Origin of the sequence: Mesorhizobium sp. M0676, from assembly GCF_040320535.1 — a bacterium.
In the GTDB taxonomy this organism is placed as follows: Bacteria; Pseudomonadota; Alphaproteobacteria; order Rhizobiales; family Rhizobiaceae; genus Mesorhizobium.
Map to the genome: position 1 here is coordinate 109,428 of NZ_JAMYPU010000012.1, position 54,531 is coordinate 163,958.

At 63.1% G+C, this 54,531-nt stretch carries 60 protein-coding genes and 2 pseudogenes (1 of these 62 cut by a window edge); 36 read left to right on the forward strand and 26 right to left on the reverse strand.

The genetic code is table 11. From position 1 onward, the window contains the following. Nucleotides 1–235 carry the start of a pyridoxal phosphate-dependent aminotransferase gene (locus NKI35_RS15585; protein WP_023683765.1) on the reverse strand. It extends 968 nt beyond the left edge of the window, so the window shows 235 of its 1,203 coding nt (coding positions 1–235); it begins with the start codon at nt 233–235; the stop codon falls past the left edge of the window. A gap of 276 nt (nt 236–511) precedes the next feature. Between NKI35_RS15585 and NKI35_RS15590 the strand changes: the two genes are divergently transcribed. Together NKI35_RS15590 and NKI35_RS15595 are read left to right on the forward strand one after the other, a co-directional pair. After that, entirely contained in the window at nt 512–1,423 is a 912-nt protein-coding gene (locus tag NKI35_RS15590; RefSeq protein WP_023749767.1) for an EAL domain-containing protein, read from the forward strand. Further along, nucleotides 1,420–2,280: an EAL domain-containing protein gene (locus NKI35_RS15595; protein WP_352740731.1), complete on the forward strand. Its 861-nt coding sequence runs from the start codon at nt 1,420–1,422 to the stop codon at nt 2,278–2,280. The genes NKI35_RS15590 and NKI35_RS15595 overlap by 4 nt, the downstream gene beginning before the upstream one ends. Before the next feature lie 101 nt (nt 2,281–2,381). On the opposite strand, the gene NKI35_RS15600 is transcribed toward NKI35_RS15595, so the two are convergent. After that, nucleotides 2,382–2,582 (reverse strand): hypothetical protein, encoded by a 201-nt coding sequence (locus tag NKI35_RS15600; protein WP_352655141.1) that lies wholly within the window; start codon nt 2,580–2,582, stop codon nt 2,382–2,384. 233 nt (nt 2,583–2,815) lie between these two features. Further along, complete coding sequence (locus NKI35_RS15605; protein WP_015316174.1) at nt 2,816–3,028, reverse strand: cold-shock protein; 213 nt, start codon at nt 3,026–3,028, stop codon at nt 2,816–2,818. A gap of 298 nt (nt 3,029–3,326) precedes the next feature. Here NKI35_RS15605 and NKI35_RS15610 point away from each other — a divergent pair, with 298 nt between their 5' ends. Beyond that, nucleotides 3,327–3,653: a hypothetical protein gene (locus NKI35_RS15610; protein ID WP_023689728.1), complete on the forward strand. Its 327-nt coding sequence runs from the start codon at nt 3,327–3,329 to the stop codon at nt 3,651–3,653. Nucleotides 3,654–3,802: 149 nt separating this feature from the next. On the opposite strand, the gene NKI35_RS15615 is transcribed toward NKI35_RS15610, so the two are convergent. Next, nucleotides 3,803–4,384 (reverse strand): methylated-DNA--[protein]-cysteine S-methyltransferase, encoded by a 582-nt coding sequence (locus NKI35_RS15615; protein ID WP_023671959.1) that lies wholly within the window; start codon nt 4,382–4,384, stop codon nt 3,803–3,805. 177 nt (nt 4,385–4,561) lie between these two features. Between NKI35_RS15615 and NKI35_RS15620 the strand changes: the two genes are divergently transcribed. Both NKI35_RS15620 and NKI35_RS15625 read left to right on the forward strand, forming a co-directional pair. Further along, nucleotides 4,562–5,491: a transglycosylase SLT domain-containing protein gene (locus NKI35_RS15620; RefSeq protein WP_352740733.1), complete on the forward strand. Its 930-nt coding sequence runs from the start codon at nt 4,562–4,564 to the stop codon at nt 5,489–5,491. Between the two features lie 5 nt (nt 5,492–5,496). Further along, nucleotides 5,497–5,985 (forward strand): GNAT family N-acetyltransferase, encoded by a 489-nt coding sequence (locus NKI35_RS15625; RefSeq protein WP_023713916.1) that lies wholly within the window; start codon nt 5,497–5,499, stop codon nt 5,983–5,985. A 286-nt stretch (nt 5,986–6,271) separates the two neighbouring features. On the opposite strand, the gene NKI35_RS15630 is transcribed toward NKI35_RS15625, so the two are convergent. Beyond that, nucleotides 6,272–6,610 carry a hypothetical protein gene (locus tag NKI35_RS15630; protein ID WP_023683772.1) on the reverse strand — a complete coding sequence of 113 codons (339 nt, stop codon included), beginning with the start codon at nt 6,608–6,610 and terminating at the stop codon, nt 6,272–6,274. 325 nt (nt 6,611–6,935) lie between these two features. Between NKI35_RS15630 and NKI35_RS15635 the strand changes: the two genes are divergently transcribed. The 6 genes and pseudogenes from NKI35_RS15635 (at nt 6,936) to NKI35_RS15660 (ending at nt 11,327) form a co-directional block, all read left to right on the forward strand. Continuing rightward, nucleotides 6,936–7,487 carry a DUF4142 domain-containing protein gene (locus NKI35_RS15635; RefSeq protein WP_352740736.1) on the forward strand — a complete coding sequence of 184 codons (552 nt, stop codon included), beginning with the start codon at nt 6,936–6,938 and terminating at the stop codon, nt 7,485–7,487. A 299-nt stretch (nt 7,488–7,786) separates the two neighbouring features. After that, nucleotides 7,787–8,251, forward strand: a complete 465-nt coding sequence (locus NKI35_RS15640; protein ID WP_023724916.1) for a cupin domain-containing protein — start codon at nt 7,787–7,789, stop codon at nt 8,249–8,251. A gap of 238 nt (nt 8,252–8,489) precedes the next feature. Further along, a pseudogene (locus NKI35_RS15645) lies at nt 8,490–8,804 on the forward strand (RidA family protein); the annotation flags it as partial. A 99-nt stretch (nt 8,805–8,903) separates the two neighbouring features. Continuing rightward, nucleotides 8,904–9,734, forward strand: a complete 831-nt coding sequence (locus NKI35_RS15650) for a phosphoribosyltransferase-like protein (protein ID WP_352740738.1) — start codon at nt 8,904–8,906, stop codon at nt 9,732–9,734. 568 nt (nt 9,735–10,302) lie between these two features. After that, nucleotides 10,303–10,824: a hypothetical protein gene (locus NKI35_RS15655; protein ID WP_352740740.1), complete on the forward strand. Its 522-nt coding sequence runs from the start codon at nt 10,303–10,305 to the stop codon at nt 10,822–10,824. Next, nucleotides 10,821–11,327 carry a reverse transcriptase domain-containing protein gene (locus NKI35_RS15660; protein ID WP_502897144.1) on the forward strand — a complete coding sequence of 169 codons (507 nt, stop codon included), beginning with the start codon at nt 10,821–10,823 and terminating at the stop codon, nt 11,325–11,327. The genes NKI35_RS15655 and NKI35_RS15660 overlap by 4 nt, the downstream gene beginning before the upstream one ends. On the opposite strand, the gene carB is transcribed toward NKI35_RS15660, so the two are convergent. From carB to NKI35_RS15675, 3 genes are all read right to left on the reverse strand, one after another. After that, nucleotides 11,328–14,831 (reverse strand): carbamoyl-phosphate synthase large subunit, encoded by a 3,504-nt coding sequence (carB, locus tag NKI35_RS15665; protein WP_352740743.1) that lies wholly within the window; start codon nt 14,829–14,831, stop codon nt 11,328–11,330. It lies immediately after the preceding gene. Between the two features lie 234 nt (nt 14,832–15,065). Beyond that, nucleotides 15,066–16,124: an SH3 domain-containing protein gene (locus tag NKI35_RS15670; RefSeq protein WP_352740744.1), complete on the reverse strand. Its 1,059-nt coding sequence runs from the start codon at nt 16,122–16,124 to the stop codon at nt 15,066–15,068. A gap of 241 nt (nt 16,125–16,365) precedes the next feature. Then, complete coding sequence (locus tag NKI35_RS15675; protein ID WP_023672422.1) at nt 16,366–17,142, reverse strand: metallophosphoesterase family protein; 777 nt, start codon at nt 17,140–17,142, stop codon at nt 16,366–16,368. 178 nt (nt 17,143–17,320) lie between these two features. Here NKI35_RS15675 and NKI35_RS15680 point away from each other — a divergent pair, with 178 nt between their 5' ends. Beyond that, nucleotides 17,321–17,791: a nucleoside deaminase gene (locus NKI35_RS15680; protein ID WP_023672423.1), complete on the forward strand. Its 471-nt coding sequence runs from the start codon at nt 17,321–17,323 to the stop codon at nt 17,789–17,791. A gap of 23 nt (nt 17,792–17,814) precedes the next feature. Here the strand turns inward: NKI35_RS15680 and NKI35_RS15685 are convergent, their stop codons facing one another. Further along, nucleotides 17,815–18,171, reverse strand: a complete 357-nt coding sequence (locus tag NKI35_RS15685; RefSeq protein ID WP_023683780.1) for an ArsR/SmtB family transcription factor — start codon at nt 18,169–18,171, stop codon at nt 17,815–17,817. 199 nt (nt 18,172–18,370) lie between these two features. On the opposite strand from NKI35_RS15685, the gene NKI35_RS15690 reads away from it, so the two are divergent. Beyond that, nucleotides 18,371–19,549 carry an MFS transporter gene (locus NKI35_RS15690; protein WP_023744337.1) on the forward strand — a complete coding sequence of 393 codons (1,179 nt, stop codon included), beginning with the start codon at nt 18,371–18,373 and terminating at the stop codon, nt 19,547–19,549. A gap of 29 nt (nt 19,550–19,578) precedes the next feature. Here NKI35_RS15690 and NKI35_RS15695 read toward each other — a convergent pair whose 3' ends face one another. After that, nucleotides 19,579–20,043, reverse strand: a complete 465-nt coding sequence (locus NKI35_RS15695; protein ID WP_023689742.1) for a MarR family winged helix-turn-helix transcriptional regulator — start codon at nt 20,041–20,043, stop codon at nt 19,579–19,581. A 181-nt stretch (nt 20,044–20,224) separates the two neighbouring features. Between NKI35_RS15695 and NKI35_RS15700 the strand changes: the two genes are divergently transcribed. Beyond that, a complete protein-coding gene (locus NKI35_RS15700) occupies nt 20,225–21,019 on the forward strand; it encodes an SDR family NAD(P)-dependent oxidoreductase (protein WP_023689743.1) in 795 nt (264 codons plus the stop codon). 162 nt (nt 21,020–21,181) lie between these two features. Here the strand turns inward: NKI35_RS15700 and NKI35_RS15705 are convergent, their stop codons facing one another. Next, nucleotides 21,182–21,781, reverse strand: a complete 600-nt coding sequence (locus NKI35_RS15705) for a LysE family translocator (protein ID WP_023689744.1) — start codon at nt 21,779–21,781, stop codon at nt 21,182–21,184. Between the two features lie 87 nt (nt 21,782–21,868). Here NKI35_RS15705 and NKI35_RS15710 point away from each other — a divergent pair, with 87 nt between their 5' ends. Next, nucleotides 21,869–22,747, forward strand: coding sequence for a LysR family transcriptional regulator (locus NKI35_RS15710; RefSeq protein WP_373420136.1), 879 nt, complete (start codon nt 21,869–21,871; stop codon nt 22,745–22,747). Nucleotides 22,748–22,810: 63 nt separating this feature from the next. Here the strand turns inward: NKI35_RS15710 and NKI35_RS15715 are convergent, their stop codons facing one another. From NKI35_RS15715 to NKI35_RS15725, 3 genes are all read right to left on the reverse strand, one after another. After that, nucleotides 22,811–23,461, reverse strand: a complete 651-nt coding sequence (locus NKI35_RS15715) for a dihydrofolate reductase family protein (RefSeq protein ID WP_023731609.1) — start codon at nt 23,459–23,461, stop codon at nt 22,811–22,813. A gap of 116 nt (nt 23,462–23,577) precedes the next feature. Beyond that, nucleotides 23,578–24,435, reverse strand: coding sequence for a protein-L-isoaspartate O-methyltransferase family protein (locus NKI35_RS15720; RefSeq protein ID WP_023821924.1), 858 nt, complete (start codon nt 24,433–24,435; stop codon nt 23,578–23,580). Nucleotides 24,436–24,488: 53 nt separating this feature from the next. Continuing rightward, nucleotides 24,489–25,847 (reverse strand): Nramp family divalent metal transporter, encoded by a 1,359-nt coding sequence (locus NKI35_RS15725; protein WP_023672432.1) that lies wholly within the window; start codon nt 25,845–25,847, stop codon nt 24,489–24,491. 257 nt (nt 25,848–26,104) lie between these two features. Here NKI35_RS15725 and mntR point away from each other — a divergent pair, with 257 nt between their 5' ends. Beyond that, on the forward strand, nt 26,105–26,560 hold the full coding sequence (mntR, locus tag NKI35_RS15730) for a manganese-binding transcriptional regulator MntR (RefSeq protein WP_023672433.1): 456 nt from the start codon (nt 26,105–26,107) through the stop codon (nt 26,558–26,560). A gap of 91 nt (nt 26,561–26,651) precedes the next feature. Further along, nucleotides 26,652–26,840: a hypothetical protein gene (locus tag NKI35_RS15735; RefSeq protein WP_023672434.1), complete on the forward strand. Its 189-nt coding sequence runs from the start codon at nt 26,652–26,654 to the stop codon at nt 26,838–26,840. Nucleotides 26,841–26,868: 28 nt separating this feature from the next. On the opposite strand, the gene NKI35_RS15740 is transcribed toward NKI35_RS15735, so the two are convergent. Beyond that, complete coding sequence (locus NKI35_RS15740) at nt 26,869–28,935, reverse strand: hypothetical protein (protein ID WP_031203825.1); 2,067 nt, start codon at nt 28,933–28,935, stop codon at nt 26,869–26,871. A gap of 186 nt (nt 28,936–29,121) precedes the next feature. Here NKI35_RS15740 and ypfJ point away from each other — a divergent pair, with 186 nt between their 5' ends. The 3 genes from ypfJ to NKI35_RS15755 all read left to right on the forward strand — a co-directional run bounded on the left by ypfJ (nt 29,122) and on the right by NKI35_RS15755 (nt 32,416). After that, on the forward strand, nt 29,122–30,057 hold the full coding sequence (gene ypfJ, locus NKI35_RS15745; protein WP_023828078.1) for a KPN_02809 family neutral zinc metallopeptidase: 936 nt from the start codon (nt 29,122–29,124) through the stop codon (nt 30,055–30,057). Between the two features lie 176 nt (nt 30,058–30,233). Beyond that, a complete protein-coding gene (locus NKI35_RS15750) occupies nt 30,234–31,499 on the forward strand; it encodes a TCR/Tet family MFS transporter (RefSeq protein WP_023701149.1) in 1,266 nt (421 codons plus the stop codon). After that, nucleotides 31,496–32,416 carry an aldo/keto reductase gene (locus NKI35_RS15755; RefSeq protein ID WP_352740747.1) on the forward strand — a complete coding sequence of 307 codons (921 nt, stop codon included), beginning with the start codon at nt 31,496–31,498 and terminating at the stop codon, nt 32,414–32,416. Before NKI35_RS15750 ends, NKI35_RS15755 begins: the two co-directional genes overlap by 4 nt. Before the next feature lie 14 nt (nt 32,417–32,430). Here the strand turns inward: NKI35_RS15755 and NKI35_RS15760 are convergent, their stop codons facing one another. From NKI35_RS15760 to carA, 3 genes are all read right to left on the reverse strand, one after another. Then, on the reverse strand, nt 32,431–32,814 hold the full coding sequence (locus NKI35_RS15760) for a helix-turn-helix domain-containing protein (protein WP_352740749.1): 384 nt from the start codon (nt 32,812–32,814) through the stop codon (nt 32,431–32,433). Nucleotides 32,815–32,825: 11 nt separating this feature from the next. Continuing rightward, the gene (locus NKI35_RS15765) at nt 32,826–33,077 is read right to left on the reverse strand and encodes a type II toxin-antitoxin system RelE family toxin (protein ID WP_023711204.1); all 252 of its coding nucleotides are present in this window, start codon (nt 33,075–33,077) and stop codon (nt 32,826–32,828) included. Between the two features lie 68 nt (nt 33,078–33,145). Continuing rightward, complete coding sequence (gene carA / locus NKI35_RS15770; protein WP_352740752.1) at nt 33,146–34,363, reverse strand: glutamine-hydrolyzing carbamoyl-phosphate synthase small subunit; 1,218 nt, start codon at nt 34,361–34,363, stop codon at nt 33,146–33,148. Between the two features lie 258 nt (nt 34,364–34,621). Between carA and NKI35_RS15775 the strand changes: the two genes are divergently transcribed. Next, nucleotides 34,622–35,071, forward strand: a complete 450-nt coding sequence (locus NKI35_RS15775) for a GatB/YqeY domain-containing protein (RefSeq protein ID WP_352740754.1) — start codon at nt 34,622–34,624, stop codon at nt 35,069–35,071. A gap of 112 nt (nt 35,072–35,183) precedes the next feature. Next, nucleotides 35,184–35,741: a GNAT family N-acetyltransferase gene (locus NKI35_RS15780; RefSeq protein ID WP_352740755.1), complete on the forward strand. Its 558-nt coding sequence runs from the start codon at nt 35,184–35,186 to the stop codon at nt 35,739–35,741. A 7-nt stretch (nt 35,742–35,748) separates the two neighbouring features. On the opposite strand, the gene NKI35_RS15785 is transcribed toward NKI35_RS15780, so the two are convergent. Next, complete coding sequence (locus tag NKI35_RS15785; RefSeq protein ID WP_352740757.1) at nt 35,749–36,930, reverse strand: MFS transporter; 1,182 nt, start codon at nt 36,928–36,930, stop codon at nt 35,749–35,751. A gap of 95 nt (nt 36,931–37,025) precedes the next feature. Then, the gene (locus NKI35_RS15790; protein WP_352740759.1) at nt 37,026–38,690 is read right to left on the reverse strand and encodes a Na/Pi cotransporter family protein; all 1,665 of its coding nucleotides are present in this window, start codon (nt 38,688–38,690) and stop codon (nt 37,026–37,028) included. 388 nt (nt 38,691–39,078) lie between these two features. On the opposite strand from NKI35_RS15790, the gene NKI35_RS15795 reads away from it, so the two are divergent. The 5 genes from NKI35_RS15795 to NKI35_RS15815 all read left to right on the forward strand — a co-directional run bounded on the left by NKI35_RS15795 (nt 39,079) and on the right by NKI35_RS15815 (nt 44,927). Beyond that, nucleotides 39,079–39,447, forward strand: a complete 369-nt coding sequence (locus NKI35_RS15795) for an RcnB family protein (protein WP_352740761.1) — start codon at nt 39,079–39,081, stop codon at nt 39,445–39,447. A 171-nt stretch (nt 39,448–39,618) separates the two neighbouring features. Then, nucleotides 39,619–41,559, forward strand: coding sequence for a DNA primase (dnaG, locus tag NKI35_RS15800; protein ID WP_352740763.1), 1,941 nt, complete (start codon nt 39,619–39,621; stop codon nt 41,557–41,559). 412 nt (nt 41,560–41,971) lie between these two features. After that, nucleotides 41,972–43,996, forward strand: coding sequence for an RNA polymerase sigma factor RpoD (gene rpoD / locus NKI35_RS15805; protein WP_023672446.1), 2,025 nt, complete (start codon nt 41,972–41,974; stop codon nt 43,994–43,996). 190 nt (nt 43,997–44,186) lie between these two features. Continuing rightward, nucleotides 44,187–44,480: a GYD domain-containing protein gene (locus NKI35_RS15810; RefSeq protein WP_023733294.1), complete on the forward strand. Its 294-nt coding sequence runs from the start codon at nt 44,187–44,189 to the stop codon at nt 44,478–44,480. 69 nt (nt 44,481–44,549) lie between these two features. Then, nucleotides 44,550–44,927, forward strand: a complete 378-nt coding sequence (locus tag NKI35_RS15815; RefSeq protein ID WP_352740765.1) for a thiol-disulfide oxidoreductase DCC family protein — start codon at nt 44,550–44,552, stop codon at nt 44,925–44,927. 47 nt (nt 44,928–44,974) lie between these two features. On the opposite strand, the gene NKI35_RS15820 is transcribed toward NKI35_RS15815, so the two are convergent. Next, complete coding sequence (locus NKI35_RS15820; protein WP_023672449.1) at nt 44,975–45,232, reverse strand: DUF2798 domain-containing protein; 258 nt, start codon at nt 45,230–45,232, stop codon at nt 44,975–44,977. Between the two features lie 272 nt (nt 45,233–45,504). On the opposite strand from NKI35_RS15820, the gene NKI35_RS15825 reads away from it, so the two are divergent. The 3 genes from NKI35_RS15825 (at nt 45,505) to greA (ending at nt 47,164) form a co-directional block, all read left to right on the forward strand. Further along, entirely contained in the window at nt 45,505–46,182 is a 678-nt protein-coding gene (locus tag NKI35_RS15825; RefSeq protein WP_023672450.1) for a PadR family transcriptional regulator, read from the forward strand. Nucleotides 46,183–46,283: 101 nt separating this feature from the next. After that, nucleotides 46,284–46,580, forward strand: coding sequence for an HlyU family transcriptional regulator (locus NKI35_RS15830; protein ID WP_023691516.1), 297 nt, complete (start codon nt 46,284–46,286; stop codon nt 46,578–46,580). Nucleotides 46,581–46,681: 101 nt separating this feature from the next. Further along, entirely contained in the window at nt 46,682–47,164 is a 483-nt protein-coding gene (gene greA / locus NKI35_RS15835; RefSeq protein ID WP_023749972.1) for a transcription elongation factor GreA, read from the forward strand. 47 nt (nt 47,165–47,211) lie between these two features. Here greA and NKI35_RS15840 read toward each other — a convergent pair whose 3' ends face one another. Both NKI35_RS15840 and NKI35_RS15845 read right to left on the reverse strand, forming a co-directional pair. After that, complete coding sequence (locus NKI35_RS15840) at nt 47,212–47,493, reverse strand: hypothetical protein (protein ID WP_352536693.1); 282 nt, start codon at nt 47,491–47,493, stop codon at nt 47,212–47,214. A 514-nt stretch (nt 47,494–48,007) separates the two neighbouring features. Next, entirely contained in the window at nt 48,008–48,643 is a 636-nt protein-coding gene (locus tag NKI35_RS15845) for an FMN-dependent NADH-azoreductase (RefSeq protein WP_023689756.1), read from the reverse strand. 110 nt (nt 48,644–48,753) lie between these two features. Here NKI35_RS15845 and NKI35_RS15850 point away from each other — a divergent pair, with 110 nt between their 5' ends. Further along, nucleotides 48,754–49,710: a LysR family transcriptional regulator gene (locus NKI35_RS15850; RefSeq protein ID WP_023705832.1), complete on the forward strand. Its 957-nt coding sequence runs from the start codon at nt 48,754–48,756 to the stop codon at nt 49,708–49,710. On the opposite strand, the gene NKI35_RS15855 is transcribed toward NKI35_RS15850, so the two are convergent. After that, nucleotides 49,643–50,269: a TetR/AcrR family transcriptional regulator gene (locus tag NKI35_RS15855; protein ID WP_023691512.1), complete on the reverse strand. Its 627-nt coding sequence runs from the start codon at nt 50,267–50,269 to the stop codon at nt 49,643–49,645. The two genes, NKI35_RS15850 and NKI35_RS15855, sit on opposite strands and share 68 nt — an antisense overlap. A gap of 66 nt (nt 50,270–50,335) precedes the next feature. On the opposite strand from NKI35_RS15855, the gene NKI35_RS15860 reads away from it, so the two are divergent. Beyond that, on the forward strand, nt 50,336–50,761 hold the full coding sequence (locus NKI35_RS15860; RefSeq protein ID WP_023711210.1) for a VOC family protein: 426 nt from the start codon (nt 50,336–50,338) through the stop codon (nt 50,759–50,761). Between the two features lie 255 nt (nt 50,762–51,016). Here the strand turns inward: NKI35_RS15860 and NKI35_RS15865 are convergent, their stop codons facing one another. Continuing rightward, the gene (locus tag NKI35_RS15865; protein ID WP_352740768.1) at nt 51,017–51,226 is read right to left on the reverse strand and encodes a hypothetical protein; all 210 of its coding nucleotides are present in this window, start codon (nt 51,224–51,226) and stop codon (nt 51,017–51,019) included. Between NKI35_RS15865 and NKI35_RS15870 the strand changes: the two are divergent. Both NKI35_RS15870 and NKI35_RS15875 read left to right on the forward strand, forming a co-directional pair. Continuing rightward, nucleotides 51,140–51,394, forward strand: a pseudogene (locus NKI35_RS15870) (arginase family protein); the annotation flags it as partial. The gene NKI35_RS15865 and the pseudogene NKI35_RS15870 sit on opposite strands and share 87 nt — an antisense overlap. Before the next feature lie 58 nt (nt 51,395–51,452). Further along, nucleotides 51,453–51,770, forward strand: a complete 318-nt coding sequence (locus NKI35_RS15875) for an arginase family protein (protein ID WP_352740810.1) — start codon at nt 51,453–51,455, stop codon at nt 51,768–51,770. A 4-nt stretch (nt 51,771–51,774) separates the two neighbouring features. On the opposite strand, the gene NKI35_RS15880 is transcribed toward NKI35_RS15875, so the two are convergent. Then, complete coding sequence (locus tag NKI35_RS15880; RefSeq protein ID WP_023689759.1) at nt 51,775–52,725, reverse strand: S1C family serine protease; 951 nt, start codon at nt 52,723–52,725, stop codon at nt 51,775–51,777. A 169-nt stretch (nt 52,726–52,894) separates the two neighbouring features. Between NKI35_RS15880 and NKI35_RS15885 the strand changes: the two genes are divergently transcribed. Further along, entirely contained in the window at nt 52,895–53,767 is an 873-nt protein-coding gene (locus NKI35_RS15885; protein WP_352740770.1) for a S1C family serine protease, read from the forward strand. Nucleotides 53,768–53,775: 8 nt separating this feature from the next. Further along, complete coding sequence (locus tag NKI35_RS15890; RefSeq protein ID WP_352536699.1) at nt 53,776–54,483, forward strand: helix-turn-helix transcriptional regulator; 708 nt, start codon at nt 53,776–53,778, stop codon at nt 54,481–54,483. The last annotated feature ends 48 nt before the right edge of the window (nt 54,484–54,531 follow it).

The following is a 54,531-nucleotide window of genomic DNA, read 5'->3' on the forward strand; positions in this document are numbered from 1 at the left end:
TCGCGATCGCCTCGCGCAGCGGCGCGATGCCCGAAACCGGCGGGTATTTGGTCTCGCCGCGGCGGATCGCCTCGATCGCCGCATTCTTGATGTTGTCGGGCGTGTCGAAATCCGGTTCGCCAGCGCCGAGGCCGATAATGTCGCGGCCGGCATTTTTCAGCTCGCGGGCTTTCTGCGTCACCGCGATGGTGGCGGAAGGCTTTACGCGGGCAAGGGCGTCGGCAAGAAAGGCCATGACCAGATATCTCCAGAGGGGTCGGCGCAACCGCAAACAGCTGCGGCGCTTCTCATGTCGCATCGACCCGGCAAGTGCAAGCATTGTCGGATGAGCCAGGGGTCAAGGACCTGTGAAGATCGGCTTTTGGAGCGCGTGCATGACCGTTTCGCTCTGCGCTGCGGGCTCGGCAATCGATAGGCTTATCCCCGGCAAGAATAAATTCATCAACGGCCGCTAAAACCTTTGACGGCAGGATCGCCAGCCATTTCGCCTGTCTCGCGGAGCGAGGGACCCTTGTCGCGCAGCACCGGGCTTGCCCACATCATCCGTCACGATGACGGCACCGCTTCAGGTGTCTGGGGTCCCTACACGCTGCAGAGCGCCTTTCAGCCGATCTTCGCCTTCAAGGACGGCAAGCTCTCGATCGCAGCGTTCGAGGGGCTGATCCGGCCGTTTCGTGACGGCGAGCCGCAATCGCCGATGAACTTCTTCCGCACCTGTCCGGCCGGCGACCGCCTGCACATCGAGGCGCTGACGCGCACGCTGCATTTGCTCAACGCTGGCGCCTGCCTGCCGCAAGAAGCCTCGATCTTCGTCAATTTCGACCCGTCGGTGTTCACCGAGCGCACCGTTGCCGACAACGCGCTGCGCGACATGCGGCTGGTGCTGCACGAGGCGGGGATCGATCCGCGGCGCATCGTCTGCGAGGTCACCGAGCAGAAGTCGGCGTCGCAGGAAACGCTCTACAGCTTTGTCGAGGCGCTGCGGGCCAATGGCTTTCGCATCGCCGTCGACGATTACGGCGCCGATGAATCCGACATCAACCGCATCAAGGAGCTCAAGCCCGACATCGTCAAATTCGATGCGCACTGGATCACGCAGCTCATGGAATCCGGCGCCGGCTTTGCCCTCTTGACTGCCATGGTGACGAACTTCGAACTACAGGGCATCCGCACGGTGTTCGAAGGCATCGAGGAAGGCTGGCAGCTTGAATTGGCCGAGAAATCCGGCGCATCGATGGTGCAGGGCTTCGTGCTGGCGAAGCCGGAACTGGCGCCGACCAGCTTTCGCGCTTTCGGCAAGGATGGGCAGCCATCTGTCGCGGCGGCCGAGCCTGGCAAGACGCCTGCCGGCCCGACTGCAGCGCCTCCGGCGCGGCCGGGCAGGGTGTTCGGGCGCAGGACCGGGCGCAGGACCGGGCCATGACCGGGCAGCGCGAGAGGCGTCGCGATATCGGCGAAGCGATCTTTGCCGACGAGGTCGGCATCGAATACGGCGTCTACGGCGCGTTCCGGCTGAAGAGCGCCTACCAGCCGATCTTTGCGCCACGCGGCGGCGCGTTGGCCGCGGTTGCCGTCGAGGCGCTGATCGAACCGCAGCGCGCTTCCATGCCGGTTGCACCGGCCATGTTCTTCGACAGTGTTGCGCCGGGCGACCGCCTGTTTGTCGAGACGATGTGCCGGATGCTGCATCTGAAAAACTTCCGCAACGTCGGCGCCGACGGGCTCGACCTGTTCTTCAATTACAACCCGATGATCAACGATCATCTCGGGCGGGCGCTGGCCGAGATCCGGCTGATGACGCGGCATCTCGGCGATCTCGACCTGCATGCCGCCATGCTGGTCTGCGAGATCACCGAACAGGCGGCCGACGATAATGTGCTGGCCCCGCTGGTGCGCGAGATGCGGCGCCACGGCATCCGCATCGCCATCGACGATTTCGGCACCGGCCACTCGACCGCGGAGCGGATGAGCCTGTTTCAACCGGATATTGTGAAGATCGACGGCGGCTGGTTCGCCGAATTCTGCCGCCACGCTGCCGCCGAGCGCTTCTTCCGGCCGCTCGTCTCGTCGCTGCACGATCGCGGCGCCAAGGTGCTGGTGGAAGGCATCGAGCAATCCGTGCATCTGCGCGTCGCGCTGGATGGCGGCGTCGACCTGCTACAGGGGTTCCATCTCGGCCGCCCGGCGCTGGCCGGCACGATCTTCAACCGGGAGCCGCTGTCGATCGAGGCGCTGCTTGGCGCCGACAACAAGGTGGTGCCGCTGCATCTGCGGCGCTGATTTTGTCCTCACGCTTGCCGCCGCTTCGCGGCTCGTTCCGGACGGGACGCCAACGGGCGCGATGCCCGGTTGGGCTTGCGGCCTTCGGCCGTAGCGCGCATTCAAAGAGGGCGAACTCGGCCCGCGTGAAGTTCAGCCAAAGCCTGCTCGGCAAACTTATCCAGCCGGCCAGCCTTGGCGTCCGCCTCGATCTGCATATCCCACACCTCTGCCTGATACGCTGCGAACCATTTGGCAAAGGCCTTTAGTTCTTTGGTGTTCAGGGCTGCGATGGATCTTTCAATCTGTTCGAGCTTGGTCATGGGGCGAAACTAATAGCATGGCCATCGTCCAATTCCAGACAAACAAAAAGGCGGGATAAATCCCGCCTTCCCATTTTCGGTAGCCTGATCGGAGCTTTAAGTCCGGGCCGGCAGCTATCTGCTGATCCAGCTTGTCGGGTCTTTCCGCTCCAGCGCGCTTCTCGCGCGACCGTCAGTACATCCGTGACTTGCCGCGCGCCCCGAACTCTCGTCCGGCGCGCGCTATCGCAAAATCAGGCTGCCTTGCTCAGAGAACCAGCGGACGACTTGCCTGTGCGGCGGTCCTGCTCGATCTCGAAGTTGATTTTCTGGCCTTCGACCAGGGTCGACAGTCCAGCGCGCTCGACAGCGGAGATGTGAACGAAAACGTCCGCACCGCCCGAATCAGGCTGAATGAAGCCGAAGCCCTTGGTGGCATTGAACCACTTGACCGTACCAGTTGCCATATGAATAGTCCTCGCATTTGCTTTGGTTTGACCGAACCGAGGTTCAGCCGGTTTGTATCGAGATTTTGGAGATAGACGTCAGCAAACGCGAAGATCGCGAGGCCCGGATCGATCGGCCGAAATATCAATGGAGCTGATATAGGCGGGTTTCGCACCAAAAACAAGATGGCTCGAAAAATGGCGTTGCGGTGGCGCCGCCCAAAGGCCGCCCCAATCGCATGAAAGCGTCGAGCAATCGGGAAGATCGGGACGCCCGACGGCGTTAGTCCGGTTTTGGGAGACTGTCATGAAAACCGTTGTGAAAACCATTCTGCTTGCCGCCTGCCTGACGCTGGCGGCCGCCGAGGCGCAGGCGATCTCGCGCTACGACCCCACTCGTATGAGCTGCGACAGGGTGCAAGGCACGATCGCCCGCCAGGGCGCGGTCATCCTGCGCTATCAGTCCAGGCGCGTGCCGGGGCTGCCGCTCTTCGACCGCTATGTGCAGAGCCAGCAATTCTGCAATGTCGGCGAGGTCAGAAAGCGCGCCTATGTACCGAGCGCCGACACCGAATCCTGCCCGGTCTATCTCTGCAAGCGGATCGAGAACGACCATTTTCATCGCCGCTTCCTGCGCCGTCATTAGGGCATATTGATATTCAAGTGAGGCCGGTCTTCTGCGCTTCCGGCGCCCACGTAAATTAAGTACGCTCCGCTCCGGTTCTCGAAGACCATAGTTCTCGGTGCGGCCTGACCTGAATCTCAACATACCCAGCCGGCATACCATTCAAGCTCTTAGAACCCGAACGAGACCTGCGCCGCCGGCGGCGGGCCGACGCGCACGCCTTCCATGGCCAGCATCTTTTCCTTGGTGGCCGAGCCGCCGGGCGCCGAGAAGCCGCCGATCTTGCCGCCCGCGGCTAGTATCCGATGGCAGGGGATGACCAGCGGCACCGGGTTGGCGCCCAGCGCTGCCCCGGTTTCGCGCGGCAGGCCGGCTTGGCCGGCGCGCTTGGCCAGTTCGCCATAGGTGGTGGTTTCGCCGTAATGCAGTTTCCGCGCCGCGTCGTAGATGGCGAGACGGAAGTCGTCGACGCCGTCGAGATCGACCGGCACGCCAGAGAAATCGACGTCCTCGCCTGACGCATACGCCTTGATCGAGGCGATCAGCTCGACCACCCATTGCGGCTGCCCAATGTTCGCAGTCGTATTGGCGGCAACACCGGCATGCCGCATCAGCCGGCGCTCCACTGCTTCGCGGCTCCTTTCGGGCAGGCAGAGCCGGATCAGGCCCTTTTCGCTCCAGGCGATGCCCATGAAGCCGATCACTGTTTCTAACACTGCGTGGCCGGCTGTGATCGAAGATGCCGTTTCCATGATGCGCTCCTTTCCGCAAAGCGGCGAAAACCGGGATACCGACCGGTACATATGCAGAACAATATGGCATCTGACCCCGGCTCTCGCCACCCGAAAACCACCAGATGGTCCCGATTGCCCACCAGGAATCGCTGGTGTAAGGACTTCTTAACAACCGACAAATCGGACCCGCGCGGCTTGCCAGCAAAATTCAACCTTTTCGCGATCTCTGTGATCGTCGGCGCAGCTGCCCTCAGCGGCTGCCAATCGACCTCGCAGATGAAGGCCACGCCTGCGCTGACCGAAACCGCGACCGCTGCCGGCAGCGATGCCGGCTTCACCTTGCCGCTGCCCGATACGGTTTCGGTGCTACCGCAATCCTCGGGCATAACACCCGTCCAGGCGGCCGAAGCGACGCCGGCCACGCCAGCGCTCGATGCCGCTGCGCAGCCGGTTGCCGCGACGGCGGCCTTTGCCGGCGCGACGCCCACGGCCCCGGCCGTGCCTGCGGTGATGGCCGCCAATGCTTGGCAGGCGCCTGCGCCCGCCAAGGCCGGACAGCCGGTCGCGGCGCAATATACGACCGCCAGCCTTGTCATGCCGGCGACCGCCAAGGGCGGCCAGAACGCCATGCCCGGCGTGCAGCAGGTAGCCTATGTCGTGCCGCAGAACCCGGCTTCCCTGGGCCAGTTCCCCGCCGCGCCGCTCGGTCTCCCGGAAGAAGAGCATGCGACCGGCATGCGCGGCGACGTCGACCGGCTGATCCAGAAATACGCTGCTCTCTACGAGGTGCCGGTCGATCTGGTGCGCCACGTCGTCAACCGCGAAAGCACCTACAATCCCAAGGCTTACAATAACGGCCATTGGGGGCTGATGCAGATCAAGCACGCGACGGCGCGCGGCATGGGCTATGACGGGCCGGCCAAGGGCTTGTTCGACGCCGAAACCAATCTGAAATACGCGGTCAAATATCTGCGTGGCGCCTGGCTGGTGGCGGGTGGCAACGCCAAGAAGGCCGATTGGCTCTACCAGACCGGCTATTATTTCGACGCCAAGCGCAAAGGCCTGCTCGAGGCGACCGGCCTCGGTGTCGACCGCAAGCGCCGCCGGCTGCAGCCCGACGCCTGAGCGCGATGCCTGAACCGCGCCCGCCGGCTCCAAACGACATCCGGCTGCGCAAGATCCTCGACGAGACGCTCGTTGCACCGCACTGGCCGGACGGCTTTAACATGCGCTGCTTCGAACATGGTGACGCGCAGCCCTTGCACGCGCTTTTGACCGAGGTGTTCGACGACGGCACCGACGGCCCGTTCGACGAATGGTGGGCGCGCATATCCAGCGATGCCGAATTCGACCCGGCGCTGTGTTTCCTGGTCATCGACGCCAAAGGACGGCTGGCGGCGGCAGCGCTGTGCTGGACGAGGGCCTTCGTCAAGGACCTCGCGGTCCATCCCGAAGCGCGCGGCCAAGGCATTGGCGAAGCGCTGATGTGGCAGGCTTTCAACGCCTTTCGCGATCGGGGCGCGGCCCATGTCGACCTCAAGACCAACACGGTCGAGAACGCCGCCGCGCTCAGGCTCTACGAGCGGTTGGGAATGATGCCTGTCGCCTGGGAAGGGTAAGGTTTTTTTCTTGCCGCAATTCCCTGGGGAAAACGCTACGCGCTTTTCACGGGAAAACCGGTTCCCACCTTTCCTGGAATTGCTCGAGCGCTGTTGAAATCCTTCGGATTGTGAACTGCTTCACATAGGCCGCCGCAACCGGATGCTACCTCACCTTCCATGCCTTTCGACCGATGGCGGATCGACGACTGGCAGATGTGGAGGGGCTGCACCGGCATGTGTTCAGCCACTCCTTGGCGGGTCCCAGGCGGGGGTTTGGGGCCCGCCAGTCGTTTTGCGGTCGCCCTCAGATATCGGGCGCATTGCCGATCTTCTTTTTGAGCTCAAGCGCCCAGGCGCGGCCCTCGTCGCCGCCCCACAGCAGCCAGGCGATATGGCCGGCCGAAGGATTGTCTTCATTGCCGTAATTCTTGCCGCGCTTGTCGACCTCGTGGCGGGCGAAGTAGCTGACCATGCGGCGGATAGTGGATGGCGCCAGCTTTTCGCGGTTCTTGAGTTCCGTCGCCCGCGCCACGCCGATCTCGGTGCCGCCCCGGCCGAACTGCTTGCGCAGCCTCAACCCCTTGGCGGCGTTGTCGGCCACCACTTGCGGGCAGCGCAGATCGATCTCTTCATCCTCTTGCATGTGTCTCCCCAGCTGCGGAAACCTAACCTGCAGACGCAATACAGGGAAGTGCAACCGGCTCCCAATGCAGCGCCGTCCATTAGGATCAGCGCGCCATCGGCATCTGCGAGATCCTGTGGAACCTTATGGATTTCACGCCTGAGGGTCGGCCGAACTGGAACGAACAGCTGCAATATGGCGAGGCGTGCTGTCCTGAGGTTTGTCCGCCAGGGGCTCGGGACGGCTCTTCGGCAGATGGTCGCTGACGAATAGTTCTCCGGACGCAACCCTGCCGCCAATGCCGCGTTTGATTAGCCGAGGGAAATTTTCAAATCGGAGACCTCAGATGAAAACGCTTCTCACCATTGCCGCCGTCGCCTTGTTCGCCGGTGCCCCTGCCGCCCTTGCGGCCAACTCGACTGCGGTCGCGCCTGCCATGGCCGCCAGCAAGGTCGATACTCCAACCTTCGTCAAGACGGTGCCTAGCTCCAACGAATTCGAAATCCAGTCGAGCAAGCTCGCCGAGGAGAAATCCAGGGCGGCTGACGTCAGGAAATTCGCCAAGCAGATGGTCAAGGACCACACCAAAGCCGGCAAGGAGTTCAAGGCGGCGCTGAGCCAGGGCCAGACCACCGGTTCGACCAAAGCCGCGGGGCCGGCCCTGCAGCCGAAGGAGCAGGCAATGCTCGACGTGTTGAAGAGCGCAAGCGGCAAGGATTTTGACGCCAAGTACATCCAGATGCAGACGGACGCGCACAAGGAGGCCGTTGCCCTTTTCAGCAGCTATGCCAACTCGGGCGACGACCCGGCGATGAAGGAATTCGCCAAGAAGACGCTGCCGACGCTGCAGATGCACGAGAAGCACGTGAAGGAACTCGCGGCGGCGCATCAGGGTTGAGGGCTGGTGACTAGCCAGCAATAGCATTCTACGGCGCCCCCTCTGTCCTGCCGGACATCTCCCCCACGAGTGGGGAGATCAGCAGCGTCGGCGCCGTGCTTTTCTTGCGACGGTGAAAATTGGCGAAGGCTGAGGCGACAGCCAATCTCCCTCCTTGTGGGGAGATGTCCGGCAGGACAGAGGGGGCGCCGTAGAGTGCGACGGCCGATGCCTGCCGTTGGCAAGGCATTGCGGCAAAGTGGCTCTGTGGCTGCGGCGGCAGTGACATACACTGCCGCCACCAATTCAATGGAGCTCCCATGCCCAAGCTCGACCTGTCCACCGTGCCTGTCCGCAAGGGCTCCGGCTACCCCGCACCCTTCGACGCCCCTTGCGCCGAGCGCACACGCCACCGCCTCGGCGATGCCGGCGGCCTCACCGATTTCGGCGTCAACCTGATGACATTGCCATCAGGCGGCTGGTCGAGCCAGCGCCACTGGCACAGCCATGAGGACGAGCTTGTTTATGTGCTGGAAGGGGAACTGGTGCTGGTCGAGGATGGCGGCGAGACGCTGCTCAAGGCCGGCGACTGCGCGACCTTTGCCAAGAACAGCGGCAACGGCCACCACATGATCAACCGCTCGTCCACAACGGCGCGCTATCTCGAGGTCGGCTCGCGCAATCCGGATGATCTCATCACCTGCTCCGACATCGACATGATGAGCCCGAGTTCGGATGGCAGGTTCCTGCACAAGGACGGCATGCCCTATCCGGGGCAGGGGTGAGGGCTGGACCATGGTTCGGCGCTGGCGTTCGCTGGGCGGGGGGATAAGCTCCTCACAATCAAAGGTGGCGCAGGCCCCCTCATCCGACCGCTTCGCGGCCACCTTCTCCCCACTGGGGAGAAGAGGGAAGCGCTGGCGCTGACCGGCTCCTCTCCCCTCGGGGAGAGGTCAGCCGAGCGAAGCGGAGGCTGGGTGAGGGGGCCTTGGCGCCGGCTTGGCAAACAAGGGGAAGATCACCATGAAAAAAGAAGTCATCGAAGTGCCCGTCATGTCGGCCAAGGTGCGGGCGCTCGGGCTGCCTTGCTCGACGGCGGTGAGGGCCAATGGCCTCGTGTTCATATCCGCGACGCCGCCGGTGGACATGGTGACCGGCGAGATGGTGCGTGGCGATATCGAAACGCAGACCGAGGCGTCGCTGAAGGCGCTGAAACACTGCCTGGAAGCCGCCGGCACCTCGCTGGAAAACGTGGTGATGGTGCGCATCTACGCCGTCAATTCCGGCTTCTACAACGCCATCAACCGGGTCTATGCCAGGTATTTCAGCGTCAACCCGGTTGTCTGAAGAGCGCTGAAATGAGTAGATTGCTGCCGCAAACTGAGGAATGCGTCCCTGCCTAGCGACATTGTACATACGTCTCGCTCAAGCCAAATTATGGACCCGGCGGACTTTAAGGTTCTCCTTGATATCTGCGACAGCTGCAGATGGATCAAAAGCGAATATGAAGCGCTTGTTAGACTTTGGAACGATTGTTCGGACGATGATGCTCGAGAGTTGATAGTAGACCTGATCAAAAGATTCAAGGTTTTAACCTCTTTTGAAATGACGGATATTACTAAGTCAATTTCTAGGCATGTCCAGGATACATGGTCGTTATCTGCCAAGAATACATTATTTTTTGCTGTAAGCGATGACTATGAATCGGATGGATCTCAGGCATTTTTGCAGCAGCTAAAGAATGATTTTAGCCCTGCTGCGGGCTGGCAGGAAAAAAACTTCCGAAATTCGTTAAAAGGATACGAAGCTGCCTTCGGGAATGGCAAAAATTATATACTCTTTGATGATTTCTTTGGGACGGGAAGAACTATAGAGCGCCAAGCGAACAAATTTATTGAATATGTTGCGGCCAGTGGCTTTCAGGACAATAAGATATATCTGTTGGCAATTGCCGGAATGAACTCAGCAAAAGCTCGCTTGGATGAGCTTGGGCTTGCATATCACTCCGAGGTTTGGCTAGATCGAGGAATATCAGACATATATGATGAAGACGTCGTTGATTCTAAAAGAAAGCTTATGAAATCTTTGGAAAAGATACTCGGCTCCAGGTATAATGGCCAGTTTCTTCCATCAATGGGCTATGGGTCTTCCGAAGCACTTTTTTCAATTCACAATTACAATTGCCCTAACAACGTATTCCCAATCTTCTGGTGGCCGATTTACAGCGATTCCAAGCCAAGAAAAACCATATTTCGAAGGCTGAGATAGTGGTCTATCCGACCTTTATGGTGGAGATATTAAAGGAAATCTATCGCAATCGCGGATGGATTGACGTCTATCAATTTCACGAGAGGTACCGGCTATCTCCCGTCCAAGTGCTGGACGGGGTAGACTTCCTCCAGGCCAATGGGATTTCCGCAGTTGAGCGGAGTGAGGCGAGCTTTCGAATCAAAATTCTTCCTCAAGGAATAGCCTGGATTGATGCCCATGCGCCGGAGTTATTTCTAAGTCCAAGGGCCGACAAGGGGTGGCGATATTCCCCAGAACGGCCTTCTCGAGCTCCCGAGGACTTTTATGTTCCGAGAATGTCCAATCTCGAACTCGACTTCTTGACAAAATTGGGAGAGGAAGCAGAGTGAACACTCTGTAAGATCAGTTTGCATCGGCATCGGGAAGCCAGCGCAACGAGGTGCAATCGCCTCGGCGACTTAGGCTAAGGTTAGGCCCATTCGGCAATCGAAGAGATTACCGAGAGGTTCTACGAACCTCAGACAAGTAACATGGTTATTTGTCGATGAATTAGTTGATTGGTACAATCATATTATGTGGTAACCCGGTGCCGGTGCAGCTGTATAGTGAATTCTTGCGCGAGAGAACTTTTCGTTGGCCGCTCAAATCTGCGGCGAAACGAGGACTGGTTGTTTACGCAGAGCGGCTTGAAAATAAAAATTTACCTGTAATTCTAGACATGCAGCATTTGTCTTGGCACACAGGTATTAAGTCCCAATTCATTGCAAATGTAGTTTTAGATGGTGCCCGCTACTATCGCAGCAAAGTTATTCCCAAACGGAGAGGTGGGGAGCGCATTCTTTTTGTTCCTCGACCATTCCTCGCGGGCCTGCAGCGTTGGATTCTGGACGAAGTTCTCTCAAAACTCAAACCTCATTGTTCCGCTTTTGGCTTCATAAAAGGTCGGGGTATAGTTGAAAATGCGAAGGTTCACGTCAATTCGAAATGTGTTTTAAAGGTCGATATCAAGGATTTCTTTGGATCAGTTAGTTATGTGACTGTGTACGATATCTTTCTTCAGGCCGGGTACTCGCCTAAGATATCTTATTGTCTAATATTTGTACGTTGAATGATGCTCTACCACAGGGAGCACCCACTAGCCCAGCTCTCAGCAACATGGCTATGTTTCAGGCTGACACGCAGATTGCAGAATTCTGTAGTCAGAATGCACTTCTTTTTACGAGATATGCTGACGACATTTGCCTATCTGGAGATCTAATTCCTGAAAGTGCATTTCCTTTTTTGAGCGATTGCTTAGCGAAGTTCGGCTACGAGGTCGCTGAGGACAAAACGGTCCTTGCATTCGCGGGCCAGAAAAAAATTGTTACCGGCATTTCAATTTCTAGCGGGAAGCTCAAGCTTCCTAAAGAGCAGCGTCGAAAATTAAGGCAGGCGATACATTATATTTCCAAGCATGGTATTAATTCACATTTAGCCAACTTAGCTATCTTAGACCCGATTTATAGGTATCGGCTGGCAGGTCAGATAGATTTTTGGCTTTCCATAGAGCCTGACAATGAAGTTGCGAAACTTGGCAGGAGGATAATTAGATCCACGATCTCGGCGGGGTAGTCAGGCAAAATACTCCTGCAGTGGCCTCACCTCCAGGCTCCCCGCCTTCAGCGCCGCAATCGCTTCCGCCACCGCGGCAGCCCCCGACAGCGTCGTGTAATACGGCACCTTCTGCATCAGCGTGGCGCGGCGCAGCGACTTCGAGTCCGACACGGCCTTCTGGCCGTCCGTGGTGTTGAACACGATCTGGACCTGGCGGTTGCGGATGGCGTCTTCGATGTGGGGGCGTCCCTCCAGCACCTTGTTGATCTTCTGGGCGTCGACGCCGTTTTCGGCGAGGAAGCGCTGCGTGCCTGACGTGGCCAGCACCTTGAAGCCGAGGCCGGCGAGGCGCTTGACTGCCGGCAATATGCCTTTCTTGTCCTCGTCGCGCACCGAGACGAACAGTGTGCCGGAGCGCGGCAGGTCGACGCCGGCGCCGAGCTGACTCTTGGCGAAGGCGAGTGCGAAGTCGCGGTCGAGGCCCATGACCTCGCCGGTCGAGCGCATTTCTGGGCCCAGCAATATGTCGACGCCGGGGAAGCGGGCGAAGGGGAAGACGGCTTCCTTGACGGCGATATGGCCGGGGTTGCGCGGATCGGGCATGGCGCCGTAATGGGCGAAGGCGTCTTCCAGTTTTTCGCCGGCCATGATGCGGGCGGCGATCTTGGCGATCGGACGGCCGATGGTCTTGGCAACGAAGGGCACGGTGCGTGACGCCCGCGGGTTGACCTCCAGCACATAGACCGTGCCGTCCTTGATCGCATACTGCACGTTCATCAGGCCGCCGACATTGAGCGCGCGGGCAAGCGCCGCCGTCTGGCGCTCCAACTCGTCGACCAGTTCGGAAGGCAGCGAGTGCACCGGCAGCGAGCAGGCACTATCGCCCGAATGGATGCCGGCCTCTTCGATGTGTTCCAGAATGCCCGACACAAAGGTCGACGTGCCGTCGCACAGGCAGTCGACATCGACCTCGATGGCGCCCGAGAGATAGGTGTCGAACAGCAGCGGGTTCTTGCCCAGCAGCGTGTTGATCTGGCCGGTCTTGTCGTTGGGGTATTTCTGCTTGATGTCCTCCGGCACCAGGCCGGGCACGGTGTCGAGCAGGTAGCTCTGCAGCATGCCCTCGTCATGGATGATCTGCATGGCGCGGCCGCCGAGCACATAGGAGGGGCGCACCACCAGCGGGAAGCCGAGTTCGCCGGCCACAAGGCGGGCCTGCTCGACAGAATAGGCGATGCCGTTCTTCGGCTGGCTGAGGTTGAGCTTGTGAAGCAGCTTCTGGAAGCGGTCGCGGTCTTCGGCGAGATCGATCATGTCGGGTGACGTGCCGAGGATCGGGATGCCGGCCTTCTCCAGCGCGTCGGCCAGCTTCAGCGGCGTCTGGCCGCCGAACTGGACGATGACGCCGACCAGTTCGCCCGAGGCCTGTTCGGCGCGCAGGATCTCCAGCACGTCCTCGGCCGTCAACGGCTCGAAGTAGAGCCGGTCCGACGTGTCGTAGTCGGTCGACACTGTCTCGGGATTGCAGTTGATCATGATCGCTTCATAGCCGGCGTCGCGCAGTGCGAAGGCGGCATGGCAGCAGCAATAGTCGAACTCGATGCCCTGGCCGATGCGATTGGGACCGCCGCCGAGGATGACGACTTTTTTTCGCGACGACACTTGCGCTTCATTGGCCAGCGCGCCGGCGAAGGGCACTTCATAGGTCGAGTACATGTAGGCGGTGGGCGAGGCGAACTCGGCGGCGCACGTGTCGATGCGCTTGTAAACCGGATGAACGTCGAGCTTTTCACGAATCTTCGCAATCACTTCGGCGTCGTTCTTCGTCAGCGAGGCGAGGCGGGCATCGGAGAAGCCCATCGCCTTCAGCATGCGCAGATTGACGGCGTCCTGTGGGATGCCGTGCTCGCGGATGCGGGCTTCCATGGATACGATGCCGGCGATCTGTTCGAGGAACCACGGGTCGATCTTGCACATTGCGTGCACGTCTTCCAGCGAGGTGCCCATGCGGATCGCCTGCGCCACCATGCGCAGCCGGTCGGGCGTCGGCGTGCCGAGTGCGGCGCGAATGGCGTTGCGGTCGTCGGCGTGGTTGGCAGCTACGGCGCCGTGGCCGAGGCCGGGGATTTCGATTTCGTCGAGACCAGTCAGGCCGGTTTCCAGCCCACGCAGCGCCTTTTGCAAGGACTCCTGGAACGTGCGGCCGATGGCCATGACTTCACCGACCGACTTCATGGCGGTGGTCAGCACCGGCTCCGCGCCGGGGAATTTCTCGAAGGCAAAGCGCGGGATTTTTGTGACGACGTAATCGATGCTTGGCTCGAAGGAGGCGGGCGTGGCGCCGCCGGTGATGTCGTTCTCCAGCTCGTCCAGCGTGTAGCCGACGGCGAGTTTTGCCGCGATCTTGGCGATCGGAAAACCGGTCGCCTTCGAAGCCAAGGCGGAACTGCGCGAGACGCGCGGGTTCATCTCGATGACGACCAGCCGGCCATCGGCCGGATTGACGGCGAACTGCACGTTGGAGCCGCCGGTCTCGACGCCGATCTCGCGCAGCACCGCGATCGAGGCGTTGCGCATCATCTGGTATTCCTTGTCGGTCAAGGTCAGCGCGGGGGCGACGGTGATCGAGTCACCGGTGTGTACGCCCATCGGGTCGATGTTCTCGATCGAGCAGACGATGATGCAATTGTCCGCCTTGTCGCGGACGACCTCCATCTCATACTCCTTCCAGCCGAGCACGCTTTCCTCGATCAGCACTTCGGTGGTCGGCGAGGCGTCGAGGCCGGACTGGACGATGTCGTAGAATTCGGCGCGGTTGTAGGCGATGCCGCCGCCGGTGCCGCCCATGGTGAAGGACGGGCGGATGATGGCGGGCAGGCCGACATGGTCGAGCGCCTGGGCGGCAATCGCCATGCCATGGCTGATGTAGCGCTGCTTGCGGTCGCCTTCGCCGAGGTTCCAGCGGGTTTCCAGCGCGTCGAGCGCGGCATCGAGGTCGGCAGGCGCCTCGGCCTTGACGGCGGCGCGCTCGGCCTCATGGGTCTTGCGGTCGGCGTTCTTGACGTCGGTGGCATTGGCCAGCATCGACTTCGGCGTTTCCAGGCCGATCTTCTTCATCGCCTCGCGAAACAGCGCCCGGTCCTCAGCCTTGTCGATCGCCGTGGCGTCGGCGCCGATCATCTCGACATTGTAGCGCTCGAGCACGCCCATGCGGCGCAGCGACAGAGCGGTATTGAGCGCGGTCTGGCCGCCCATGGTCGGCAGCAGCGCGTCGGGCCGCTCCTTGGCGATGATCTTGGCGACGACTTCAGGCGTGATCGGCTCGATATAGGTGGCGTCGGCCAGTTCCGGGTCGGTCATTATGGTGGCCGGGTTGGAATTGACCAGGATGACGCGAAAGCCCTCTTCCTTCAGCGCCTTGCAGGCCTGTGTGCCGGAATAGTCGAACTCGCAGGCCTGGCCGATGACGATGGGGCCGGCCCCGATGATCAGGATCGACTTGATGTCGGTGCGTCTTGGCATCGTTGTGAGTTCCGTTCGGCGAGCGGCTTGCACGAAAAACCGGGACGGGAAGACCCGGCCGGTTGTGCTTGCGATTCTGGTATCAGGCTAGGAGGGCCTTATAGGGAAGAGTTTTGGGAGATGTAACCCCGAAAATGAGGCCAGGCAGTAGGGATTAGGCAGTAGGGATCAGGCAGTGGGATTGGGCAGGAGCGAGGTTAAGGCGTCTACTGCCTATTCCCTACTGCCCAACACCTAATCCCCCAGCGCGAGCTGATCCGTAATCTCAAACCGCTCGGCAGCGCCGATGCGGATCATGTTGAGGCTGCCTTCCCTTGTGAAGCGGAACTCGCTGGGCGAATCCGAGTTGGCCGGCATGCCGGCAGAGAAGGAGATGACGCGCGTGCCGCCATCGGGCCAGGTCACGGTGATGTCTGCCTTGTCGGCGCCATTGTGGACGATGTTGACGGCGCAGCGGGTCATCGGCTGGCCGACATAACGAGCGCAGGGGATCTCGGCGGTGGCGCCGAGGGCGGGCGGGGGTTCCAGCCGTGCAACGGTTTGCGTAGCGGTCGCAGCTTTGGCCTGGTCTGGCCGTGGCGTCGGGGATGGTACCCCCGGCGCGGACGCTGTATCCGGCGCTGCTCCCGCAGACGCGGCGGCGGCGAGTTCCGGCGTCCCTGTGGCCTCCGTTGCCGGAGCCTCTGTGGCGGGGATTTCGTCCATCGGCGGGCTTTCATTCGCTGCGAAGGCAAGGCCGTAAGCATCCTGCATGGCGGTCCTGCCGATCTCGGCGGCGGACTTCGGCGCGCCTGGATCCGTGCCGCCAAGGCGCTCCGTCAGGTCGAGTGGGGCCGGCGCGGGTGCAGCCGGGGTGGGTGCACCCTGAGTGGGTGCAGCCGGAGCGGCAGAGGCGGCAGGTGCAGTTGCTGGGGGTGTTGCGGCCACGTCGGCCGGCTGCGTCGGCATGTCGGGCGCGAGCGCCGGGCCGCCGGCTTCAGCGCTGGCGGTCACCTGGGGCGGCACGGCGTCAACTTCGACCACGGTCGGATTGTCGGGGATAAGATAGCGCGCGGGCGCCCAGCCTTTGACCAGTGGATTGTCAATCTCCTCGACCTTGCACCAGCGGTGGCCGTCCACCTCGCTGCAGCCGAAATTCTTGACGCTCGACCCGATCGGCAGGCGCGCCTGGGTTCTGCCCACAGGCGACGGCGTCGCGCGGATGTTGAGGAGATCGCCTGGGCCGAGCTCGGTCACGATGGAAACGATGTCAGCAGGCGCGTCCTCGGCATTGGCCGGCAAGCTCACCAACAACGGGCCCACCACCAACGGACCCGCCAACAACCGGGCTGCCCGCAGGAGCGGAGCGCCAGTCAGTCGATGCAAAATGGTTCGGATTGTGCGCCTCATCATTTGGCCGTGCGCCGATTACCCTTGCGGCAGCAATCCGCCGTAAGCCAAGGCGGTTTTATAAGGGACGATACGCGGCCATGTAAGTCTGAAAATGCGTCCGATGTTTGGTGCCGCGAGGCGGAAGCAGGACGCAGCCGTGCGGTCAAGCGGAGCCTTGCCAAGAGGGTTTGGGCATGAAGCCGGTCCTCAGCGCATGGGCCCATTCCGGTCGGCCCGCCTGTGCGGCCTGTCTCGCCGCCGCTTCGTGGTCGTAGTCGACGGCGATGGTCTCGAAACGGTCTGGACCATCGCCATCCAAGGTGAGGATGCCGTAGCGCGCATGCGGGCTGCCTTGCTCCGAAACATGCGCCGGGGGCGTGTCATCTTCATAGGCGGGGGCGCCGACGCTGCCGGGATTGAAGAGCAAGGGGCCGCCGGGGATACGGACCAGTTCCGCGCGGTGGCTGTGGCCGCACAGCACGATGCGGCAGGCCGGGTCCAGCGCCTGCAACCGCCGCTGAATAGCGGCAAGCGGCGCGCGCACCAGTTGGCCATCGACGATCGCGTCGAGCAGGTATTTCTCGTCATGGTCGGGCCGCGCATGGAAAGCGACTACGCCGGGAACAATCTCCAGCGTGAAGGGCAGGGCGAGCAGGGCTTCGCGCTGCGCTGATGTCAGCCGTTCCTGCGCATAGCGGTCTGAAGCCCACATCATATCGTCGGCCGGATCGACGGCGACGCGGCGGTCATGGTTGCCGCGCACCGTCGGCAGGTCGAGCGCTTCGAGCCGCTCGAACGTCTCGCGCGGCCAGAGCGGGCCGGAGACACAGTCGCCAAGGTTGACGGTGAGATCGGCGCCGCCGCGCCGCGCTAGATCGGCGAGCACGGCATCCAGCGCCAGCACATTGCCATGGATGTCGGCGAGAACGGCAATGCGCATGCGGCGGGCTCCTTGGTGCAGCCCGTTGAGGCTTGCGGCCCGGCTTCCTATCAAGCCGCTGCCTTCATTATCAAGCCCTTGAGATCGTTTGAGACAGCCGGGAGCCCCGCCTATCGCGGAAGCACTCCATCTGCTAGCGTCCACGCCGCTCCAGAGTTCATCCGGGGGAGGACAGGCGATGACCCGCGACCAGATGGTTGCCCACCTTCGCGCCGCCAATGATGTCGCGCGCGAGACTGCCGCGCACGGGCACCATCCTTTCGGCTGCGTGCTCGTCGGCCCCGACGATCGCATCCTGATGCGGCAAGGCAACATCAACACCGTCCGCCACGCCGAAACCGAGCTCTCCCGGCGTGCCGCCGACACCTATCCGCCGGATTTCCTCTGGTCCTGCACGCTGGTCACAACCGGCGAGCCCTGTGCGATGTGCACGGGAACGCTGTACTGGGCCAATATCGGCCGGCTGGTCTACGGCTTCGAGGAGACCAAGCTTCTCGCGCTGACTGGCAACCACGCCGAGAATCCGACGATGAACCTCTCGTCGCGCACAGTCCTCGGCTCCGGGCAGAAGCCGGTCGAGGTCCACGGACCCTTCCCCGAGATGGACGAGGAGCTCCTCGCCCCGCATATCGGTTTTTGGCAGCGCTAGGAGCGGCCTGACTTCGGCACCAGCTACGCCGGCATTTCGATGTCGTGGCCGCCGACGATGGGCAGAGCCGGATCATCTCCGGCCGCCGCAATCACGCTGTCGAGCAGGCCGGGGAAGCGAGCGTCGAGGTCGGCGCGGCGCAGCGTGATCATCCGGTTGGTGCCGGCCACTTCGGCGCGGGTGACGCCGGCCTCGCGCAGTTTGGCCAGGTGATAGCTGAGATTGGTCTTGGAGCCGAGGTCGAGGAACCGGCTGCAGTTCAGCGGCACGCCTTCCTTGCTGGCGAGATAGCGCACGATGGCGAGCCGGGTCGGGTCGCCAAGCACGCCGAGCACAACCGGCAGGCTGATCTGGTCTGTATTGGGGTGCGGCAAAGTCATGGCCCGAAACTAAGCACAGTCGGTGGCGATTTCAACGCGTCCATGTTTCGCGGGCATGCACAGTCCGCTTCGCGATTGGCCCAATGGCTGTCCTGACACAGGGCTGTCAGCAGGCTTCAGCTATTTTCATCTGGCTTCATTGACATCACGCCCTGTTATGTCCAATTGTTCAATAACTTTTGAACTAAGGACACGCCCTATGGACAAGCGCCTTTTCTGGCTTGCGCTCGGATCGTTCACGATCTCGACCGAAGGCTTCGTCATCTCCAGCCTGCTGCCTGATATCGCCACCGACGCCCGCATTTCCATTCCGCTCGCCGGCACGCTGATCACCGCCTTCGCGCTGGCTTACGCCATCGGCACGCCGATCCTGGCAACGCTGACCGGCGAATGGGACCGGCGCCGCGTCATCTTGTGGACGCTGGCGTTCTTCGTCATCGGCAATGTGGTGGCGGCGCTGAGCTCGTCCTTCGAACTGCTGCTCATTGCCCGCATCATCATGGCGCTGTCGTCAGGCTTGTTTGCCGCGACCGCTCAAGGCACGGCGGTGGCGCTGGTCGATGACCACCACCGGGCGCGGGCCATTGCAGTCGTCGTCGGCGGAACCACGGTGGCGGTTGCGCTGGGTGCACCGCTCGGCGCGCTGGTTGCCACGATAGCCGGCTGGCGCGGGACCTTCTTTGCCATTGCCGGGCTCGGCGCGCTGGTCGGCGCCATCCTGTGGTACCGGCTGCCGCGCGGAATTGTCGGCACCAAGCTGCCGCTCAGGCGGCGGCTGGCTGCGGCGCTGCGCCCCGGCGTCATGCCGATCCTGCTGACCACCGCTCTTGCCCTGATCGGCGCCTTCTCGGTGTTTTCCTATATCGCGCCGCTGGCCATCCAGAGCGGCGGCCTCAGCCCGATTGCGTTGCCCGGCATGCTGCTCGCCTTCGGTGTCGGCGCCGTCATCGGCAACATAGCCGGCGGCCAGGCGGCCGACCGTTTTGGTGCGACGCGCACCGTCGGCTGGTCGCTGGCGCTGAGCGCCGTCATGCTGGTGATGCTCTCGGTCATCCCGACCTTCCTGCCGCAGCATCTCGCCGGGCCGGCATTGATGGCCATGATGGTGCCGTGGGGCATGGTCGGCTGGGCATTTCCGCCGGCGCAGGCCAGCCGCATCATCAAGCTGGCGCCCGACGCCGCCCCGATCGTGCTGTCGCTCAACGCTTCGGCCCTCTATCTCGGCGTGGCGCTGGGCGCTGTGGCCGGCGGCGCCGTGCTTCGCTACGGCGTGCCGGCCGACCTCGGCCTAGTCGCCGCCATCTTCCCGCTGATCGGGCTTGGCGTGGTGCTGGCCGGCCGCTGGGCGGCCCGGCCGGTCGCCATGCCGGCCGAATAGATCTTTGCAAAGGACCGGCGGCCGCTCTTTCAGCTTGAAGGGGCGGCCGCCGGCACGTCGTACTCCAGCGCCGCGACTTCATCCAGCATAGCGCGCAGATCTGCCGCTCGCTGCTGGCCGACCAGCGCCTCGAAGCGCTGCTGGGCAATGGTCCACAATTTCGTCGTCTCCTCGAGCTTGGCCTGGCCTTGCGGCGTCAGCCGCACCCGCTTGACGCGGCGGTCGTCCTTGTCGGCGAAGGTGTCGACATAGCCGTCGCGGATCAGCGGCTTCAGCGTATGGCCGAGCGCCGACAGGTCCATGACCATCGCTTCGGCTATCGTGCCCATCGCCGGCTCGTTGCTGACATGGATCTGGTAGAGCAGGCCGTACTGTGTGCCCTTCAGACCCGAAGGCGAGATTACATCGTCATAAAAGCGGCCGAGCTTGCGCGCGGCGCGCCGCAGCGTGGCGTTGTTGCAAAGGCTGAATCCCGGCAGCGCGGTCTTGCTCATCACGACTCCTTGCCGGCAAAACCGCTGCCGGCCTGCCGCAGAAATAGTTTCTGCCGCCTCCGTTGACAAGATGGTGGTATATGCCTACTTCCCGGAAAGTGGTATATGCCACTAATTGGAGATCAGGGCGGGACAAGGGTTCATCGACCTGTCTCGCCGGGCAGAAAAAAGGAACAGGACAATGAGTGGACAGGACAACAAGGGTACCGCAGTCGTCACCGGCGCATCGGCCGGCATCGGCGCGGTCTATGCCGACCGGCTGGCCGGGCAAGGCTACGATCTGGTGCTGGTAGCGCGGCGCGCCGACCGGCTGGAGGAACTGGCTGAAAAGCTGCGATATGCTTACAAGCGCAAGGTCAGCGTGATATCAGCCGATCTTGCCGACGACAATGATGTGCGCCGCGTCGAGCAGGCGATCGCAGCCGACGACAGCGTCACGCTGCTGGTCAACAATGCCGGCATTGGTGGCCAGGCCGTGGTGGCAACGGCCGACGCCGACGAGGCCGAGCGCATGATCAAGGTCAACGTCATCGCCTTGACCCGCCTGACCCGCGCCGTTCTGCCGGGGCTTCTTGCGCGCAACCGCGGCGCCATCGTCAACATCGCCTCTGTGCTCGCCTATGATACCTCGTTCGGCGGCATCTACAGCGGCACCAAGGCCTATGTCGTCAACTTCACCGAGGCCCTGCACCGCGAAGTCGCCGGCACCAATGTGAAGGTCCAGGCGGTGCTGCCGGGCGCGACCCGCACCGATTTCTGGGAGCTCGCCGGTGGCGATATCGACAATCTGCCGAAGGAGATCATCATGTCCGCCGACGATATGGTCGATGCCGCGCTTGTGGGCCTATCCAGGGGCGAAGCCGTCACCGTGCCGGCACTTGCCGATGCGACCAAGCTCGACGCCTTCCTCGGCGCAAGGCAAGTCTTCTACGGCAGCCTGCACGCCGACAAGCCTGCTGCCCGCTACGCGGTCTGAGGAGAGAGCTGGTTCGCTTCGCGAACCAGGACCCCCACCCCGCTCACTTCGTTCGCGGCCCTCCCCACAAGGGGGAGGGTAAAGTGCGCGCTCCCCTACCTCCCCTTTGTGGGGAGGTCGGACCGCAGGTCCGGGTGGGGGTACTGGCGCCGACCTCTGCGTTTACGCTCCCCGCCACATCGGTATGATCGATGCAGCCAGCACCAGCGCCAGCACGATGTTGAGCGCGCGCCATTGCCATTCGGTCTCGAGCAGCCGTGCCAGCACCATGCCCGCCACGCACCAGATCGACAGCGAGACGGCTGCAGTGAGGCCGAAGGTCGAGCCGAGCAGCAGCGCGAGTTGTCCCGGCCCGTCGGCAAGGGCCGCGAACGAGGCCGCCGCCCCCAGTCCCATCGCCCAGCCCTTCGGGTTCATCCATTGAATGCCGGCGCCGCCGAAGAAGCTGTTGGGTTTTGCCATCGCCACATCGAGATTGGGCGGCCCGGCGCGGCCGATCTTGATTGCCAGCCAGATGAGATAGAGCGAGCCGATGATTTTCATCGCCAGTTGCAGCGAAGGCATGGCCAGCAGCAGACCGGCGAGCCCGGCGGCGGCAGCAGCGGTCACGGTGGCGAGACCGGCGGCGCTGCCGACCAATAGGGGAACGGAACGGCGAAAACCGAACTGTGCACCTGAGGCAGTCGACAGGGTGGTGGCGATGCCGGGCGTGACGGTGGCCACGAAGGCAAACAGGATGAGCGGAAAGATGGGCTGCAACATGAGGCGTCCTTCATCAAAAGCCCAATGGTAGACTTCCGCATACTTCAGTAAATGCAATGTTTGCGATGGTTGGCATTAGCAGATATAATGCCAACCATGATCCGCAACCTCGACACAGCGCTGATCCGCACCTTCGTCACTGTCGCCGACAAGGCCAGCATGACGGCGGCGGCGAACGCGCTGCATCTGACGCAAGGCGCCGTAAGCCAGCAGATCAAGCGGCTGGAAGAAGCGCTCGGCTGCAGCCTGTTCGAGCGCGACCGGCGTGGCTTGCGGCTGACGCGGCCCGGCGAGCGGCTGTTCGGCAAGGGCAAACGGTTGCTTGGCCTCAATGACGAGATCTGGGCCGAGATGGCGGGCACCGAGGTCGCCGGCCAGGTGCGGCTCGGTGTTCCCTATGACCTTGTCGGCACTTTGCTGGCGCCGGTGCTGAAGGCCTATGCCGAGACCTATCCGCAGGTCGAGATTTCACTGCTCTGTGCGGCTTCGCCGGACCTTGCCGCGGCCCTCGCGGCCGGCACCATCGACCTTGCCGTCATCGAGGAACGGGTCGGCCCGTCGGCCGGTGAGTGCCTGGCCATTGACCGGCTGGTCTGGGTGGGGGCCAAGGGCGGCGTCGCCCGCGCCAAGCGGCCGCTGCCGGTGTCGATCGTCGCCGACACCTGCGCCTTCCGCCCGGTGGTGCTGTCGGCGCTGAACGAGCACGGGCTGGAATGGCGCACCGTGTTCGAGAACGGCAACATCGACGCGACGACCGCGACAGTGCGCTCCGACCTTGCCGTCACCGCCTGGCTGGCCTCCACCGTGCCTGCCGATCTTGACATCCTGGCTTTTGATGCCGGGCTGCCGCCGCTGCCGAATTTTTCCATCAATCTGCATTTGCCGAAGTACGGCACGGCGCCGGCAGCGCAGGAGTTCGCGCGGTATATCCGGGGTGGGTTGGCACGGCGGGCTGTGGCGGCTTGACAGAACTTGCATTTCCTCTCCCCCGTCGATCGGGGGAGAGGAAAGGTGCCAAGCCTGTCCCTGTTACTTCCAGTTCTTACGCCGCTCGAGCTCGGCCTCTGACGGCTTCTGCGTAGCGAACGACCCGACCTTGACCTCACCCCCGCGTTCGTAGGTCGCCATGATGACGCCTGTGGTAGTGGCCTGCGACTTGACCAGCTTGAAAGCGGCGGGCATCGCACCACCATCGAACAGCCGCTTGCCCTTGCCCAGCAGCAGCGGGAAGATCATCAACCGGATCTCGTCGATCAGCCCGTTGGCGAGCAAAGTCTGGATCAGCTCGCTCGAACCCTGGATGAGCAGGTCAGGCCCATCTTCCTTCTTGAGGCGGCGCAACGCCGCGACGATATCTTCTCCAAGCCATTGCGTATTTTCCCAGGTGAGCGAATCCGGCCGATGCGTCGCCACATATTTAGTCGCAGGGTTGAAGGCATCTCCGATGGCATCTTTCTGGTACGGCCAGTAAGCGGCGAAGATGTCGTAGGTTCTGCGGCCGAGCAGCAGGGCGAAGGGCTTAGAGAACAATTCCTCCATGGCCACGCCCGCCACCTCGTCGAAGTAGTGGAACGTCCAGCCGCCGAACTCGAAGCCGCCAACCGGGTCTTCTTCCGGGCCGCCCGGCGCCTGCATGACGCCGTCGAGGCTGACGAAGGTAGCGGCGATGATCTTTCGCATTGGATTTTCCTTTTCCAGGATCCGCGCCGTCAGGGCCGGATTTCGATCTAAGGACGGACAGGCCGGCGGCCGCCCGACAGGCGTTGGCAAAAAAACGCTGCGGCCGACAAGAGTACCTACCGCCGTCGCCCGCCGCCAAGCGCCTGCGACGAAAACCAGACATCGCCGATGATGGCGGTGGCGGTCCGGTCCGGCGCCCTGTCTGATGTCAGCCAGATCGAACGGCTGCGCGCGGCCTTCTGGAGGTCGGGGATTTTGGCCGCCGAACCGGCGACCGAGGCGCCGACGCAGGGGATGAACCACGAGCGCATGAAGGGGTCGCAGGCAAAACCTTGTTTGGTGCGGGTCACCATTACGGCCAGGCCGACGCCCTGGGACGGGCGCCAGGGAAAGATCATGCGGCCGCCCGCTTTCAGCGCCCTCAGCCAGGCAGCCGGCGGTGCGACGACACCGGCATTGACATAGATGATGTCGGACGGCGGCAGATCGCCGGTGACGGCATCGCCGTGGACGACGCTTACATTGCCGTAGGTTTCGAGATTCTTTGTTGCTCTGGCAGCAAGATCGGCCTCCATTTCGAAGGCGGTCACCGGGCCGGGCGCAACCAGCCGGGCCAGCAAGGCGGTGTAGTAGCCGGTGCCGGCGCCGATATGGGTGACGGCCTCGTCCGGCCTGGGAGCGATCCTGCCTATCCACATGGCGTGCAGGGAGGGTTCGCCATTGTTGATGCCCTTGTCGGCATCGAGCGCCACCAGCACGTCCTGATAGATGTGAACAGGATCGGCGCTCGGCGTCATGATCTTGCCGTTGCCGGTGGTGAGCGCCCTGCCGGCGACGACCGCCCAGGGTCCGGGACCGAGAAAGGCCTCGCGCGGCACGGTGGCAAACGCCTCTTCGAGGCGCGGGTCGGCCGAGCCGGCATTGGCCGCCATCAGTTGCGCGTAAAATTTCCTGGCGTCTTCGACACTTGTCATGATGGCGATCAAGATAGCGCAAGCGGCCGGTTTGTCGCGGTCGGGAATGAAACTCAGCCGACGCCGAAGACGGTGTCGTAGAGCAGCTTGAAGTTGAGCACCAGGATGACCGCCGCGACGACCCAGGCGAGGACCGCCACGCCGCGGGGAATGGCAAGGTTGCCCATCTTCTTCTTGTCGGAGACGAACTGCACCAGCGGGATGACTGCGAAGGGCAGCTGCATCGACAGTACCACCTGGCTGAAGACCAGCAACTGGCCGGTGCCCTTTTCGCCATAGAGCGCGGTGACGACCACCACCGGGACGATGGCGATGCCGCGCGTCAGCAGCCGGCGCGCCCATTGCGGAATGCGCAGGCGCAAAAAGCCTTCCATGACGATCTGGCCGGCAAGCGTTGCCGTAACCGTCGAGTTGAGGCCGGAGGCCAGCAGCGCCACCGCAAACAGGATGGAGGCGATGCCGAGGCCGAGCAGTGGCGACAAGAGCTCGAAGGCTTGGCCGATCTCGGCGACATCCTGATGGCCGGTGCCATGGAAGGCCACCGCCGAGACGATCAGGATCGAGGCGTTGACGAACAGCGCCAAGACGAGCGCGATGGTCGAGTCCGTCGTCGCCCATTTAATGGCGTCGCGCTTGCCTTTTTCGGTCCGTTCATAGGCGCGTGTCTGTACGATCGAGGAGTGCAGGTAGAGATTGTGCGGCATCACCGTGGCGCCGATGATGCCGATGGCGATGTAGAGCATCGCCGGATTGGTGACGATCTCCGTCGACGGCACGAACATCGAATGCAGGATCGAGCCGACCGGAGGGGCAGCGGCAAAGATCTGGATGGCGAAACAGCCGAAGATGATGATCAAAAGCGCGATGACGAAGGCTTCGAGATAGCGGAAACCCTTGTTCATCAAGAGCAGCACGATGAAGGCGTCGAGCGCCGTCAGCAACGCGCCGCCGATCAGCGGAATGCCGAACAGAAGCTGCAGCGCGATCGCCGTGCCGATCACCTCGGCGAGGTCGCAGGCGATGATGGCGAGTTCGCAGGCGATCCACAGCACGAAACTGACGGGACGCGGATAATAGGCGCGGCAGGCCTGGGCGAGGTCGCGGCCGGTGGCGATGCCAAGCCGGGCGGCAAGCGCCTGCAGCAGGATCGCCATCAGGTTGGACAGCATGATGATGAACAATAGCGTGTAGCCGAACTGGGCGCCGCCGGCGAGGTCGGTGGCCCAGTTGCCCGGATCCATATAGCCGACCGAGACCATGTAGCCCGGTCCCATGAAGGCGAACAGGCGACGGAACCAGACGCCGGACTGCGGCACCGCGATCGTGGAGTTCACCTCGCGCAGGCTGGGAGGATTGTCCTCCGGCCTGTCAAATCGCCAGGATGATCCCAAGGTAGCGTCAGCTTCGGACATGGAGGGCTTTCCACTGGGTGGATCGGTTGACGTCATCCTATCTATGCCAGGGCTCAACATTATGCAATAGGCTATATTTCATTGTATGTGCTTCCTGTTGCGCCGACCGGCAGGCCGGCCGGGGATCGCAAACGCCGGTTGCGCCTACCATGGAATGGAAATAAACGGCTGGAACAGTTAAGCCCGTGCTATGAATGGCAAAGGGCGATTGCTTTGCCCAAAGCCGATTCTTGTCAAAAGATAGGAAGGAGCGCGTGTTGGCGCTGAAGCACAGACCGGTTGGACGCGAGGAGCCGCTGCCTGACGCCGAGATTCATTCGAAAGGGTTCCGGCAGCAGCGCGAAGCGCGCCGCGGCGCGCTGGTCGAGGATTATGTCGAGCTGATCGCCGACCTGATCGAGGACGGCAATGAGGCGCGTCAGGTCGATATTGCTGCGCGGCTCGGTGTCGCCCAGCCGACGGTGGCCAAGATGCTGACCAGGCTGTGCGCCGACGGGCTCGTTTCCAGAAAACCCTATCGCGGTGTGTTCCTGACCGACGCCGGGCGCAAGGTGGCGGAAGAGAGCCGCATCCGCCACCAGACGGTAGAAGCGTTTTTGCGTTCGCTCGGTGTCAGCGCCGAGACGGCGCGCATCGATGCCGAGGGCATCGAGCATCATGTCAGCGCCGAGACGCTGGAAGCCTTTCGCAAGGCGATGATCGCGCCGCGCTGAGGGGTGCCGGGGCCGCACCACTGGAACCTCCGCACGTCAGGCTCGTTGCTCCTGACGTTGCGCGTGATTGTCGCGCGCCAAGGAGGAAAACATGGGCGTCGAACAGGCACCGACCGCGAAGGGCAAGCAGGCGGCCGAGGGTTTGAGGCAGGCAGCGGCAAAGGACGAACGCAAGACCGAGGTCGAAACCGGCCATGCGCTGAAAAAGGGCGCCGCGCGTTTCGAGGAACGCTCCAAAAGCTCGGACGGCAAAAGCGCCGGCACCAAGCAGAAGATCTGAGTTCTGTTCGCAAGCGGCAACCTGCCGCTCATTCCTCGGTGTCCTGCACCCAACTGCGCGGATGGCCGTCGACGCGGAACTGGAATATGAAATAGGGCGGAATGCAGGAGCCCTTGCCAGGCTTGGCTGCGGCCAGATCGTCGTAGCCGGCGGTGCAGATATAGTCCTCGCGGCAGGGATGCGCCTTGTCGCAGGCGCGCAGGCCGGCGGTCTTGGTGAATTCCTTGGTGCAGAATTTGTGGTCCTTGCCCGACGCGATGCAGTCGTTGAAACCGGTCTTGGCGAGGCGGCCGCAAGTCGCCTCGTCGGGAAGCTTGTCGCAGCTTGCCTTGCGCAGCATGCCCCCGGGAAAGCCACCGGTCTTCTGCTCGGGGTTGTCGTAGCGTTGGCGCGCCGCGCCATAGCCGGCGAGCTTGATTACCGGTTTCTTGTCGCGCGCCGGATCGATGGCGCAGGCTTTTGCGGTGGCCGGCGACAGGCGGCAATATTTGTCGCTGCCCCAGCTCGACATCTTAATCTCGCCGAACTCGACGGGGTCGCCGACTGCGGTGGCCGCCTCGCTGACGCAGGTGCCGAAGCCCGGATGGATGTCGCTTTCATGGACGCCGGCGCAGCGCAGGCTTTCGCCGCAGCTCCAGTCCTTGAAGCTGGCATCCTTGCCGCTGTAGCAGATCGAGCCCCAGCCATTGTAGAGATCAGTGCCTTTCAGCGCTTCGGCGAGTTTGGCGTCCGGACGGGCGGCGAAGCCGCGTGAGAAATCCGGATGGCCGCCGGCGGCGAAGTCCTCGACGATGGCGCGGCGGCGAGGCAGGTCGGCGAAGAACACCGCCGAGCCGGGGACGAAGACGGCGTTGCGGCGCGGCTCGCTGGCCGGATCGGCGCCGGTGTAATGGAAGCCGGCAATGCCGTGCGTCTGGTGGCAGCCGGTGCAGGTCATTTCGTTGAGACGCAGATTGAAGCCGGCCACCGATTTCACGCTGCGCAGCTCGTTGCCCTTGGCGACATAGTCCTGCAGTGCCTTGTCGATGTCGGCATCGTCGAGCAGCCCATAGGCGATGTTGTTTTGCGATCTGGCCATGCCGCCGGGTGCGACCGAGACGGCGCTGGTCGCCAGGAATTTGTCGTCGATGACCAGCCGGCCGCGGTCGAGATCGTAGATGTTGCGGTCGGTGAGCAGCCATTTGGCGAAGGCCGGCCGGTCGGCCAGAACCACTTTCCGGTCGATCTGGTTCTCCATCTTCGATTCCTGGAAGGTGGACGTCGTTGGGTCCCATTTGAAAATCTTGAGGAGATATTCGGCGTGGCCACCGAAGTCGCGGCGGCTCGAGGCCGACAGCCGGAGAACCTGCATGTTCAGCTCAAGCCGCATGATCTGCGACGAATTCAGCATGGCGTTGGAGAGCGGCCCTTCGTCGGAGCGCAGCCAGGCTGCCAGTTGCTCGGGCGCAAGGTTCTTCTGGCCGGCGGCGAGCCAGCGCTTGGCGATTTCGGCACAGGAAACGGCGGTGGCGCTTGGACGGTCTCTCGAAGCGCGGGGGCGAGCCTCGCCGGGCCTGGCGTTGAAGACCAGACTCATGGTCAGCGGCAGCCGCGACGAGATGCGTTGCGCTGTCTTTCCCTTCGTGGGCTTCTCCGCCACCGAATAGTGGAAGCGGTAGATCAGCCTGATCTCGCCGCATTCGGTGTGGCCGAGATAGCCGCGGTCCATGCGGTTGACGACGCCGGTCAGGTCGAGCGTCGAGCCGTCATCGTCGATGTATTTCGGGTTGAATTTCTGGCTGGGGTCCTTCGACTTCGCCAGCGCAGCGACATAGGGATCGGGGCTATTGGCAGGCTCGTCGGCGATCTGCTGCTTGACGGCGTTGCGGACAGGGGTCAGCGCGCGCACCGAAAACAGGCCGCGATTGTCGACCTCGCGCGTGAGACCCAGCGCCGGGCCGAGCAGGCGGCTGATCGAGAGGCCGCCACGCTCAAGCGCCTGCAATGTCTCGGGATCGGTCACGGCGACGCTGGAATCGAGCGTCACGGCGCGCGCCGGCAACGGGCCGAGGCATAGCACCACCGCCAGCAGCAGAAATCGACCGATCGTCCGCAAGTCCCGACACCCCCGTTCGAACCGGATGCTACAGCGCGCATGCCGCCTCGACCAGAGTGCGAACGCGATGCCGCTGCCACGAAAAATACTGTGACTTGGCGCAACCATTGCGATAATTGTCTGTTGGGTCGGACTGGGCCACGACATCGGCCAGGCCAGCCGAAAATTTGCATACGGGGAGTTGCCATGCTCTGGAAGGGCCGCCGTCAGAGTGACAATGTCGAGGACGAGCGCAGCGACAGCGGCGGCGGTGGTGGTTTGGGCGGCGGCAGCCCTGGCCAGTTCCGCATCCCGATCGGCGGCCGCACCGGCGGCGGCGGCAGCATATTGCTGGTCGTCCTCGTGGTGCTGGCCGGATGGTATTTCGGCTTCGACCCGTCGCAGATCCTGGGCAGCGGCGACGGCGGCGGCGTGCTGCCGGGTGGCGGTGGCCAGATTACCGACAACAGCGGCGGCCAGGACGACGGCGCCGGCACGCCTGCTTCCGACGAGATGAAGCAGTTCGTGGCGACCGTGCTGGCCGAGACCGAAGAGACCTGGACCGGCATCTTCCAGTCGCAGGGCCTGAAATACGAGGACCCGAAGCTTGTGCTGTTCAGCGGCCAGATCCGCTCGGCCTGCGGCTCCGCCTCGACGGCAGCCGGACCGTTCTATTGTCCCGGCGACCACAAGGTCTACCTCGACACCACCTTCTTCCAGCAGCTCGACCAGCAGTTCGGCGCCTCGGGGGATTTCGCCCAGGCATATGTGATCGCCCATGAAGTCGGTCACCATGTGCAGAACCTCACCGGCATCCTGCCCAAGTTCAACCAGATGCGGCAGTCGATGGGTGAGGCGGAAGCCAACCAGATGTCGGTGCGCATCGAGCTGCAGGCCGACTGCTTCGCCGGCGTTTGGGCGCATTTCACCGCGCAGAAGGGCATTCTGGAACAGGGCGACATCGAAGAGGCGCTCAACGCCGCCAAGCAGATCGGCGACGATACGCTGCAGAAGAAGATGCAGGGCTATGTCGTTCCGGAAAGCTTCAACCACGGGACGTCGCAGCAAAGGCAGAGCTGGCTGGCGCGCGGCTACAAGAGCGGCAAGCTGTCGGATTGCAACACGCTGACCGGTCCGGTTTGAGGCGCTCGCAAGTTCCAGCCGACCGCGGTCCAAAGCGCATCCGTCGGCGGGCCGATTCACCACCGGCAACAGATGTCAGGAGGAGAACGCCTGAGGCGTTCTCCTATTGTTCCAAAGTGGCGCCTCGCCTATAACGGGCGCCCGCCCAAGGGCGGTCCCAGGGAGCAGACGCCATCATGATCGACCCCAAAACCGCCAGGCGGGGCCTTGCGCTCGTCTTCACCACGCTGCTGCTCGACATTATCGGCTTCGGCATGATCATGCCGGTGTTGCCGGCCTTTCTCAGGGAGCTTTCCGGCGTCGGCATCAGCGAAGCGGCGATCGAAGGCGGCTGGCTGTTCTTCGTCTATGCGGCGATGCAGTTCTTCTTCGCGCCAATCATGGGTGGATTGAGCGACCGCTTCGGGCGGCGGCCGATCCTGCTTGCCTCGGTGCTTACATTCTCGATCGACAATCTGATCTGCGCCATCGCCTGGTCCTATCCGATGCTGTTCATCGGCCGCGTGCTGGCCGGCGTTTCGGGCGCCAGCTATTCGACGACGTCGGCCTTCATTGCCGACATCTCGAACGACGCCAACCGGGCGAAGAATTTCGGTCTGCTCGGCATCGCCTTCGGCGTCGGCTTCGTCATTGGGCCGGTGCTGGGCGGGCTGCTCGGCACGTTCGGGCCGCGAGTGCCGTTTTACTTTGCCGCCGGGCTTGCCTTCGTGAACTTCCTCATCGCCATGTTCTTCCTGCCTGAAACGCTCGATGAAAAGCACCGCCGCCGCTTCGAGTGGAAACGCGCCAACCCGGTCGGCACGCTGCTGCAGATGCGCCAATATCAGGGCATCGGCTGGATCGGGCTCGCCTTCTTCCTGATGACGCTCGGCCACATGATGTATCCTGCGGTGTGGTCGTTCGTGTCCAATTATCGTTATGGCTGGAGCGAGCAGCAGATCGGCTTCTCGCTCGGCGCCTTCGGCCTGTGTGGGGCGATCGTCATGGCGACGGTGCTGCCACGCGTGATCCCCAAACTTGGCGAGTGGAAGACGGCGGTCATCGGCCTGACATTTACGGCGGCCAGCGCCTTCGGCTACGCCTTCGCCTCGCAAGGCTGGATGATCTATGCGGTGATCGTCGTCGGCTGCCTCGAAGCACTGGCCGATCCGCCGCTGAGAAGCCTTGCCGCCGCCAAGGTGCCGCCATCGGCGCAAGGCGAATTGCAGGGTGCGATGACATCGATCTTCTCGATCACCTCGATCATCACGCCGCTGCTCTACACCGCGATCTTTTCCTGGTTCACCGGACCGAATGCGCCCGTAGTGTTCGGCGGCGCCCCCTATCTGGTTGGCGCGTGCTTCCTGACGCTTGCGGTCATTGTCTTTGTGACGAAAGTTGCGAGGCCGACGGCGGTGAGAAGCGTTGCCACCGGCGCTGCGGAAGATGGAGCCCAGATATGAGCCATGACAGCCGCATAGAGCTAACCAAGGACGGTTTGTCGCTGTCGCGGCTGGTGTTCGGCGCCTGGCGCCTGCTCGACAGCGCCGCGCGCCCGGACGCCGACCAGATCGCGCGGCTGATCGGCACTGCGGTCGATCTCGGCCTGACCAGCTTCGACCATGCCGATATTTACGGGCATTACCAGGTGGAAGCTGCCTTTGGCGCCGGCTTGTCGCGCTGGAAGGGCAAGCGCGACAGCATCGAGCTGATCTCGAAATGCGACATCATTCTGGCATCGGCCAACCGGCCTCAGAACCGGCTGAAGCATTACGACACCAGTGCGGCCCACATTGCCGCCTCGGTCGACCGTTCGCTCGCCAATCTCGGCACCGACTATCTCGACCTGTTGCTGCTGCACCGGCCGGATCCGCTGATGGATGCCGACGAGACGGCGGCGGCCCTTGCCGGGCTGGTCAAGTCGGGCAAGGTGAGAGCGGTCGGGGTCTCCAATTTCACGCCGTCGCAGTTCGACCTTTTGGCTTCGCGGCTGCCGTTTGCCTTGGCCACCAACCAGATCGAGATGTCGGTGCTGAAGACCAATGCGCTGATGGATGGCAGCCTCGATCATGCGCAACGCCTCGGCTATGCGCCGATGATCTGGTCGCCGCTCGGCGGCGGCTTGCTGTTCACCGGCAAGGAAGGGCGCGAGGCGCGGGTCAGGGCGGCAATCGCGGCGGTGGCTGCCGAGATCGGCGCCGGCGATCTCGCCGCTGTCGCCATCGCCTGGCTGCTGCGTCATCCGGCGCGGCTGGTGCCGGTGCTGGGCACGATGAAGCCCGAGCGGCTGGCCGCTATGGTCAAGGCGCTGGAAATCAGCCTCGACCGCCAGCAATGGTTCGCCATCCTGGAAGCCAGTGAAGGCCGTCCGGTGGCGTAAGATCTGTAACTAATTTAGGCTTCGATCCATTCGCCGGGCACATCCAATGCCTTCACTAGCATGGTACTGGTCTGCGCCGATGGCTTGCGACGATTGGATTCGAGGTCCGACAGAAAGCCCTGACTGACACCGATGGCATCAGCCAATTCGGCTTGCGTCAGCTTGCGCCAGTTGCGCAGCGCCTTGAGCCGGCTCGAGCCCCGCAAGATATCCATGGTCACCTCGGCGGGCAGGAGCTTTTCCGTTTTGAGTTCGGCCTTCCGCTCATCGTAGATCGCCACATCCGCAGCGTCTTCGACGGCTTCCTCGGCGGCATGCAGCAATGCCTCGTAATCGGCCTTCGGGATGACAACCAGTTCTTCCCCGGTTGAAGTCTTTATGATTTGCGGAGCGTTCATGATGTCCTGTCCTATGGCCGGCTGTAGGTCGTCGTTTCGCGCTTGCCGATGTAGATCGCGAGGATTGTCGTGCGATCTTCATCAAATATGACGCGGTAGCGACCGATCCGAAGTCTGTAACCGTCTCGGCCTGCAAGACGTTTCACATCTCCACGCCCGCTGATGGCATAAGTGTTCAAGCCCTCGGTAACCTGCTCGCGGACATCGGCCGGCAGATTATCGAGATCGCGAGCTGCCGACGCCGAGAGGATGATCGTCTTCACGGCAGGAATATCGCAGATTTATCGCTTTATGTTAAGCGATATTATCGCTGAGTTCTGCTTGGTAGGGCTCAGGCCCGCTCGGCCAGCAATTCCTCGCCGCGCTTTTCGCGGATCAGGTTGACGAAGCGGCGGAACAGGTAGTGCGAATCCTGCGGGCCGGGCGAGGCCTCGGGGTGGTGCTGGACCGAGAACACCGGACGTCCGGTCAGCGCGATGCCGCAGTTCGAGCCATCGAACAGCGAGACATGGGTTTCCTCGACGCCCTCGGGCAAGGAGTCGGCATCGACGGCAAAGCCGTGGTTCATCGAGACGATCTCGACCTTGCCGGTGGTATGGTCCTTGACCGGGTGGTTGGCGCCGTGATGGCCCTGGTGCATCTTTGCGGTCTTGCCGCCTAGCGCCAGCGCCAGCATCTGGTGGCCGAGGCAGATGCCGAACACCGGAATATCGGTCTTGAGCAGGTCCTGGATGACCGGCACCGCGTAGTCGCCGGTGGCTTCCGGGTCGCCGGGGCCGTTGGAGAGGAAGATGCCGTCGGGCTGCATGGCCAGGATTTCTTCCGAACCGGTACCGGCCGGAACCACGGTGACCTTGGCGCCGAGGCCGGAAAGCAGGCGAAGGATGTTACGCTTGACGCCGTAGTCGATGGCGACCACGTGCATCGACGGCTCGGCCTGTTCGCCAAAGCCTTCGTTCCACACCCAGGGCGTTTCACGCCAGACCGAGGACTGGCCGGAGGTGACTTCCTTGGCGAGGTCAAGCCCGATCAGGCCCGACCAGGCGGCGGCGCGGCGCTTCAAATCGTCGAGGTCGAAGACACCGTCGGGCGCATGGGCGATGACGGCGTTGGGCATGCCCTTTTCGCGGATCAGCGCGGTCAGCGCCCGGGTGTCGATGCCCGACAGCGCGACGATGCCGCGCTTCTTCAGCCACTGGTCGAGGCCGGTGCCGGCGCGGTAGTTGGACGGGTTGGTGACATCGGCCTTGAACACCGCGCCGACGGCGCCGGCACGGGCGACCGGGTTCAAGTCCTCGATGTCCTCGTCATTGGTGCCGATGTTGCCGATATGCGGGAAGGTGAAGGTGACGATCTGGCCGGCATAGGACGGGTCGGTGAGAATTTCCTGGTAGCCGGTGAGCGCGGTGTTGAAGCAGACTTCGGCAACGGCGGAACCGGTGGCGCCGAGGCCGCGACCCTCGATGACGGTTCCGTCGGCCAGCACCAGGACGGCGGTCGGCTTTTCGGTTGCCCAAGGCGGGGTCAGTTCGGGGGTCATCTCGGCCATGGCGACGCTCCTGTCACGCTGCGCGCTTCGATGGCGGGCCATCTGCGCAGCAAACGGCGCGGCCGATCTCTCGAGCCTGCGCGCATCAATTCTTTGTCTTGTGCAAGGCCGAGTACATAGGGGAAGGCGCCAGAGCGGTCAATGATGCCGTGCCAAAACGGCGAGCATTTGTTTCAGCGAATGATATCAGAGCTTTGGCGCGTTTGCTTTGCGAATGGGCCGCGGTTATTGTCCGCGCCGTTCGAAGGAGAAAGCATCATGCGCGCAAAAATCGCCGAATCCCTGAAAAGCGCGATGAAGGCGCAGGACAAGCACCGCCTGCCGACGCTCAGGCTGATCCATGCCGCCATTCACGACCGCGACATCGCCAATCGCGGCTCGGCCAAGGACCCCGCCAGCGACGAGGAGATCCTGCAGATCCTGGCCAAGATGGTGAAGCAGCGCGAGGAATCGGCCAAGGCGTTCGAGGACGGCAAGCGGCCGGAATTGGCGGCGCAGGAGCGTGGCGAGATGGAGATCATCCGCGGCTTCCTGCCGACGCAGCTGGACGACGCCGCCGTCACCGCGGCCGCGCGCGAAGCGATCGCAGCGACTGGTGCGGCGAGCCAGAAGGACATGGGCAAGGTGATTGCCGCGCTGAAGCAGAAATATGCCGGCCAGATGGATTTCGGCAAGGCCAGCGGCATCGTCAAAGGCCTGCTGCAGTAGGAGCCGACACCGCTTCAATGGCGAAGGAGAGCAGGGGGGCATTACCTCTGCGCAAGAAACGGTCCGCACCGGCTTAAGGGAGCCAAGCCTTGACCTGCCGGAGAGACCCACCATGATCGAAATCGTCAAACCCACGCTCGAACATCTGCCCTCCTACAAGGCGGCGCTCGAGCGTGGCTGGTCGCCGGACAATGTCCGGCTGATGGAAGCGACGCGCGAGCAACTTGCGGCGATCGACGAGGATCCCGCGGCGTTCCTTGCCAGCCTCGACGATCCCGAGGCCAAAGGAGGCCCGATTACCTTGCCGGACGGCACGACCGTGCCGCAGCTGCCGGGCTTCCGGCGCTGGATCTGGGACGGCGAGGCCGCCGGCTCGATCGGCTTTCGCTGGCAGCCGGGTACGGCCGCACTGCCGTCGCATGTGCTCGGCCATATCGGCTATGCCGTGGTGCCGTGGAAGCGCGGACGAGGCTATGCGACCGAGGCGCTGCGGCTGATGCTGGACGAGGCGAGGGCTGTTGGTTTGCCATATGTCGAGCTCACCACCGACCTCGACAATCCGGCCTCGCAGAAGGTGGTGCTGGCCAATGGCGGCCGTGTGGTCGGTCCGTTCATCAAGGACGCCGCGTATGGCGGCGCCGAGAGTTTGTTGTTCCGGATCGATTTGTAGTCCGACGCTATTCGGCCGCTGCCGGCAGCGGCGGCGCTGCCCGGCTGCGCCCCTCCCAGATGTAGGAGGCAAGTGCCACCACCACTGCGACCAGCATGGCGGCAGCGCCCACAACCGGCAGGCTGCGGTAGCCGTAGCCGGCATTGAGCATGGCAGCGCCCAGCGACGCGGCGAGCGCGATGCCGACATTGAAGCCGGAGGGGATGAGCGAGGAGGCGAGGTTGGAGGCGTCCGCCGTCCAGGCCAGGATGCGGGTCTGGATCGGCGTGCCTATGGCGAAGTTGAGGCCACCCCAGATAACGATGGCGATGACCATCGGCACGGGGTAGGGGCTGACGGCATAGATCACGCCCAACATCACCGCCTGCAGCGCAAGCATGGTGATCAGCGACGGCATCAGCTTCCAATCGGAAAGCTTGCCGCCGAGAAACACACCGACGGTGGCGCCGACGCCGTTGAGCAGCAGCACCCAGGGGATCAGGCTCTCGTCGAGATGGGTCACCTCAAGCAGTGTCGGGGTGATGTAGGTGAACAGGCCGAACTGGCCGATCATCAACGTCAGCATCAGGATCAGCGAGGTCCAGACTTGCTGGCGCGCCAGCACGCGAACCTCGCTGCCAAGACTGGCGGATGGGCTCGATGCGCCCGTTTTGCGCGGCAGGAGGGCGGCCATGGCGGCAAACGCCACCACGCCCAGCGCGCACATCACCCAGAAGGTGGCGCGCCAGCCCCAGAGATTGCCGATTGCGGTGCCGGCCGGCACGCCGATGACATTGGATACGGTGAGGCCGGAGAGGATCACAGCCACGGCCATGCCGCGCTTGTCCTCGGGCACGAGGCCGACAGCCACCACCATGGCGACTCCGAAATAGGCGCCGTGTGCGACGGCGACCGCAATGCGCAAGAGCAGCATCGAGGCAAAATCGGGCGCCAGCGCGCAAGCGGCCTGGCCGATCGTGAAGGCGACGGTCAGGCAAAGCAGCAGCGTCTTGCGGGAAATGCCCTTGGTGGCGAGCGCCAGCAACGGCCCGCCAATCGCGATGCCGCCGGCATAGCCTGAGACGAGATAGCCGGAGGTCGGGATCGAAACGCTAAGGCCGTCGGCCACTTGCGGCAGCACGCCGGCAATGACGAATTCGGTGGTGCCGAAAGCGAAGGCGGCGATGAACAGGGCAATGAGCGGAAGCATGGCGCGGAAGCGATCCTTGAACGAGTTGGCCTCAAATCATGGATGGCGCTTGCCGGCAATGCAGAAATTTTTGCGGCCGGTTTAGGTTTTCTTGATCAGCTCGCCTTCAACCTGGAGCCGCCGAGCAGGCCGCGCTCTTCCAGCACCGGGTAGGCCATCGACGCCAGCAGCGAGTTGATCTGCTTCAGGTCGCGGATGGTGTCGAGGTGGATGGAACTTGTCTCGACGCTCTTGGCGGTGCCGTCGCGCAGCCGCACGAAATGGCTGGCGCTGGTTTCCTTTTCGCGGTCGCGCAGCCGGTCCTTTTCCAGCACCAACTGGCGGGCAGTCTCAGGGTCGCGCGACACCAGCACGTTGAAAGCAAGCCTGGCATTGGCCAGCACCGAGGTGTGAAAGGCGAGCAGCTCGCTCCAGCCCTCGGGCGTGAACTCCAGCCCGCGCTCGAACTTCTTCTTCACATGCACCAGCATGTTGCGCACGATGATGTCGCCGACCTGCTCGAGCTTGACGCAGGCGCCTATCAGCTCCTGGCAGCGCAGCGCCTCGCCCTCTGTGAGCGAGTTCCTGGTCAATTTGGCCAGATAGAGCTTGATCGCCGCGTGCTTCCTGTCGACGCGGTCGTCAAGGGCGGCCAGCGCCTTGATCTTGTCGCCGTCGGCGCTTTCATACAGCTCGATGATGCGCTTGAGCATGATCTCGACCGTCTCGCAGACGCGCACCACCTCGCGGGTGGCGTTGGCCAGCGCCTGGCTCGGAACGTCGAGCGCGCCGTCGTTGAGGGCGGAGAGTTCGACCACATCGAGCTCTGTAGCCGGCGCTGGCTTGGTGCCCATTGCGACGATCTTCTCAGAGGCACGATAGATCAAGCTGGCAAGCGGCAGGCCGGCGAGCAGGATCAGCACATTGAACAGGATGTGGGCGTTGACGATCTGGTCGGGCACGGTGGCGCCGAGGAAGGCGACCGGCGGCTTCAGCGTCATGAACAGGATCAGCATCACCAGCGAGCCCATGCCGCGCATCAACAGATTGCCGATCGGCACGACGCGCACGCCAGGTTCGGCACTTCGGGTGAGCAGCGGCGCGATGATCGACGAGCCGAGATTGACGCCGAGCACCAGCACGATGCCGAGTTCGGGCGGGATGAAGCCGCGGCCGGCCAGCGTGACCATCAAAAGCACGGCGGCGATCGAGGAGTGGAACAGCCAGGTGACGAGCGCGGCGAGCAGATAGGCGGTGACGTAGTCGCTGGAGAAATATTCGATGATGAGCGGCATCAGCGTGCTCTGCCGCAGCGGCTCCGAGGCCTGGCCGATCATTTCCAGCGACAGCACCAAAAGGCCGATGCCGACCAGGATGCGGCCGAACTGGCGCCAGTCGCGCCGCTCGGTGGCCATGAACATGACCGTGCCGGCGACGAGGCAGATCGGCACCAGCAGCGTCAGATCGAAGGTCAAGAGCTTGACCACCAGCGCCGAGCCGATCTCGGCGCCGCGCACAGCCAATTGGCCCGACATGCCCGAGACGATGCCTGCGCCGGCGAAGGAGCCGACGAGAAGCGTGACGGCGGTCGAGCTCTGCAGCGCAATGGACAGGCCGCAGCCGGCCAGCACCGCCATGATCGGATTGCGCATGGTGGAGCGCAGCCGGTGACGCAGCACGTCGCCATAGGCGCGCTCGACGCCTGTCTTGACCATGCGGGTGGCAAACAACATCAGCGCCACCGCGCCCGCCAGATGCAGCAGGACGACGGAGCCGCTCATTTCGAAACCCGCACGCAGACAGGGACCGCGACGCGGAGGGCGCGCAGTGCAGGGAGGAAAACGGGGCTGCGAATCATGGTCATGACAGTCTTGAACAATATCCGGAATATTTTAGCCGGGTAATAAAATCTTGTCGATTTCAAGAGCCGTCGCGGCGCGACAGGGCGTGTCGGAAAATGGACGGATGCGCAAATGGTTGCATGGCGGATCCCTGGTGATGGCAGCGGATCGTCCCGGTTTGCCGGACTCCCGGCAATCGCCTTTGCGATGATGTTCAAATAACCAGGATAAGCACAGGATTTCATTACGTAAATGTAATGCTAGTGTTCAGTTTCGGTTCATCCTTCGGGCGCTATTCCCTAGGCATCGACAACCAAGGAGCCCCGCTATGAAACGTGTTGTTCTTTCCGCCCTCGCTTTCTCGATGCTGGCCGCCACTTCGCTTACCGGCCAGGCCGCACCGGTGAACGCACCGGTCGCACCTCAGTCGAATTACACGCGGGTCGACTGGCAGAGGCCCGGCAAGCATGTCGATGTCAGGAAGCGCGTCGTGAAGAAGACGGTGGTCGTCAAGCGCAGCCATTGGCGCAATGGCCAGAAATATTCCAGCTGGAAGCGGCACCAGCCGATCCGCGATTATGGCCGCTATGGCCTGCATCGCCCCGGCCGCGGCCAGGAATGGATCCGCGTCGGCAACGACTATGTGCTGGTCAGTGTCCTGTCCGGCGTCATCTTCGGCGCCATTGCCGCGCATTAGCCCGGCCTCGCCGGCGCAATGCCGAGACTTGAAAGGAGGCGGCCCTAAACGGCCGCCTTTCTTTTGGCTGTAGAAACCGGGCTTTTTGGCTGTGGAAACCGGGTATGGTCCGCAATAAGGGTCGTCGGATTCCGCGCGCATGATTATATGAGGGACAAACGAGTTCCCCCAATGCGCTTTCCGCCCGCCTTTCTCGATGAGATACGCGACCGTGTGCCGATTTCATCGGTCATCGGCCAGCGCGTCGCATGGGACAGGAAGAAGACCAACGCCTCGCGCGGCGACTATTGGGCCTGTTGTCCGTTCCATGGCGAAAAGAGCCCCTCCTTCCACTGCGAGGACAAGAAGGGCCGCTATCACTGTTTCGGCTGTTCGGTGTCGGGCGATCATTTCAAGTTCCTGACCGAGCTCGACGGATTAAGCTTTCCCGAAGCGGTCGAGAAGATCGCCGACATGGCCGGCGTGCCGATGCCGGTGCGCGACGAGCGGGAAGAACAGCGTGAGAAGGAACGCGCCAGTCTGACCGATGTCATGGAGATGGCGACTGCCTTCTTCCAGGAGCGGCTGCAAGGACCGGAGGGTGCAAAAGCCCGCGCCTATCTCAGGGATCGCGGGCTGACGCCGGCGACGCAGCAATCGTTCCGGCTGGGCTTTGCGCCCGACAGCCGCAATGCGCTGAAGGAACATCTTGCCGCCAAGGGTGTGCCCAAGGCCGACATCGAGGCCTGCGGGCTGGTGCGTCATGGCGACGACATCCCGGTCTCCTATGACTGGTTCCGCGATCGCATCATGTTCCCGATCCCGGATTCGCGCGGCAAGATCATCGCCTTTGGCGGCCGCGCACTGGCGCCCGATGCGCTGGCCAAATACATGAATTCGCCCGATACGGAGCTCTTCCACAAGGGCAACGTGCTCTACAATTTCGCCCGCGCCCGCAAAGCGCTGGCGAAAGGCGGCACGGTGATTGCCGTCGAAGGCTATATGGACGTGATTGCGCTGGCGCAGGCCGGCTTCGAGAATGCCGTGGCGCCGCTCGGCACCGCGCTCACCGAAAACCAACTCGAACTTCTTTGGCGCATGGCGCCTGAGCCGATGCTGTGCTTCGACGGCGACCAGGCCGGGCTGAAGGCGGCGTGGCGCGCCGCGGATCTCGCGCTGCCGTCGGTGCAGGCCGGGCGGTCGGTGCGCTTTGCGCTGTTGCCGGAGGGCAAGGATCCCGACGATCTGGTCAAGGCAGAAGGGCCGGACGCGTTTCGTGCCGTGCTGGCGGAAGCGCGGCCTCTCGCTGATTTGTTGTGGATGCGTGAGACATCCGGTGGCGTCTTCGACACGCCGGAGCGGCGGGCGGGGCTGACAAAGACGCTGCGCGAACTGACCAGCCGCATCCGCGATGAGAGCCAGCGCTACCACTACCAGCAGTGGATGCGCGAGCGGGAACTGACCTTCTTCAGCGCCCAGCGCGAAGTGCGGCAAGGTCGCCAGGACTGGAAACCGGGGCAGGGCAAAACGCCCGCACCCGGCGGACAGTTCGCCAAAGGCAGCGGGGCAGGCGCGCGCGCCGCGATCACTGAAAGCCTCGGCCGCTCCGCCATGGTCAAGCGCGGTGGCGAGATGATGTCGGTGCGCGAGGCGACGATCATCGTAGCTCTCGTCAACCATCCGGCGCTGATCGACGAGAACTTCGCCCATGTCGAGTTCCTCGATCTCGCCAACACCGATCTGCAGCGGCTGCACGCCGCCATCCTCGATGCGATGGCGCATGACATGGCCAATGACCGTAGCGCAGTGATCGCCACCATCGAACGTGCCGGCTGCAGCGATATCTGGGGGCGCGCCGTGGCGCTGATCCAACGGACCAGGCAATGGCCCGCGCTGGAAACCGCAGCGCTTGAGGATGCGCGCGACGCCTTCAACCAGGCGCTGCACTTGCAGCGCAGCGCGCGCACCTTACATAAGGAGCTGAAACAGGCGGAAGCAGCGCTCGCCAGCGATCCCACTGACGAAAACTACCGGCACCTCATCGAGATTCAGGCGCAATTCCGTGATGTACAAGCAACGGAAGCGCTGATCGAAGGGTTCGGTGTATCCTCGGGCAGGGGTGGGCGCGTCTAGGTCGAAACCTGCGCAAGAATGAATGTTGTACGTGCTGCGCGTCGAATCGACGCCTCTAAGTCGGGTAATTGATTCGCTTTTTTGATGCGAATCATGCGAGAGGCGCTTGACCTTCTGGCAGAATGACGGAATCAGGACGATTCGAAACTTTAACCCGCGCCGGCGTCGACGGAAATGCACTGACGCGAGGTGCTGATCACTGGACAGGCTGTCAGCCTGCCACAGATATCAGGGTTAATCTGGACTTAATGCATATCGCCCAAAAGTGAAAACCGGTTTTGGGGGCACGATATGAACAAACAAAAGAGTTGATTCGGTTACCGGCCCGGTTAAGCGCCACCAGCGCATGTAGTTTGACCGGTGCGGCAGCTACGCGGCTTCGATGCTCGGCCGCTAGGAGAAGATAAAGACTATGGCGACAAAGGAAAAGGAAGAGGTCGAGACCGAACGTGAAGGCGCCACCGATGGGCCTCTGCTCGACCTTTCCGATGATGCTGTCAAGAAGATGATCAAGGCCGCCAAGAAGCGCGGCTATGTGACTCTCGACGAACTGAACGCGGTTTTGCCGTCGGAAGAGACCGATCCGGATCGCATCGAAGACATCAATGCGATGCTGTCCGACATGGGCATCAACGTGGTCGAGGACGACGATCAGAGCGAGGAGCCCGAGGCCGCCGACAGCAATGCCGACGCCGAGGAAGACGCCAACGAACTGGCCGAGCAGACCGGCACCGCCGTCGCCGCCACGACCACCAAGAAAGAGCCGACCGACCGCACCGATGACCCGGTGCGCATGTATCTGCGCGAGATGGGCTCGGTCGAGCTCCTGTCGCGCGAGGGCGAAATCGCGATCGCCAAGCGCATCGAGGCCGGCCGCGAGACGATGATCGCGGGCCTCTGCGAAAGCCCGCTGACCTTCCAGGCCATCATCATCTGGCGTGACGAGCTCAACGAATCCAAGATCCTGCTGCGCGAGATCATCGACCTCGAAGCCACCTATGCGGGCCCCGAAGCCAAGCAGGCGCCGGTGGTCGAGCGCATCGAGGAGGCGCCCAAGGCCGAGGACAAGCCGAGGCGTGGACGCGACGAGGAAGACGACATCACCAATGTCGGCGCCGACACGCGCGGCTTGGTCGATGACGACGAGGAAGACGAGGACGAGGCGAGCCTGTCGCTGGCGGCGATGGAAGCGGAATTGCGCCCGCAGGTGATGGAGACGCTCGACGTCATCGCCGACACCTACAAGAAGCTGCGCAAGCTGCAGGACCAGCAGGTCGAAAACCGTCTGGCCGCGACCGGCACGCTGTCGCCCAGCCAGGACCGCCGCCTGAAGGAGCTGAAGGACCAGCTGATCAAGGCGGTGAAGTCGCTGTCGCTCAACACGGCGCGAATCGAGGCGCTGGTCGAGCAGCTTTACGACATCAACAAGCGCCTGGTGCAGAACGAAGGCAAGCTGCTGCGCCTAGCCGAAAGCTATGGCGTGCGCCGCGAGGAGTTCCTCAAGGAATATCAGGGCTCCGAGCTCGACCCGAACTGGACGCGCTCGATCGGCAACCTGACCTCGCGCGGTTGGAAGGAATTCACCAAGAACGAGAAGGACGCGATCAAGGATCTGCGTTCGGAAATCCAGAACCTCGCAACCGAGACGGCGATCTCAATCCTGGAATTCCGCAAGATCGTCAACCAGGTGCAGAAGGGCGAGCGCGAAGCCGCGATCGCCAAGAAGGAAATGGTCGAGGCCAATCTGCGCCTCGTCATCTCCATCGCCAAGAAATACACCAATCGCGGCCTGCAGTTCCTTGACCTGATCCAGGAAGGCAATATCGGCCTGATGAAGGCGGTCGACAAATTCGAATACCGCCGCGGCTACAAGTTCTCGACCTACGCGACATGGTGGATCCGGCAGGCGATCACGCGTTCGATCGCGGACCAGGCGCGCACCATCCGCATTCCGGTGCACATGATCGAGACGATCAACAAGATCGTGCGCACGTCGCGCCAGATGCTGCACGAGATCGGCCGCGAGCCGACGCCGGAGGAACTGGCAGAAAAGCTCGCAATGCCGCTCGAAAAAGTGCGCAAGGTCTTGAAGATCGCCAAGGAGCCGATCTCGCTCGAAACCCCTGTGGGTGACGAAGAGGATTCGCATCTGGGCGATTTCATCGAGGACAAGATGGCGATCCTGCCGATCGATGCGGCGATCCAAGCCAATCTGCGCGAGACCACCACGCGCGTTCTGGCCTCGCTGACGCCGCGCGAGGAGCGGGTGCTGCGCATGCGCTTCGGCATCGGCATGAACACCGACCACACGCTGGAAGAAGTCGGCCAGCAGTTTTCGGTCACCCGCGAACGTATCCGCCAGATCGAAGCCAAGGCGCTGCGCAAGCTCAAGCACCCGAGCCGGAGCCGCAAGCTGAGGAGCTTCCTCGACAGCTGATACCGGCAACAGACCAGCATTCGAAAAGGGCGCCGACGGCGCCCTTTTTGTTGCCGGGTGAAGGCTCTTGTCGCCCATCTCCGTCGGGAGGATACTTGCCTGGTCGGATGCATGTTCTGGGCGAAAAACCGGATGTCCGCCCCGGCTGATGTCCTCAGCCGTGCTCCGTGGCGCCGGAGGGAGGTGTGTGATGACAACCTACATCCTGCTGATGAACTGGACGGAACAGGGCGCCAGAAATATCCGAGAGTCGCCGAAGCGGCTCGATGCCGCCAAGAAGCAACTGGCCGACATGGGCGGCTCGTTCAAGGCGTTTTACCTGACTATGGGCGAATATGACATGGTGGCGATTATCGAGGCGCCCGACGACGCTGTGCTTGCTCGTTTCGCCCTGATGCTGGCAACGGGCGGCAGCGTCAAGACGCGAACGCTCAAGGCTTTCCCGGAATTTGCCTATCGCGAGATCGTCGCCTCGCTTGGATAGCGCTGGGCGTGGGTCCGTGCGGCTCGGCGTCATATTGCGGGGCCGTGCCGTCAGGGCGATAGTCGCGCCATGTCCAAGCCTGCGCTGACCGTCTGGTACAACACACGCTGCCCCGTCTGCGATGGCGGCATCACCAGGCAGAAACGGCGGCTGATCGAGGCGATCAAGGCCGGGCGGATCGAATTCCGCGACATCAACCTCGAACCGGCGGCGCTCTCTGGCTACGGCGCCTCGCTGGAGGACATACGCCGCCGGCTGCATGCCACCGATGCCGAAGGCAGGCTGCTGGTCGGCGCCGATGTCGCGGTTGCCGTCTGGCGGGCGACGCCGGGCGAGGGCTGGCTGGCGACGCTCTTCGGCAATCCGGTCGCGCTGCCGCTGACACGCTTGGCCTATGATCGTTTCGCCGATCTTCTCTATGCCTGGAACCGGCGCAAGGCTCGCTGATAGGGAGGCAAGGCCCGAAGACTCTGCGGGCCTTACCGTCATGGGCGTTACCGGGACGCCGGCTCGCAAAGCCAGCCGACAATGCGGCGCACCGCCGGCAGCACCATGAGCAACGTTGGGAACGCTACCAGCCAGGACAGGCCCCAGGCAGTGAGCCAGACAGCCGGCAAATCAGGTTGCAGTCCAAGGCTTTTCAGCGTCGATATGAACGAGACGATGAAGGTCATCAGCAGCGACAGCACGAGCGGACTGACGATCGCGGCATAGCGCGCCGGCAGCTTGCCGCGCTTACGGGTCGTGGTCATTTTTGGATTTTCCTGAAACATCCGGTCCGTCGCATTTGGCATCCGTTGCGCCGGGTTTCCGGCGGAACTGCCCGGAAAGACCGGGGTGGATGCGTTGCTTGACGTCAGACGCTTACGGAGAGGTTTTGGCCCTCACGCGCTTTCTAGCTGCCGGCGGCGGCGAAATCAACCTTCTGGCGCCGCCTTTAGATACATCGTAAGATATATCTTGACTCGTCGGCGGGGTAAGCCTAATTAAGATGTATCGTAAGATATAACTCAAGGAGCAATTCATGCACAGACATCATCCCTTTGGCGAGCGCGCCGAGCGCGCATTCCTGCACATGGCAGGCAAATTTGGTGGAAGAGGGGGCGGCGGCTTTGGTCCGTTCGGCCACGGCGGACGTGGCGGTGGACGCGGCGGCCCGGGCGACATGTTTCGTGCCGGGCGCATGCTGGCCGACGGCGATCTCAAGCTGATCACGCTGTCGCTGCTGGCCGAGGCGCCGCGCCACGGCTACGACATCATCAAGGCGCTGGAAGAGCGCACCAGCGGCATCTACAGCCCGAGCCCGGGCGTCGTCTATCCGACGCTGACCTTCCTGGAAGAGGCCGGCTATGCGGCTTCAGCCGCCGACGGCAACAAGAAGGTGTTTTCGATCACCGAGGCGGGGCAGGCGCATCTCGCCGAGAACCGCGAGATGATCGACGGCGTGCTCGAGCATCTGGAGCGCTTCGGCCGCAAGATGGCGAAAGCGCGGGACTGGTTCGGCTGGAACGACGACGGCGAGGAAGGCGGACGGCGTGGTGGACGGGGTCGCTCGGAAGCCCGCGACGAGTTCCGCGCCGTGCGCCACCGGCTGCGTGCCGCGCTCGGCGATCTCGTCGACGCGCCGGCTGAAAAGCAGGCCGAGGCGATTGCAGTCCTGGAAGCCGCCGCTGAAGCCCTAGAAGCGCTATCGCGCGGTTGACCCCGGGCGAGAACCCTTGCCCGTTCGACTGAGGAACGGTACTGAAAATCATCCTGCACCGCGAGACGTGGTGCAGGATGATTGCCGTTGGAGGAAGCCCCATGTCTTTTCTGAAACGTCTTTTCGGTGGTGGCGGCGGTGAGGCGGGCGAGCCCAAGAGCGCAGCACCGGCAAAGCAGGTTGAGCACAAGGGATTTTTGATCAGCGCCACGCCCTACAAGGCGGAGGGGGGCCAATACCAGACCTGCGGCGTGGTTTCGAAGGAAGTCGACGGCGTGATGAAGGAACACAAATTCATCCGCGCCGATCGCTTTGCCGGACTGGACGACGCCGTCGACATCTCGATCAAGAAGGGCATGCAGTTGGTCGACGAGCAAGGCGAGAGGATGTTCGGGTAAGGGCCGAACTGGTCGAGGCGCCGAACATAGGTTTTGCGCCGGTCATCCGTCGCCAGAATCTCGAATAATGGCAGTGGGCCGCAAGCAGAAAGTATCGACAATTGAGCGTAGCGTTTGCCAAGGAGGAAAGCGCCGAGGCAGCATCGGAAACCATCCTGCCGGCTCGCCCTGTCTCCGATCGGGTCAACCTTGTCACGGAAGCGGGCCTCAAGACGCTGCAGGTTGAATTGGCTCGCGCCCAGCAAGCTCTTGAGGCCGCTAGCGTGCTGGAAGATGTCAATGAGCGGCGACGCCAGTCAGCGATTCCGGTTCGAGATATGCGTTACTATGCCGAGCGCGTGCGTACGGCTCAGCTTATGCCGGTGCCCACCTCTAATGAGGTGATCGCCTTCGGGCACACCGTTACCTTCAAGCGTGATGATGGCCGCACTCAGACCTTCCGCATCGTCGGAGAGGATGAGGCCAACCCGTCTGAAGCTTCCATATCGCATGGTTCGCCGGTTGCCATCGCGCTGACCGGAAAAACCGTTGGCGACTTTGTCCAACTAGGGCCGCGCGAACTTGAGATCCTGTCCATTTCCTAGGACGCAGGTATGATGCGCGACCGAGGCCGGTGCACCTTGAGACGTGATCAGATGCCCGCAATTGCCAAAAGCCAAGCCAGGATGTCGAGCAGCAGAAAAACCAGCGCAATCTGCAACGCCAGCCGGAGCCGCTGGATAATTCGCCAGTTGCCGGCCATGTCCGCCTTGATCCGAAGGGCAAGCGCGCGGCGCATGGCCGACATTGTCGTCGGCCTGTCGCCGTCGACATATTGATCAAGCAGATCTTCCGGATCGAAGCGGAATGTATATTGGTGATAGGGCCAAAGCATGAAGACGATCAGCCCGCCGATGCCGAACAACAGGGCCACTGCGGTCCAATCCCAAAGCCCAAGCCCGTTGGAAAGCGCCGCACCGCCGAGTAGCGAGTTGGCAAATGCGGTGGCAAAGACAAGGCTGCCGGCGGGTGCTCATGTTCTCCACAAGCGTCTGCTGTTGAGTGAGACCTCTCACCGCCTCCTGATAGATGAACGCGAGACGCGGATCGTCGTCGGCAACAGCGCTTGCGACAATTCCGTTGTTCTCTCCTCCACTCGGACATTCGGCCATAAGTTGCCTCTCTGTTTTGACAGGGATGCACGAGTCTAGCCCGATCCGTCGGTGCAAAAACAGATTGGCCGTGGACCAACGGCAAATCCGATGGCGATGCCGGGGGCTTCCAAACCTATGAGGGCCAGCTGATGAACGGGCAAGAATAGTTGGCAGCCATCGAAAACCCCGCCACGAACACCACGCCATCTGCCGGTGGACCCTGCTCTCGGCCCCGGACAGCAAGAAGGCAGGCACCGAAGCGCCTGCCTTTTCAATGCGAATGACGGGGTGTGCTTACGCGGCGATTTGCGCGCTCGCGGTCTTGGCCACGACGGCATCGACCTTGGCGGTCGCCTTGGCAAGTGCGGCGGTGACGGCATCAGGGCCCATGCCGACGCCTTCGATGCGGATGACGTCGACGTCGGTCATGCCGAGAAAGCCGAGCACGCCGCGCAGATAGGGGATGGCGTGATCGAACTGCACGGCCGCACCTTCGGAATAGATGCCGCCCGAGGCGAGTACGATATAGACCTTCTTGCCGGTGACGAGGCCCTTGGGACCACCCTCGCCATAAGAGAAGCTCTTGCCGGAGCGGGAGATGTGATCGACCCAGGACTTCAGGGTTGAGGAGATGTTGAAGTTGATGAAGCCGGTGGCCAGGATCACGGTGTCGGCTGCGAACAGTTCGTCAAGCACGATGTCGGAGACGCCGACGACTTCGGCCTGGCGCGGCGTGCGGGCTTCAACGGGGGTGTAGATGCCGGTCGCATAATCGGTGTCGATATGCGGCAGCGGGTTGGCCACTAGGTCGCGTACGACGAGCGTATTCGACGGGTCGGCGGCGACGAGCTTTTCAGCGAATTCGGTAGCGATACGGGTCGAGTGCGAGGCAGCGCCGCGCGGGCTCGAGGTTACAAGCAGGATAGACATAGCGGTTCTCTCCAGTGGGAATTGATTTCTCCCGCCTGATATGGGCCTACCGACCCATTCAAAAAAACTGGTATATTTTCTATACGATCCATTCATAAAGTAGGTATGTCGTGCAACCCAATCCGACGCTCGACCAATTGCAGATCCTGGTTGCGGTCGCCGACACCGGCAGCTTCTCAGCCGCAGGCCGCAAGCTTAACCGCGCGCAGTCCGTCATCAGCTACGGCATCGCCAATCTTGAAGCGCAGCTTGGCCTGAAACTGTTCGAGCGCGAGGGCACGCGCGAGCCGCAGCTGACCGAAATCGGCCGGGCGATGCTGGAGGACGCCCGGCGCATGGTCGGCATGCTGCAGCGCATCCGTTCGCGTGCCGACGGTCACCATCAGGGGCTGGAGGCTGAAGTTGCGCTGTCGGTTGACGCGGCGCTGCCCTCGCCAGTGCTGGTGCGGGTGCTGAAGGCGTTCGAGGCGCAGTTCCCGACCGTGATGATGCGACTGCATATCGGCACGCTCGGTCTGATCCCCGACCATGTCGTCAGCGGACAGTCGGATCTTGGCATCGGTGGCTTGCTGGGCGAGGTCGACGTGCATCTCGTGCGCATCGGCTTCATGTCGATCGTGCTGGCTGCCGCCCCCACCCACCCTCTGGCACTGCTGCCGAAACCGGTGGCGCTCGAGGATGCGCGAGAGCACACCCAGCTGGTTGTCAGCGACCAGTCGGAACGCACCAAGGGACGCGACTTCGGCGTCTTTGCCTATCGTACATGGCGGCTGACAGATGTGCGTATCAAGCATACGTTGATGCGCGAGGGGCTGGGCTGGGGCGGGTTGCCGCGCTGGCTGATCGCGGACGATTTGGCCAGCGGCAGGCTGGTCGAACTCGACCTTGAACCTTTTAGCGAGGTGCGCTCATCGCTCTATGCCATGCACCGCGCCGACCGCAGCCCGAAACCGGCGGCGGCCTGGCTGATCGACCAGTTCAAACGCCAGCTCGGCTGCTTCAACGAGTTCGAACCGGACGACCTGCCTGAGGGCGAGCCGGAGACAGCCCATCGATCAGAGCCATGAGCACGGCGCGATAGTCTTCGGCCGAGGCGCCGGCCTCGACGGCAAGTGCTGCGCGGTCGAAGGCGGCGGCGAGCAAAGCGGTCAGCGCATCGGCAGGCAGTCTGGTCATCGACTGTTCGCGCATCGCCGCAACCAGGCCTTCGCGCAGCGACCGGTTGCCGTGGCGATTGTCGATCGCATCCATGGCGGCGCGGCCAAGCACGGCCGGCCCGTCGAGCAGCAAAAGCCGCGTGCGGCCGGGCGCGCGCATGGCGGCGAGATAGGCGTCCGAGCCGGCAATCAGCGCATTGCGGGCAAACAAAGAAGGCGGCGAGGCGCGCTCGATCTCTTGCGCCACCGCCGCCGCCTCCTGCTCGACCACGGCGGCAAACAGCGCCTGCTTGTCGGCAAAGTGGTGATAGAGCGCGCCGCGGGTGACGCCGGCGGCCGCAACGATCTCCGGCGTGCCGGTCTCGGCATAGGACTTTTCGATGAACAGTTTGCGCGCCGCAGCGATCAGGTCGGCGCGCGTCGCTTCGGTGCGGTCGCGGTTGGAGCGGCGCGGGGTTTCTCGTTGCATACATGCAGCCTGTATGTTATTTCGAATTACATGCAAACTGTATGTTGGCTAACGGGAGAAAGAAAGATGAAGACGACGAGCTATTATCCGGTGCTGATGACGGGCGACGTAGCCGGCACAAAAGCCTTCTATATCAATCACTTCCGCTTCAAGCCGCTGTTTGCGAGCAACTGGTATGTGCATCTGCAGTCTGCCGAGGATCGCCGGGTCAATCTCGGTATCGTCCAGGGCGACCACGAGACGATCCCCGAGGGGGGGCGCGGCCGCACATCGGGGCTGCTGCTCAATTTCGAGGTGAGGGATCCTGATGCTGTCTATGAACGGATCGTTGCGGCCGGCCTGCCGATCCTGTGCCCGCTGCGCGACGAACCCTTCGGCCAGCGCCATTTCATCACCAGGGATCCCAATGGCGTGCTGATCGACGTCATCAAGCCGATCCCGCTCAGCCCGGAATTTCAGGCGCAATTCGCGGCGGGCGCGGCGGGCGCCTGAACAATGGCAGCAAATGTCGGCAGCGGCTCCGGCCGCTGTGGCCGGACCCGCACCATGCGGTCTATGTTGGTGATGTTGAAGCTGGGCCTGCCGCATGCGTGACATCTGCCTTGTTCGTGCGCCATCCAATCTCGGCCTTCGGCCCTTGGAGCCGGGCCATGTGCCCGGCACCTGGCGTGCGCCGCAGGCGCTGAGCGAAGCTGGTTTGATCGAGTCGCTGGCGCCGGGGCGGGTGGTCGATCTCGACAGACCCGCCTACAGTACCGAACCGCAACCGGGCACTAGGCTGCGTAATGGGGTCCGGCGATCCGCCGCTTCAACCTCGATCTTGCCGAGATCGTCACCCGTGCGCTTGGGCAAGGCGAGTTCCCGCTGATCATCGGCGGCGACTGCTCGATCCTGCTTGGCGCACTGGTCGCCGCGCGGCGCTCGGGCGCAGTCGCCCTGATCCATTTCGATGGCCACAGCGATTTCCGCCATCCCGGCAACTACGATGTCAATGCCTCACTCGGCTCGGTTGCCGGCATGGATCTGGCACTTGCCACCGGACGCGGCGAGGCTTTGCTGGCGCAATGGCCAGGTGTTGTCGGTCCGCTCGTCGCCGACGAGGCGGTGGTTCAGATCGGCGAACGCGAGAGCCGCGATGCCGATTTTGCCTGGCCCGACATCAATGCGACCGCCGTGACCGCGCATCGACGTCTTTGCCGCGCAGGAACTCGGCGCGGCTGGAGTGTTGCAAAAGACAAGAGCGACGCTGGCGCGCGCCGGCTGTCCCTACTGGCTGCATCTCGATGTCGATGTGCTCGACCAGACGGTGATGCCGGCGGTGGATTCGCCCGGCAGCCCCGGCATCGACCCCGATGAACTCGTTGCCATTCTGTCGGCGCTGGCAGCGGACCAGCGCTGCACCGGCTTGGACATGACGATCTACGATCCCGACCTCGACCCGACCGGTGACCTTGCGCGACTGCTGGTGTCGCTGCTCGGGCGGGTGCTCAAGCCTCGATAAAGGCTCAGCTCGCCCTTGCTACCGGCGTCACCGTCACCTGGCTGACGCCGGTGCGGCGCACCACTGTGCATAGCGTCTCGCGGCCGATGCGTTCGGCGTCGAGCATGCGCACGAGGTCGTCGACGCCGGTGACCGGGCGACCGTCTATCGCCGCGATGATGTCGCCTTCCCTGAGGCCGGCCTTCGCCGCGGGTCCGTCTTTCTCGACGCTGCGCAGCCGCACCGCAGTACTGGTGGTCACCTGCGACAGGAGCGCTGCGCGGCGCGGCAAACTGGTGGTGTCGGCCGAGATGCCGATGAAGGCGCGCCGCACGCGGCCGAAGCGGATGATCTCCGAAATGACGAAGTTGGCGGTGTTGGAAGCGACCGCGAAGGCGATGCCTTGCGCGCCGTGGATCATGGCGGTGTTGACGCCGATGACTTCGCCTGCCGACGACACCAGCGGTCCGCCGGAATTGCCGGGATTGAGCGCGGCATCGGTCTGGACGACATCGTCGATCAGCCGCCCGGTCGAGGCGCGCATCGAACGGCCAAGTGCGGAGACCACGCCTGACGTTACGGTCCATTCGAAGCCGAGCGGATTGCCGATGGCAATGGCGATCTGGCCGCGCCGCAGCCGCTTGGAATCGCCGAGCGGCGCGACTTCGGTGAAGCTGCCATCGGCGCGCACCAGCGCGATGTCGGTGTCAGGGTCGCGGCCTAGCACGCGGCCTTCGCTGGAGGCGCCGTCGGGCATAGAGACGCGCACCGTTTTGGCATCGCCAACGACATGGAAATTGGTAACGACCAGCCCGTCCGGCGCGATGACGAAGCCGGAGCCATGGCCACCTTGGCCACCGACGCGCTCGATGCGGCAGACGGCTGGGCCGATGCGGTCGACGGCGTCGGCGACTGTCGTCGAATAGGCGTCGAGCAGTGTGTCGTCGGTTTCGAATTTGTGGGCGGCGAGGGCCATTGGCGGGGCTCCGTGTTTTCAGGCGCGATGATGACTATATGTGCGGAGCGGCTCGAACTGCCGCGACCTGACCAGATGGCCAGTCACACCAGTAACTAGCCGTCAGACGAGTACCTCCGGGCGCACTGCCGAGCGATATCTGGGGCATGAGAAAACCCAGGAGATCATCATGAGTGACTTCAACCTTAATGCATTTTCCGACGCCATCGCCGATCTCGCCGCCAAGGCTGCGCCGGCAACGGCAAGTTTCACCACCCATCACCATCGCACCGCCAGCGCCTTCCACTGGCGTGACGGCTATTTCGTCACCGCCGAGGAAGCTGTCGAGGCCGGTGAGGAGATCGAATTGACATTGGCTTCGGGCGAAGCGGTGAAGGCCGAACTGGTCGGTCGCGATCCGTCGACCGGCGTAGCGCTTCTGAAGCCGGCCGGCGCTGCCGCAGCGCCTGCGCTGGCCAAGGCTGACGCGGTACGGCCCGGCAATCTTGCCATCGCCATCGGCAGTAGTCAGGGTTCGGCGCTGGCCGTATCGGGTTCGGTCGGCGAGGTCGGCCCCGCCTGGCGCTCGATGCGCGGCGGCAGCATCGATCGGCGCATCAATCTCGCCGTCAATGCCGGCGGCCGTTTCGAGGGCGGGCCGGTGCTTGACGCCAAGGGCGCGCTGATCGGCATGCTGCTGTTTGGGCCACGTGGTCGTGCGCTGGTCATGCCTTATGAGACGATCGAGCGGGCCGTGGCGACGCTGCGTGAAAAGGGCCATGTCGCGCGCGGCTATCTCGGCGCCGGCCTGCACCCGATCCGTGACGGCGCGGCGCGCGGCGCCATCGTCATGAGCCTCGACGACAATGGTCCGGCCAAGGCCGCCGGCCTTGCGCTGGGCGACATCATCGTGGCGTGGAATGGCGAGGCCGTGCACGGCCCGCGCGAACTGATCCGAAAGCTTGGGCCGGATAGCGCGGGCGCCGCGGTGACGCTCGGCGTGGTGCGCGGCGGCGAGCAGCGCGAAGTCGCGCTGACCGTCGGTGAAAAACCGCTGAGCTGAGAGGGCCGATGGAAAGCGACACGCTGACAAGGCCGGAGGCGGGTGGGCCGGAGGTGGGTGGGCCGGAGGTGGCGGGCGGCGGACGCCAGCTCGTGGTGCTGATCGCGCTGCACGATGCCGCGCGTGCCGAGCGCCTGTCAGCTTCGCTTGCCATGGCGGACGATCTGCTTCCGGTCGTAGCCGGCAGCGGGATTGCCGACGTCGCTGTCTTCGATGACGCTGTTGCGAACAGTGCGGCCTGGCTCGATCGAGCCGATGGTGGCAACAGCGCAATCCCACGGGTGCTGCTATCCGCGAGCGCTGGCCGGCCGGAAAACCGGGTGCTTGCCGTGCTGCCTTTGGCGTCGGATGCGAATCTGATCGCGGCTGCCGTCAGACTGGCGGCGGCCGGCTACCGGGTGTCCAGGGATGGGCGTTCGACGCCCGCTCGCCACGACGATTTCGATGGCGCCGCCAACGGCGGAAGCCATAGCGGGCTGTTCGGCGAGGAGCCGTTGGACGATGGCGCTACCGCCCGTCCGGCGCTGTCGCCGCGCGAGGCCGAAGTGCTGGCGCTGCTGGCCGAAGGCGCGCCCAACAAGGTGATCGCGCGGCGGCTGAACATCTCCGTGCACACGGCAAAGTTCCACGTCGCCGCGATCCTGATCAAGCTGGGTGCTGCGAACCGCACGGATGCCATCGCGATCGCGATGCGGCAGGGCCTGGTGCTGGTCTAACCCCCTTTTCCGTTTGAGCCTACGTTGCGTAACCCGTTGCAGGCTGCC

Coding starts and splice junctions, on each gene's coding strand:
- NKI35_RS15595 (WP_352740731.1), top strand. CDS start 1,420: ATGACCGGGCAGCGCGAGAGGCGTCGCGATATCGGCGAAGCGATCTTT.
- NKI35_RS15600 (WP_352655141.1), bottom strand. CDS start 2,582: ATGACCAAGCTCGAACAGATTGAAAGATCCATCGCAGCCCTGAACACC.
- NKI35_RS15605 (WP_015316174.1), bottom strand. CDS start 3,028: ATGGCAACTGGTACGGTCAAGTGGTTCAATGCCACCAAGGGCTTCGGC.
- NKI35_RS15615 (WP_023671959.1), bottom strand. CDS start 4,384: ATGGAAACGGCATCTTCGATCACAGCCGGCCACGCAGTGTTAGAAACA.
- NKI35_RS15625 (WP_023713916.1), top strand. CDS start 5,497: ATGCCTGAACCGCGCCCGCCGGCTCCAAACGACATCCGGCTGCGCAAG.
- NKI35_RS15630 (WP_023683772.1), bottom strand. CDS start 6,610: ATGCAAGAGGATGAAGAGATCGATCTGCGCTGCCCGCAAGTGGTGGCC.
- NKI35_RS15635 (WP_352740736.1), top strand. CDS start 6,936: ATGAAAACGCTTCTCACCATTGCCGCCGTCGCCTTGTTCGCCGGTGCC.
- NKI35_RS15640 (WP_023724916.1), top strand. CDS start 7,787: ATGCCCAAGCTCGACCTGTCCACCGTGCCTGTCCGCAAGGGCTCCGGC.
- NKI35_RS15650 (WP_352740738.1), top strand. CDS start 8,904: ATGGACCCGGCGGACTTTAAGGTTCTCCTTGATATCTGCGACAGCTGC.
- carB (WP_352740743.1), bottom strand. CDS start 14,831: ATGCCAAGACGCACCGACATCAAGTCGATCCTGATCATCGGGGCCGGC.
- NKI35_RS15675 (WP_023672422.1), bottom strand. CDS start 17,142: ATGCGCATTGCCGTTCTCGCCGACATCCATGGCAATGTGCTGGCGCTG.
- NKI35_RS15680 (WP_023672423.1), top strand. CDS start 17,321: ATGACCCGCGACCAGATGGTTGCCCACCTTCGCGCCGCCAATGATGTC.
- NKI35_RS15685 (WP_023683780.1), bottom strand. CDS start 18,171: ATGACTTTGCCGCACCCCAATACAGACCAGATCAGCCTGCCGGTTGTG.
- NKI35_RS15690 (WP_023744337.1), top strand. CDS start 18,371: ATGGACAAGCGCCTTTTCTGGCTTGCGCTCGGATCGTTCACGATCTCG.
- NKI35_RS15695 (WP_023689742.1), bottom strand. CDS start 20,043: ATGAGCAAGACCGCGCTGCCGGGATTCAGCCTTTGCAACAACGCCACG.
- NKI35_RS15700 (WP_023689743.1), top strand. CDS start 20,225: ATGAGTGGACAGGACAACAAGGGTACCGCAGTCGTCACCGGCGCATCG.
- NKI35_RS15705 (WP_023689744.1), bottom strand. CDS start 21,781: ATGTTGCAGCCCATCTTTCCGCTCATCCTGTTTGCCTTCGTGGCCACC.
- NKI35_RS15710 (WP_373420136.1), top strand. CDS start 21,869: ATGCCAACCATGATCCGCAACCTCGACACAGCGCTGATCCGCACCTTC.
- NKI35_RS15715 (WP_023731609.1), bottom strand. CDS start 23,461: ATGCGAAAGATCATCGCCGCTACCTTCGTCAGCCTCGACGGCGTCATG.
- NKI35_RS15720 (WP_023821924.1), bottom strand. CDS start 24,435: ATGACAAGTGTCGAAGACGCCAGGAAATTTTACGCGCAACTGATGGCG.
- NKI35_RS15725 (WP_023672432.1), bottom strand. CDS start 25,847: ATGTCCGAAGCTGACGCTACCTTGGGATCATCCTGGCGATTTGACAGG.
- NKI35_RS15735 (WP_023672434.1), top strand. CDS start 26,652: ATGGGCGTCGAACAGGCACCGACCGCGAAGGGCAAGCAGGCGGCCGAG.
- ypfJ (WP_023828078.1), top strand. CDS start 29,122: ATGCTCTGGAAGGGCCGCCGTCAGAGTGACAATGTCGAGGACGAGCGC.
- NKI35_RS15750 (WP_023701149.1), top strand. CDS start 30,234: ATGATCGACCCCAAAACCGCCAGGCGGGGCCTTGCGCTCGTCTTCACC.
- NKI35_RS15755 (WP_352740747.1), top strand. CDS start 31,496: ATGAGCCATGACAGCCGCATAGAGCTAACCAAGGACGGTTTGTCGCTG.
- NKI35_RS15760 (WP_352740749.1), bottom strand. CDS start 32,814: ATGAACGCTCCGCAAATCATAAAGACTTCAACCGGGGAAGAACTGGTT.
- carA (WP_352740752.1), bottom strand. CDS start 34,363: ATGGCCGAGATGACCCCCGAACTGACCCCGCCTTGGGCAACCGAAAAG.
- NKI35_RS15775 (WP_352740754.1), top strand. CDS start 34,622: ATGCGCGCAAAAATCGCCGAATCCCTGAAAAGCGCGATGAAGGCGCAG.
- NKI35_RS15780 (WP_352740755.1), top strand. CDS start 35,184: ATGATCGAAATCGTCAAACCCACGCTCGAACATCTGCCCTCCTACAAG.
- NKI35_RS15785 (WP_352740757.1), bottom strand. CDS start 36,930: ATGCTTCCGCTCATTGCCCTGTTCATCGCCGCCTTCGCTTTCGGCACC.
- NKI35_RS15790 (WP_352740759.1), bottom strand. CDS start 38,690: ATGAGCGGCTCCGTCGTCCTGCTGCATCTGGCGGGCGCGGTGGCGCTG.
- NKI35_RS15795 (WP_352740761.1), top strand. CDS start 39,079: ATGAAACGTGTTGTTCTTTCCGCCCTCGCTTTCTCGATGCTGGCCGCC.
- dnaG (WP_352740763.1), top strand. CDS start 39,619: ATGCGCTTTCCGCCCGCCTTTCTCGATGAGATACGCGACCGTGTGCCG.
- rpoD (WP_023672446.1), top strand. CDS start 41,972: ATGGCGACAAAGGAAAAGGAAGAGGTCGAGACCGAACGTGAAGGCGCC.
- NKI35_RS15810 (WP_023733294.1), top strand. CDS start 44,187: ATGACAACCTACATCCTGCTGATGAACTGGACGGAACAGGGCGCCAGA.
- NKI35_RS15815 (WP_352740765.1), top strand. CDS start 44,550: ATGTCCAAGCCTGCGCTGACCGTCTGGTACAACACACGCTGCCCCGTC.
- NKI35_RS15820 (WP_023672449.1), bottom strand. CDS start 45,232: ATGACCACGACCCGTAAGCGCGGCAAGCTGCCGGCGCGCTATGCCGCG.
- NKI35_RS15825 (WP_023672450.1), top strand. CDS start 45,505: ATGCACAGACATCATCCCTTTGGCGAGCGCGCCGAGCGCGCATTCCTG.
- NKI35_RS15830 (WP_023691516.1), top strand. CDS start 46,284: ATGTCTTTTCTGAAACGTCTTTTCGGTGGTGGCGGCGGTGAGGCGGGC.
- NKI35_RS15845 (WP_023689756.1), bottom strand. CDS start 48,643: ATGTCTATCCTGCTTGTAACCTCGAGCCCGCGCGGCGCTGCCTCGCAC.
- NKI35_RS15855 (WP_023691512.1), bottom strand. CDS start 50,269: ATGCAACGAGAAACCCCGCGCCGCTCCAACCGCGACCGCACCGAAGCG.
- NKI35_RS15860 (WP_023711210.1), top strand. CDS start 50,336: ATGAAGACGACGAGCTATTATCCGGTGCTGATGACGGGCGACGTAGCC.
- NKI35_RS15880 (WP_023689759.1), bottom strand. CDS start 52,725: ATGGCCCTCGCCGCCCACAAATTCGAAACCGACGACACACTGCTCGAC.
- NKI35_RS15885 (WP_352740770.1), top strand. CDS start 52,895: ATGAGTGACTTCAACCTTAATGCATTTTCCGACGCCATCGCCGATCTC.
- NKI35_RS15890 (WP_352536699.1), top strand. CDS start 53,776: ATGGAAAGCGACACGCTGACAAGGCCGGAGGCGGGTGGGCCGGAGGTG.